Genomic DNA, 56,469 nt, shown 5'->3' on the forward strand with positions numbered 1-56,469 from the left:
CGCTCTCGGTCCACCCCGCGGGCCGGATCAGCCCCGCGCGGGCCGAGGCGGGGCTCGCCAACGTCACGCGGCTGGTGGTCGACAGCCCGGTCCGCCACCTGACGATCGAGAGCCGGTCGCGGATGACGGTCGACCGGCTCGTCCCCGTCCCCGCCGTTGGCGACCCGACGCTCGCCGAGATCGCGGCGCTGGCGCGCGCGAGCACCGACCTCTCCGCGGCGAGCCCCGCCACCTATCTCTATCCCTCGCCGCTGATCCCGCTCGACCATGCGATCGCCGATTATTGCGCGGCCGATCTCGACCCCGCGCGCGGCGCGCTGGAGGCAGGGATCGCGCTCGCCCGCCGGATTCAGCGCGAATTCGTGTTCGATGCGGATGCGACGCTCGTCGACACCCCGCCGCACGAGGCGTTCCTCCACCGCAAGGGCGTGTGCCAGGATTTCGCGCAGATCATGATCACCGGCCTGCGCGCCGCCGGCCTACCCGCCGCCTATGCGTCGGGCTATATCCGCACCATCCCGCCCGCAGGCCAGCCGCGGCTGGTCGGCGCGGATGCGACGCATGCCTGGGTCCTGCTGTGGTGCGGGCCGGTGCATGGCTGGGTCGGGATGGATCCGACCAACGGCATCTGGATGGCCAGCGACCATATCGTCATGGCGGTCGGCCGCGATTATGCCGAGATCGCGCCGGTCGATGGTGTGGTGCTGGGCTCGGGCGCGCAGAGCATGGACGTCAGCGTCGACGTTGCGCCGCTGGACGAGGCACCGGTCCGGGTCGCCGGGTAACCTGTTCCACGGTCGTCATCCCCGCGGAGGCGGGGACCCATATGCTCGTACGGTTGCGATAGTCTCGCAGGATTGCCGGTATGGGTTCCCGCCTGCGCGGGAATGACGAGACGCGCGTCAGTCCTTCCCCTCATGCGGGTTCGGATAGGACCCGCCGCCACTCTCGCCGCCCGTGTCCTTGGCCGGCGCATCGTTCACCCCGTCCTTCTGCTTGGCACCATCATCGCCCTCGGGCACGCCCTGCATCGGTTGCTTGTCAGCCATCATCGTCTCCTCTCGCCCGCCAAACGCACGGCACGGGAATTGCGTTGCGCCCGCGGCGGCCCCACATAGACGCGCAAGACAGAGTGGGGACCTAAGTGGCCGATCCGTACAAGACCCTGGGCGTTGCCCGCGACGCGAACGAAGCCGACATCAAGAAGGCGTATCGCAAGCTCGCCAAGGAGCTTCATCCCGATCGCAACAAGGACAATCCGAAGGCATCGGAGAAGTTCAGCCAGGTCACCAACGCGTACGATCTGCTGAACGACAAGGACAAGCGCGCGCGCTTCGATCGCGGCGAGATCGACGGCGACGGAAACCCCGCCGCGCCGTTCGGCTTCGGTGGCGGCGGCGGTGGACGCCCACAGCCCGGCGGCGGCTTTCGCAGCGAAGGCTATGAGAGCGGCGGCCCCGACATGAGCGACATCTTCGAGGGGCTGTTCGGTGGCGCCCAGCGCGGCGGTGGCGGCGGTTTCGCGAGCGGCTTCGGTCGGCGCCCGCAGCCCAAGGGCGAAAACGTCGCCTATCGCCTGCAGGTCCCGTTCGTCGACGCGGCGACGCTCGAGCCCCAGCGCGTGACGCTCTCCGATGGCAAGACGCTTGATCTCAAGCTTCCCGCAGGCGTCGAGAGTGGCACGCAGATGAAGCTCGCGGGCAAGGGCGAGCAGGGCCCGGGCGGCGCGGGCGATGCGATCCTGACCATCGACGTCCAGCCGCACCGTTTCTTCACGCGCGACGGCGACGACGTTCGCATCGACCTGCCGATCAGCCTCGCCGAGGCGGTGCTCGGCGGCTCGATCAAGGCGCCGACGGTCGAAAAGCCGGTCATGCTGACGATCCCCAAGGGCACAACCTCGGGCAAGACGCTGCGCCTCAAGGGCAAGGGCTTCCACAAGAAGACCGGTGGCCGCGGCGATCAGCTCGTCACGCTGATGATCGACATTCCGGCCGACAACAAGGCGCTCGTTGACTTCGTCGAGGGCTGGGCGAAGAGCAATACCGGGAACCCGCGGGGGGCCATGGGCGTCTGAACGCCTTGTGAACGACAGCAATCTTACGCCCGAGGCGCGCGCCCACGACCACGGCGGCACGCGCCGGCGCCTCAATCGCGGCATGGCGAAGGTCAAGCCGGGCAGCCAAGCCTTCGAGGTCGTCAAGCGTGCCGCGGTCGGCGTGTTCAACGACGGCTTCATCCATGCGGGCAACCTTGCCTATCTCGCGCTGATGACGGTGTTCCCGTTCTTCATCGTGGCCGCGGCGATCCTGTCGCTGTTCGGCCAGAGCACCGAGACGATCCGTGCGGTCGAGTCCTTCCTGAACGTGCTGCCGCCCAACGTCGCCGATCTGTTGCGCAAGCCGATCGCCGACGTGCTCGCCGCGCGCACCGGCTCGCTGCTGTGGCTCGGCGCGCTGGTCGGGCTGTGGACCGTCGGCAGCTTCGTCGAGACGATCCGCGACATCTTCCACCGCGCCTACGGGATCAAGGCGACCGCACCCTTCTGGAAATCACGGCTTGGCTCGTCCGCAGTGATCGTCGGCTCGGTGATCATGGCACTGCTCTCCTTCTTGGTGCAGGGCATCCTGACCGCGGCCGAACAGTTCATCTACCGCCTCGTCCCCTTTGCGCAGGACGCCGCCGGATGGGTCGGCCTGTCCCGCCTGATCCCCGGCATGCTGATGTTCGGCGCGCTGTACTTGCTGTTCTACTCGGTGACGCCGTCGCGCTATCGCTATTCGAAATGCCGCAAATGGCCCGGCGCGCTCTTCACCGCCGTCTGGTGGATCAGCGCTACCGCATTGCTGCCGATTGTCCTGTCGAGCCTGGGTGGCTATGACCTGACTTATGGCAGCCTGGCGGGCGTCGTCATCATGCTGCTGTTCTTCTACGTCATCGGATTGGGGCTGGTATTCGGGGCGCATTTGAACGCGGCACTGGCGGAACCCCTCGAAACAGCGCTAGAGCAACCGGCTGACGAGGTAGAGGCGAAGGCGAGAACGGCGTGAACGGTTTGATGGCGGGCAAGCGTGGGTTGATCATGGGGCTGGCGAACGACAAGTCGCTGGCTTGGGGCATCGCCAAGAAGCTGTCCGAGGCCGGCGCGGAGCTCGCGTTCAGCTATCAGGGCGAGACGATGGAGAAGCGCGTCCGCCCGCTCGCCGAGCAACTGGGCGTCGCACGGCTGTTCGACTGCGACGTCTCCGACATGGGTGCGCTCGACGCGACCTTCGCCAAGCTGGCAAAGGAATGGCCGACGATCGACTTCGTCGTCCATGCGATTGGCTTTTCGGACAAGAACGAGCTGCGCGGGCGGTTCGTCGACACCAGCCTCGACAATTTCCTGATGACGATGAACATCAGCGTCTATTCGTTCGTCGCGGTCGCGCAGCGCGCGGCGAAGATGATGAACCCGGGCGGGTCGATGCTGACGCTCAGCTATTACGGCGCCGAGAAGGTCATCCCGCACTACAACGTCATGGGCGTCGCCAAGGCCGCGCTCGAGACGAGCGTGCAGTATCTCGCGGTCGATCTCGGCCGCGACAATATCCGCGTCAACGCGATTTCGGCGGGCCCGATAAAGACGCTGGCCGCGAGCGGGATCGGCGACTTCCGCCTGATCCTGAAGTGGAACGAGCTGAACTCGCCGCTCAAGCGCAACGTGACGATCGACGATGTCGGCGGTGCGGGACTGTATCTGCTCAGCGACCTGGCATCGGGCGTCACGGGCGAAACCCACCATGTCGACGCCGGCTACAACGTGATCGGCATGAAAGCCGAAGACGCCCCCGACATCGCGCTGGTGTAAATACCCTCTCCCCTGCGGGGAGAGGGAGGGGCCCATGCGCAGCATGGGAGGGTGAGGGCACGGTGAGGCAGAAGGACGGCACCGAAGCACTCAACCGCGCGCGGAAGCTGCGTCGCGACGCCACCGAGGCGGAAACCCGGCTATGGCAGAACCTCCGCAGCCGCCGCCTCGCTGACTTCAAATTCCGCCGCCAGGTGTGGATTGGCCCGTTCATCGCCGACTTTCTGTGCATGGACGCCATGCTCGTCGTCGAGGTAGACGGCAGCCAGCATATTGGCGACGCGGCCTATGATGCCGACAGAACTGCCTACCTCGCGAACAAGGGATACCGTGTGATCCGTGTCTGGAACAACGACGTGATGCAGCGGATGGACGACGTGCTTGCCGCGATCCTGTCCGCGCTCACCAGCGTGCCCTTACCCTCCCATGCTCCGCATGGGCCCCTCTCTCTCCCCGTCGGGGAGGGGGCCAAGTGAGCGTCAACAGCTTCGGGCGGATGTTCCGCTTCACCACCTGGGGCGAGTCCCACGGACCCGCGCTCGGCGCGGTGGTCGACGGCTGCCCCCCCGGCATCCCCCTCACCGAAGCCGACATCCAGCCCTGGCTCGACAAGCGCCGCCCCGGCACCTCTCGCTTCACCACGCAGCGGCGCGAGCCCGATGCGGTGCGGATCCTCTCGGGCGTGTTCGACGGCCGCACGACGGGTACGCCGATCAGCCTGATGATCGAGAATGTCGACCAGCGCTCGAAAGATTATTCCGACGTCGCCAAGGCCTATCGCCCCGGCCACGCCGACTATGCCTATGACGCCAAATACGGTTTTCGCGATTATCGCGGCGGCGGCCGCTCGTCGGCGCGCGAGACCGCGGCGCGCGTCGCTGCCGGTGCGGTCGCGCGGCTCGTCGTGCCCCAGGTCCGCGTCCGCGCCTGGGTCGAGGCGATCGGCGGCGACGCGATCGACCCGGCGAACTTCGACGACGCACAGATCGATCAGAACCCGTTCTTCTGCCCCGATGCCGAAGCGGCGCTGCGCTGGGAAGCGCTCGTCGACGCCGCGCGCAAGGCGGGATCGTCGCTCGGCGCGGTGATCGCGTGCGAGGCGACCGGCGTCCCCGCGGGCTGGGGCGCGCCGCTCTATGCCAAGCTCGATGCCGAACTCGCCTCGGCCTGCATGAGCATCAACGCGGTCAAGGGGATCGAGATCGGCGACGGGTTCGCCGCCGCCGCACTCTCGGGCGAGGCCAATGCCGACCCCATGCGACCGGGCGCAGAAGGCCCCGAATTCCTGGCCAACCATGCCGGCGGGATTGCCGGCGGCATCGCCACCGGCCAGCCGATCCGCCTGCGCGTCGCGTTCAAACCGACCAGCTCGATCCTCACCCCCGTCGAGACGATCAGCCCGACCGGCGAGGCCGCGACGATCGCCACCAAGGGCCGCCACGACCCCTGCGTCGGCATCCGCGGAGTCCCCGTGGTCGAGGCGATGGTCGCACTCGTCCTTGCCGATCAGGCGCTGCTCCACCGCGGCCAATGCGGCTGACCGGGGAACATAAGTCGAACCGAAACGCTGTGTCTCCAACACGATAGGAGAGAACCATGCGTATTCTGACCTCGATCGCAGCGGCAGCCCTGATCCTTCCGGCCGCCGCCATGGCCCAGACCACCGGCGGTACCGCAGGTGGCACGATGGGCGGCACGATGGGCGGCAGCACGACTGGTGGTACCATGGGCGGTACTATGGGTAGCGGCACCACCGGCGGCGCGATGGGCGGCATGTCCACGGGACCGACGACGCAGTCGGGCACCACGGCGACTGATTCCGCGACCCAGACCCGCACCCAGCGCGGCACCCGCGCCCGTAGCCGCACGCGCGGCACGACGGGTACGACGACCGGCACGACCACGGGTCCCGATACGGTGACCGGCACCGGCACCACGACCGGCACGACCTCCGGTTCGATGTCGACCGGCAGCACCGGCCCGGGCACCATGGGTGGAACGATGGGCGGCACGGCTGCAGGTGGCACAATGGGCGGCACCATGGGCGGGACTGCAACGACCGGCGGTACCGTCGGCGGCACGCCGCCACGCTGAGCCACACGGCCTGATCCCCAAAAAAAAGGCCGGGCAATCGCCCGGCCTTTTTCGTGTCAGCGACCGTCGCTTCAGTCCGAGAACGGATCCCGCACCAAGATCGTGTCCGCCCGCTCCGGGCTGGTCGAGACCAGCGCCACCGGGCAGCGGATCAGCTCCTCGATACGCCGGATATACTTGATCGCCTGTGCCGGCAGGTCGGCCCAGCTGCGCGCACCGGCAGTCGTTTCCTGCCAGCCTTCCATCGTCTCGTAGATCGGCTCGACCAGCGCCTGGTCGGCGGCATGCGCCGGGAAATAATCGAGCGTCTCGCCGCGCAGACGATAGCCGGTGCAGATCGAAACCGTCTCGAACCCGTCGAGCACGTCGATCTTGGTCAGCGCGATCCCGGTGATGCCGCCGACCGCCGCCGACTGGCGCACCAGCACCGCGTCGAACCAGCCACAGCGACGCTTGCGCCCCGTCACCGTCCCGAACTCATGCCCGCGCACGCCCAGCCGCTCGCCGGTCTCGTTCTCGAGCTCGGTCGGGAACGGCCCCGACCCGACGCGCGTCGTATAGGCCTTGGCGATCCCGAGCACGAACCCGACCGCGCTCGGGCCGAGGCCCGAACCGCCCGCCGCAGCGCCTGCAATCGTGTTCGACGAGGTGACGAACGGATAGGTGCCGTGATCGACGTCGAGCAGCACGCCCTGCGCACCCTCGAACAGGATCCGCTTGCCGGCCGAGCGCGCCGCGTTCAGGTCGCGCCACACGGGCTTGGCGAACGGCAGGACGAAGCCGGCAATCTCGCGCAGCTCGGCGATCAGCGCCGCACGGTCGATCGGCGGCTCGCCGAACCCGGCGCGCAGCGCGTCGTGATGCGCGGTCAGACGATCGAGCTGCGGCCCCAGGTCGTCGAGATGCGCCAGATCGCACACGCGGATCGCACGGCGACCGACCTTGTCCTCATAGGCCGGGCCGATGCCGCGGCGCGTCGTGCCGATCTTACCCGCGCCGCTCGCATCCTCGCGCAGACCGTCGAGATCGCGGTGGAACGGCAGGATCAGCGCGCAGGTATCGGCAATCCGCAGCGTCTCGGGCGTCGCGACGACACCCTGTGCGCCGAGCCGGGCGATCTCGTCCTTCAGCGCCCAGGGATCGAGCACCACGCCATTGCCGATGAACGACGGCGTGCCGCGGACGATGCCCGACGGCAGCAGCGACAGCTTGTACACATTCTCGCCGACGACGAGCGTGTGGCCGGCATTGTGGCCGCCCTGGAACCGCACGACCATGTCGGCACGCTCGGCGAGCCAGTCGACGATCTTGCCCTTGCCTTCGTCGCCCCATTGCGCGCCGATGACTGCTACGTTGGCCAAACTCTATCTCCTGAGAATTACCCGCAGCGCCTACAGCGCGCGGGGCGCATCCGCCACCCAAAGATGCGTGCAGACCTGCGCTTCGGGGGTATCGCCCGCGTCGAGCGCGGCGACCGTGACCCAGCCCTGCGCCCGCATCGCCGCACCATCCGCCGCCGGCGTACCCAGCGGCAGGAACAGCCGTCGGCGATCGACGCTGACGACCCGGTCGACCAGCGGGTCGGCGAACAGCGAGAAGCCCGTTGCCGCTTCCTCGGCACCGCTTTCATGCACCACGGTATAGGTGCCGCCACGCCCGACCTCACGCGCGCTGCCATCCGCGAACAGCGAGAAGCCGAGCCAGGTCTGATATTCGAACCCGTGCCGCTCGGTGGGGTCGAGCGTCAGCGCGACGCGGCCGTCGAGCGCTGCGGCGATCCGCGTGAGCGCGTCGAGGCGCGACGCGAGCGCGCCTGTCGTATCGAACATCCGCAGCCGCTCCATCGCCGGCGCGAACGGCCCCGCCGCCTCGATCAGCGGCAGATAGGCGGGCGCGAGCGCGGCGACCGCGCCGGCATCCTTGGCATCGAGCCGGTCGCGCAGCGTCGCGACGTGGTCGGGCGCGACCGGCAGCGGACCCGCCGCAAGCGTCGACACCAGGTCGGGCAGCGTGAAGTCGATCGACGCGCCGCGGACCTCAGCCGCACCGAGCATGTCGACCGCGACCGCGACGACCTCCTGCGCGGCGGCGACCGAATCGAGCCCGATCAGCTCGCAACCGATCTGCCGCGTCTCGCGCGCAGGCGCGAGCTGCGACGCGCGCAGTTTGAGCACCGAGCCGGCATAGCTCAGCCGCACCGGCCGCGGGTGATGCCCCATCCGCGTGGCCGCGATCCGCGCGACCTGCGCGGTGATGTCGGGACGGATCGCGAGCGTACGCTGCGACACCGGATCGACGAACCGCACCGCATCGTGCAGCCCGCCCGCCTTCAACCGCATCTCTAGCCCATCAGCAAATTCGGCCAGCGGCGGATCGACGCGCTCATAGCCGTGCAGGCGTGCAGCCTCGAGCACACGCGCCTCGAGCGCGGCTGCCGAATCGGCGAAGGGGGGCAGGCGGTCTCGAAAACCTTCGGGGAGCAAAGCAGTCATGCGCGTGCCTCTAACCACTTCGCCCCCCGTTCGCGAGCCTTAGAAGTTGAGACCCATCGCGGTCTTCACCCCCGGCAACGCGCGCACCTTGGTCAGCAGCTCCGGCGTCACCGCCTCGTCGACCGACAGCAGCAGCACCGCCTCGCCGCCCGCCTGGCGGCGGCCGAGATGGAAGGTGCCGATATTGACCCCTGCCTCGCCCAGCGCCGTCCCGAGACGGCCAATGAACCCCGGCGCATCCTCGTTGACGACATAGAGCATCGGCCCCGCCAGATCGGCCTCGATCTTGATGCCGAGCAGTTCGATCAGACGCGGCGCCGAATCGCCGAACAGCGTGCCCGCGACCGAGCGCTCGCCATCCTCGGTCCTGACCGAGACACGCAGCAGCGTGTGGTAATCCGCCTCGCGCTCGGTCCGCACCTCACGCACCTCGAGCCCGCGTTCGCGCGCCAGCACGGGGGCGTTGACCATGTTGACGGTGGCGGTCTGCGTCTGGAGATAGCCCGCCAGCACCGCGCTGGTGATCGGCTTGGGGTTCAGTTCGGCCGCCGCGCCCTCGGTATGCACCGAGATCCGCGTCACCGCGCCATGCGTCAGCTGCCCGACCAGCGCACCGAGCTTTTCCGCCAGCGCCATGTACGGCTTCAACTTGGGCGCTTCCTCCGCCGACAGCGACGGCATGTTGAGCGCGTTGGTGACGCCGCCCGACATCAGGAAATCGGCCATCTGCTCGGCGACCTGGATCGCGACATTGACCTGCGCCTCGGTCGTCGACGCACCGAGATGCGGCGTACTGATGAAGTTGGGCGTGTTGAACAAGGGCGAAGCCTTGGCGGGCTCCTCGACGAACACGTCGAGTGCCGCGCCACCGACCTGGCCCGAATCGAGCGCCGCCTTCAGCGCAACCTCGTCGATCAAGCCGCCGCGCGCGCAGTTGATGATCCGCACGCCCTTCTTGGTCTTGGCGAGCGCCTCGGCCGAGAGGATGTTGCGCGTCTGGTCGGTCAGCGGCGTGTGCAGCGTGATGAAGTCGGCACGTGCGAGCAGCTCATCGAGCGTGACCTTCTCGACACCGATCTCGATCGCGCGCTCGGGCGTCAGGAACGGATCGAACGCGACGACCTTCATCTTGAGGCCACGCGCGCGGTCGGCGACGATCGAGCCGATATTGCCCGCGCCGATCAGGCCGAGCGTCTTCGACGTCAGCTCGACACCCATGAAGCGGTTCTTCTCCCACTTGCCGGCCTGCGTCGAGGCATCGGCCTCGGGCAGCTGGCGGGCGAGCGCGAACATCAGCGCGATCGCGTGCTCGGCGGTGGTGATCGAGTTGCCGAACGGCGTGTTCATCACGACGACGCCCTTCGCCGAGGCGGCGGGGATGTCGACGTTATCGACGCCGATACCCGCGCGGCCGACGACCTTCAGGTTGGTCGCGTGCTCGAGGATCTCCTTGGTCACCTTGGTCGAGCTGCGGATCGCGAGACCGTCATACTCGCCGATCATCGCCATCAGTTCGGCGGGCGTCTTGCCGGTGATCTCGTCGACCTCGACGCCGCGCTCGCGGAAGATCTGGGCGGCGCGGGGATCCATTTTGTCGGAAATGAGGACTTTTGGCATGGGATTGCTCCTGGGAATGTCGGGGGAACGGAGGTGCGCGCTCGGTTTTGAAAGTCCGTCCTCACCCTGTCCCGTCACCCCGGCGGACGCCGGGGCCCATGGTTGCGGTCCGCTTAGTGAGCGGATGCTCCGTGTCCATGGGTCCCGGCGTTCGCCGGGATGACGGAAAAGGGCGGTGGGAAAAAGGGCGGCAGTAGCGGGTTTTAGGCAGCCTTGGCGGTCGCGTAGGCCCAGTCGAGCCAGGGCCCGAGCGCGACGATGTCGGCGGTGTCGACGGTCGCGCCGCACCAGATGCGCAGGCCCGGCGGCGCGTCGCGGTAGCCCGCCACGTCATACGCAGCTCCCGCCTTTTCGAGCGCGGCGGCCATCGCCTTGATCATCGCCTCGTCCGCACCCTCGACCGTCAGGCAGACGCTCGTCTTCGACCGCGTCGCCGGATCGGCGGCGAGATGGCCGAGCCAGTCGCGCTCCGCCACGATCGTGTCCAGAGCCGCAGCATTCGCGTCGGACCGCGCGATCAGCCCGTCCTTACCCAGCGACTTCGCCCATTCGAGACTGAAGATCGCATCCTCGACCGCCAGCATCGACGGCGTGTTGATCGTCTCGCCCTTGAACACGCCCTCGGCGAGCTTGCCCTTCGACACGAGGCGGAACACCTTCGGCAACGGCCAGGCGGGCGTGTAGCTCTCGAGCCGCTCGACCGCGCGCGGGCCGAGGATCAGCACGCCGTGTGCGCCCTCGCCTCCGAGCACTTTCTGCCATGAGAAGGTCGCGACATCGATCTTCGTCCAGTCAATGTCATAGGCGAACACGCCCGACGTCGCGTCGGCGAACGACAGGCCTTCGCGGTCGTCGGGGATCCAGTCCGCGTTCGGCACGCGCACGCCGCTGGTGGTGCCGTTCCAGGTGAACAGCACGTCGTTCGACCAGTCGACCGACTCCAGATCGGGCAGCTGGCCGTAATCGGCGCGCACCACGGTCGGGTCGATCTTGAGCTGCTTGACCGCATCGGTCACCCAGCCCTCGCCGAAGCTTTCCCAGGCGAGCGCGGTGACGGGCTTGGCGCCCAGCATCGTCCACATCGCCATTTCGTACGCGCCGGTGTCGGAGCCGGGGACGATGCCGATGCGGTGCGTGCTCGGAAGCTTCAGCAGCTCACGCATCAGGTCGATGCTGTACTGGAGGCGGGTCTTGCCGATCTTCGAGCGATGCGAGCGACCGAGCGAATCGGTGGCGAGCTTGTCCGCGGACCAGCCCGGAGGCTTCGCGCAGGGACCGCTGGAGAAAAAGGGGCGTGCCGGCTTGGTCGCAGGCAGCACAGGCGCACCTGTGGCGGTGGCGTAGGTCGTATCAGTCATGTATCTCTCCTCACAGAGAGCACGCGCGGCGTTGGGACCGCGTGGCCCGTCGCCGGCCCTAACGACGTGGCGCGGCGAGTCAACCTTGTCCGCGCATGCGCTTCCGTCGCCACGCTCCCCCGTTCGCCCCGAGCGAAATCGAAGGGCAGCGCCGCACACGCCCATGCCTCGACTCGCCGCAACGCCGCCCCGCAACGCGTGACAAGCCGGTGCCACGCGGGGATGATGGCCCCATGTACCGCGTCCTTTACCCTGTCCTGCTCGCGCTCGCGCCCATTCTCGCGCTTGCCGCCTGCGGCCGCGCCGATCGCCCCGCCGCGCCGCAACAGACCCGCCCCAACCTCTCGGTCCCGAGCAATCGCGAGACCGCGCAGTGCCTCGCCGACCTGCGTCAGCTCCACGTCTCGTTCCAGCTCCTGCCCGACCGCGAAACCGGTCCCGGCTGCGGGCTCGCGGGCACCGTCAAGCTGGTCGATATCGGCGTCCCGGTCGCCAACCTCACTGCGGTCCGCTGCGGCGCGGCGCGCGCGCTGATCGGCTGGACGCGCAACGCGGTTGCCCCCGCCGCCTATCAGATGCTCGGCAGCGAACTCGCGCGGATCGACAGCATGGGTAGCTATGCATGCCGCAACGTCGTCGGCTCGGCCCGCAACGCGAGCCGCCGCTCGGGCCATGCGGTCGCCAACGCGGTCGATATCGGTGGGTTCGTGCTGAAGGACGGGCGACGGATCAGCATCCTGAACGACTGGACCTCGCCCGACCCGCAGGTGCGCCAATTCCTCCAGACGATCCGCGCCTCGGCCTGCAAGCGGTTCGGCACCGTGCTCAGCCCCGACTATAACGCCGCGCACCGCAACCACCTCCATCTCGAGGACGATCGCGCGAATTTCTGCCGCTAGTACACCGGTCTAGCCCTGCGCACGGCTTTCGACTAAATCCGCCGAAATGACAGATACCCGCATTCCCTCACGCGTTTTCGCGAACGCCAGCCAGGACGCTGAAACCGCCCGCGAGATCGTTTCCACGCCGCAGACCCAGCATCCGCATTACCGGCTCGCGTTCCAGGACATGGACTTCCTGCTCCGCGAAGATCTCCGCCCGGTGCGCTTCCAGCTCGAGCTGCTCAAGACCGAACTGGTGCTCGAGGAAGCGAAGATCGCCTCGACCTTCGTCTTCTATGGCTCGGCACGCATTCCCGAGCCCGCCAAGGCACAGGCGCTGCTCGAACTCGCCAGCGACGAAAAGTCTAAGAAGATCGCCGAGCGGCTGGTCGAGAAGTCGAAATATTACGACGTCGCGCGCGAGCTCGCCGCCAAGGTCAGCGTCCTGCCCCGCGACGAGCGTGGCTGGCGTCAGTTCGTGGTGTGCTCGGGCGGCGGTCCGTCGATCATGGAAGCCGCCAATCGCGGCGCCGACGATGTCGGGGCCGAGTCGATCGGGCTGAACATCGTCCTGCCGCATGAGCAGGCCCCCAACCCGTACGTCACCCCGTCGCTGTCGGTGCAGTTCCACTATTTCGCGCTCCGGAAAATGCACTTCTTGCTCCACGCCCGCGCGCTGGCGGCGTTCCCGGGCGGGTTCGGCACGTTCGACGAGCTGTTCGAGCTGCTGACGCTGATCCAGACGGGCAAGATCCAGCCGATCCCCGTGCTGCTGTTCGGTCGCCAGTTCTGGGAGCGCGTCGTGAATTTCGACGCGCTGGTCGAGGAAGGCGTTGTCAGCGAAAAGGACCTGTCGATCTTCCGCTATGTCGAGACCGCCGATGAAGCCTGGGCTGCGGTCCAGTCCTTCTACCGCGAGCGTGCCGCGGCCGAAGCCGCGGAAGCCTGATCTTCTGCCCCCTCTCCCCTCGGGGGAGAGGGCCGGGGTGAGGGGCTGCCAAACAGCGCATACCCCGAAACAGCCCCTCTCCTCTCCGAGGAGAGGGAGCCGCGATTACTGCTCCGTCCGCGCACCCTTGCGTGCGGCTTCCGGATCGACCGACGGTGCACCCGACGCGGCCGTGCCGGTGTTCGCGATATCGGCGGTATCGCCGCCATTCTCGACCGCAGCCTCGGCGGCGTTGGCGGGTGCAGGCTGATCTCCAGCGGCGGCGGGTTCTGCACCGGCGGCAGGCGCTGCCGGCAAGGGCAGGTTCGACCCCTGCTGGTTGAGATACAGGATCACGTTCGCGCGGTCCTCGGCACTGCCCAATCCCGCAAAGGTCATCTTGGTGCCCGGCGCGAACTTGCGCGGGCTGGTCAGCCACGCGTTCATCTTGTCGAAGTCCCACTTGCCGCCGACGCCCTTCAGCGCGTCGGTGAAGGCATAGCCGCCCTTGCCCTGCGCAATCCCCTCGCCCAGCGTCGCGTACAGGTTCGGACCGATCCCGTTCGCGCCGCCCTGGTTGATCGTGTGGCACGCGGCGCACTTCTTGAAGACCTCGGCGCCCTTGGCAGCATCGGCGGTCGGCAGCAGCGACGCGATCGCAACCTCGGCAGCGCCACCGCCGGCACCCTCCTCGACGACGCCCTCGATCGCATAGCCCATCTTCTCGGGGCGCTCGCCGTGGAACAACATGCCCCCCACGATCGACAGCCCAAGCGCCGCACCACAACCTGCGAGCACCCAGCCGGCGATCGTATTGGTCCTGTCGTCCATAAAGCGCACCCACCCCTATTTGATTTAGGACAGCCATAGAAAAGCCTGACCGACACCGCAAGCAAACGCTGCGCCCCGTGTTGCGCGGGCGCCGCGCGCCCTTGATTGCATCCGGCCCGCTGGCTACGCGCCGTGGCGATGGAAAACTTTGCCGCCCCCGCCCGTCCGATAGTCGCGCAGATGACCCAAGCCGCGATGGCGGAGCCCGCGCGCGCGGTCGCGTTTCAGGGTGCGCCCGGCGCCAACAGCCATGTCGCGGCGACCGAGGCGTTTCCGGACGGCCTGCCGCTGCCCTGTTTCGACTTCGCCGATGCGATCGACGCGGTGAAGGACGGCCGCGCCGACTGTGCGATCATCCCGATCGAGAACTCGCTCCACGGCCGCGTCGCCGATATCCATTTCCTGCTCCCGGAATCGGGGCTGGTGATCACCGGCGAGCATTTCCTGCCGATCCGCCACGCGTTGATGGGGATCGGACCACGCGACGCCATTCGCCAGGCGATGAGCCATCCGCAGGCGCTCGGCCAGTGCCGCCACTGGCTCAAGGCGCACGGGATCGAGCCGGTGAGCTATCCCGACACCGCGGGCGCCGCAGCCAAGGTCGCCGAACTTGCCGACCCGACGATCGCCGCGCTCGCGCCGCCCGCCGCCGCCGCGCTCTACGGCCTCGATCTGCTCGCGACCGACATTGCCGATGCCGATCACAACACGACCCGCTTCGTCACGCTCGCGCGTGGCGGCAAGCCACCGGCGGCGCAGGATCCGGCGGGCGGCGACTGGATGACGACGCTGATCTTCGAGGTCCGCAACGTCCCCGCCGCGCTCTACAAGGCGATGGGCGGCTTCGCGACCAACGGCGTCAACATGACCAAGCTGGAAAGCTACCAGCGCAACGGCAGCTTTGCCGCGACCGAATTCTACGCCGATGTCGTCGGCAAGCCGGGCGACGCGAATCTCGACCACGCGCTAGAGGAACTCGGCTTCCACTCGAAATGGCTCCGCGTGCTCGGCACCTACCGCCAGGCGCGCACGCGCGGCTGAGTCACCCCTTCGCCCAGACGCTCAGCAGCGTGTGCGCGATCGCATAGGGCGGCGGCGGCAGGAACGGCCCCTCCTCGCCGCGCAGCACCGCGCGCACCATCTCGCGCGGTACCCACATCGCATCCTCCAGCTCGTTCACGTCGAGCGTGATCGCGTAGTCCACGGCCTCCGCGACGCACGCGATCATGAGCGACGAGGGGAAGGGCCAGGGCTGGCTCGCGACATAGCGGACACGGCCGACGCGCACGCCCGATTCCTCGGCGATCTCGCGCGCGACCGCCTCCTCGATCGATTCGCCGGGCTCGAGAAACCCCGCCAGCGCCGAATAGCGCCCCGGCGGCCACCCCTTGCCGCGCCCGAGCAGCGCGCGCCCGTCATGCTCGGCGATCATGATGACGACGGGATCGACGCGCGGGAAATGCTCGGTCGCGCAATTGGGGCATTTGCGTGCCCAGCCCGCGCGGAACATCGCCGTCGCGGTCCCGCATTTCGCGCAGAAGCGATGCCGGACATGCCAGTCGAGCACGCTGCGCGCCGCGGCATAGGTCGCCGCCTCGCCCGGCGCGAGGCTGCCCAGCACCGCCATCAGCGCGGGCGAGCGCATCGCCGGGGCGTTGTCGACCCCCATGCCCGCCAGCAACGCGGTGAAATGCGGCCGCCCGCTCTCGTCGAGCCCGAGCAGGATCGGTTCGGCATCGTCGGGCAAGTCCGCCATCGACGTCCATTCGAGCCGCCCCTCGCCCGTCACGGCGGGCAACAGACCGTCGAGCGCGAGCAGCCGCGCCCGCCAGTCGCCCTGCGCCGCCGCCAGCGCGTCTGCATTGTGGCGCAGTGCGTCGGCACGATCGAGCGTCCCGCCGGTAAAACCCGGTGCGACATCGGGCATGAGATCCGCGGTCAAGCTCATCAGCGCACGCCCCCCGCGGATCCGCTTCTCGCGACATCGGCGACCAGCGCGCCGACCACCTCTTTCCGCAACGGCCATTTCTCACCGGGGAAATAATTGACCATCACCGTGCTCCGGACATGACGGACCGGGTCGACCCAGGCGAACGTCCCCGCCGCGCCTCCCCAGCCATAGGTGCCCTTCGATGCGCCGCCCGGCACGTCGGCCAGATAGACCGACCCGCCCGCGCCGAACCCCATCGCGTTGCCGGCAGCCGCCGCACCAGTCCCGGTGCCGATCCCGCCGAATGACACCCCCTTGGGCATCAGGTTCGACATGCCGAGCGCGACCGTTTCGGGCTTCATCACCCGCACGCCGTCCAGCGTCCCGCCATCCTGCAGCATGTGCAGGAACGTGTCATAATCGCGCGCCGACATCACCAGCCCCGCGCCGCCATAGGGAAAGCTCGGCCGCTCCGCGAAAACCGACGTCGCCGCAGGGTCGAGCGGGGTGCGGTTGTCGCCGACGAACGCATAGTTGGTCGCCAGCCGCTTCACCTGATCCTGCGGCACCATGAAGAAGGTCGAAGTCATCTTGAGCGGCGCGAACATCCGCGTCTGCAGGAACCGCTCAAACGACATTCCGCTCGCCACTTCGATCACCCGGCCCATCACGTCGAGCCCGATCGAATAGCTCCATTTGGTCCCCGGCTCCGCGACCAGCGGCAGCGTCGCTGCGCGGTTCGCGAAGTCCTCGAGCGAGGTCGGGCGGACCTTGGCCATCTGCGTTTCCATCTGCGCATTGACCGACATCGGCAGCACGCCGCGCTGCTCATATTCCTTGAGCAGCGGGCCCTTCACATTGATGCTGTAGCCGAGCCCCGCGGTGTGCGTCAGCAGCATGCGGATCGTGATCGGCGTCGTCGCGGGCCGCGTCGCCAGCGACGTATCGGGGCTGGTCGCGACCGTCATCGTCTTGAATGCGGGGATGTATTTGCTCAGCGGATCGTCGAGGTTCAGCCGACCGTCCTCGACCAGCATCATCGCCGCCATCCCGGTGATCGGCTTGGTCATCGAATAGACCCGCCACAGCGAATCGGCGTCGGCGAACGGCCGCCCCGGCTCGTCGCCGATTTTTCCGCTCGCCAGGAACAGGGTCGGCCGGTCGCCCAGACCGAACGCGCCGACGATACCGGGCATCTTGTTGTCGCGGACATAGCCGTCGAACAGTCGTTCGACGCTCGGCAAGGCGGCGCGTGCGGGATCGCCCGCGCGTTCGGTGACGGCGATGTTGCCCGGGGCGGCCTGTCGCTGCGCCTGCCCGATGGCTGCGGTCGCCGCCAGTGCGGCGATGACGCCAGTCGAAATCCAGTGTGCACGCGTCATGCAGGCCTCCCTATCGCGCCCGTATAGCCTGGGCGGCCTTGGCGAAAACGGTCGGCAGCCCGGCGGTATCCAGGGTCTCGACGGGCCACCATTCGCCGGGTTGATGCGCCTCCACCCGCGCCACCGCAAGACCGAGTTCGAGGTCGAAATGCGTGAAGCCATGCGTGACGCGGTCGTCGAGCATCTGCCAGTCGGCCTGTGCCGGTGCGGCCTCGAACCCCGGCGGCTGGTCGGTCCAGGGCCCGGTCGGCAGCGCGCGCATGCCGCCGAGCAGCCCGGTGTCGGGGCGGCGCACCAGCAGCACCTGTCCGTCGCGCTCGAGCCAGAAGATCGTCCCGTGACGCTGCGGCTTTGCGGCCTTCTTCGCCTTGACCGGCAGCCGTTCGGGCTCGCCTTGCGCAAAGCCGTCGCAGTCGGGGCGGAGCAGGCACAGCAGGCATTTGGGGTTGCGCGTTGTGCAGATCGAGGATCCCAGATCCATCATCGCCTGCGCGAAATCGCCGGCTCGCACGTCGGGCGTGATCGTGTCCGCGGCCGCCCGGATCGCCGGACGCGCGGCGGGGAGCGGCGTCGCAATCGCGAACAGCCGCGCGACGACGCGCTCGACATTGGCATCGACCACCACCGCACGCTCGCCGAACGCGATCGCCGCGACCGCCGCCGCGGTATAGGCGCCGAGCCCGGGGAGCGTCCGCAGCTCGGCCTCGGTCCGCGGAAACACGCCATCATGCTCCGCGACCACCGCCTTGGCCGCCTTCACCAGATTGCGCGCGCGGGCATAATAGCCGAGCCCCGCCCAGGCGGCCATCACATCGGCATCGTCGGCCGCGGCGAGGCTCGCGAAATCAGGCCAGCGCGCGGTCCAGGCGAGGAAGCGCGGGGTGACCGCGGCGACCGTGGTCTGCTGCAGCATCACCTCCGACAGCCAGACGCGATAGGGATCGACCGTCTCGCCCGGCCGGGCGCGCCACGGCAGCACGCGACGATGCGCGTCATACCAGTCGAGCAGGGCGACGGGGACCGAAGAGCGCTTGGCGTTCACGCGCCGCCTATGGCATGGGTGGCGCGATGAGCAACCCGCCCGGTATCACCACCGAACAAAAGTCCGCGACCGCGGCCAGCGCGACGGACGTTCCGCCCGCGCGCAAGACCGCCGTCCGCAAAACTGCTGCCCGCAAACCCAAAGTCGACGCGGATGCGCCGCGCGCCAACCGGTCGCGCGCGGTCGCCGAGCTGCTCCCCGCGATCGGCGGCGCGGCGTTCCGGCGCTTCGGCTTCATCCAGTCGTCGGTCGTCAGCCGCTGGCCCGAGATCGTCGGCGAGCGGTTTTCCGGCGTCAGCACGCCCGAATCGATCCGCTTCCCGATGGGGCAGAAACAGGATGGCGTCCTGACGCTGACCGTGCGCGGCGCGCATGCGCCGATGATGCAGCACGTCATTCCCGAGATCACCGAGCGCGTGAACCGCTTCTTCGGCTATGCCGCCGTCGCGCGCATCACCATCCGCCAGGGCGAGGTCGCCAAGCCACGCGTCAAGGCGGCGCCGCCCCCGCTCCGCACCGTTCCCGCCGATCTCGGTCTCAGCCTGAAGGGCATCGCCGATCCCGAACTGCGTGCGGTCCTCGAATCCCTCGCCGCCGGCGTCGCCTCGACGAGCGGCCTTCCCAGGATCAGCTGAATGCGTCTGTTCTTTGCGTTGTTCGGTTTCGCGCTGCTCACCGCGGCCGCGCCCGCCCCGAAGCCCGTGCCCGTCACCCGGACGGCGAGCGGCACCTACGTACTCGGCAGCCCCGCAGCCCGGGTCAAGCTCGTCGAATATGCCAGCTACACCTGCTCGCACTGTGCAGATTTCTCGACCCAGTCGCAGGCGGTGCTGAAGGGCAAGATGATCGCGTCTGGATCGACCAGCCTCGAATTCCGCCACATGATCCGTGACCGGCTCGATCTCGCTGCGGCGGTGCTCGCGCGCTGCACAGGACCGCGCGGCTTCTTCCCGACATCGGCGGCGATCTTCGCGGCGCAGCCCGCCTGGCTCGAAAAGGGGATCGAGTTCCAGCAGGTCAATGCCGCGCGCATCAACCTCTATCCGCGGCCGGCGCAGCTCAAGGCCTATGCCGATGGCGCGGGGCTGACCGATCTGGTCAAGGCGCGCGGGCTGTCCGCCGCCGCGATCGACGCGTGCTTCGCAGATACGGCGGAGATCGACCGGATCCTCGCCATCACCGCGGCGGCACCGCCCGAGGTCGATTCGACGCCGTCCTTCTTCATCAACGGCAAGGTCATGCCGCATGGCGGCTGGGCCCAGCTCGAACCCGCGCTGCGCATTGCCGGCGCCCGCTAATTTCGTTGGAGTATCCCGCATGAAGTTCGTCACTGCCATCGCCGTCCTGCCGCTCGCGCTCGCTGCCTGTTCGGGGGGCGACTCGTCGAACACCACCCAGGCCGCAGCCCCCGTCGCCGCGGCGACCGCACCCGCCGGTCAGAACTGGACCGAAACCGTCGTCAAGACCGACGAGGGCTATCTGATGGGCAACCCCAATGCCCCGATCAAGCTGGTCGAATATGGCGCGCGCTCCTGCCCGACCTGCGGCGCGTTCGGCCGCGAGGCGTTCAAGCCGCTGACCGACAACTACGTCTCGACCGGCAAGGTCAGCTTCGAATTCCGCGACTTCCTTGTCCACGGCGCGCCCGACGTCGCGCTGACGCTGCTCGGCCAGTGCGGCGGGACCGCGCCGTTCTTCCCGATCCTCGAACAGATGTACCAGAACCAGAACGCGTTCCTCGACAAGCTCCAGACGATGCCCCCGGCGATGCAGCAGAGCCTCGCCAATCTCGCCCCGACCGCGGTCGCGACCAAGCTCGCCGAGCACATGGGGGCGATCGATTTTGTCAAGCAGCGCGGCATTCCCGAGGCCAAGGCGCGCGCCTGCCTCGCTGACCAGAAGCAGCTCGAGATCATGGCCAAGCCGACCGAAAACGCGATGCAGTCGGGCACCGTCACCGGCACGCCGACCTTCCTGCTGAACGGCAAGAAGATGGAAAACGTGCTGTCGTGGAGCGAGATGGAAAAGGCGCTCAAGGCCGCCGGCGCGTAAGCCGCATCCCGTCCGGCGCGCATTTGTCAGCCCGGAGTGTGCCCCTGCGAAGGCGGGGACCCAGGCCGGGCTGCCGCCTTCGCGGGAGACCGGAAGCGCGCTACGCTCGCCAATCGTGAAGGGAGAGCGCGCGCCATGCAGATCAGACGCCTCCGCATCACCGGGTTCAAGAGCTTCGTCGAACCCGCCGACCTGGTGATCGAACCCGGGCTGACCGGCGTGGTCGGCCCCAATGGCTGCGGCAAGTCGAACCTGCTCGAGGCGCTGCGTTGGACGATGGGCGAGGCCAGCGCCAAGTCGCTGCGCGGTGCGGGCATGGACGACGTGATCTTCGCAGGGACCGCGACCCGCCCCGCGCGCGATTTTGCCGAAGTGTCGATCCTCGCCGAGATCGCCGGCCCCGACGGCGCCGACGAACGCGAGATCGTCCGCCGGATCGAACGCGGCGCAGGGTCCGCCTACCGGATCGACGGCCGCGACGTCCGTGCGAAGGACGTCGGGCTGCTCTTCGCCGACGCCGCGACCGGGGCACACAGCCCCGCGCTGGTCAGCCAGGGCCGGATCGGCGCGGTCATCGCCGCCAAGCCCGCCGACCGCCGCGCGATGCTCGAGGATGCCGCCGGGATCGCCGGGCTGCACGTCCGCCGCAAGGATGCCGAGGCGAGGCTGCGTGCGACCGAGGCCAATCTTGCACGGCTCGATGCGGTCATCGCCGACCAGGACGCACGCGCCGCCGCGCTCAGACGCCAGGCGCGCGCCGCCGAACGCTATCGCCTGCTGTCGAACCAGATCCGCGTCGCGGAGGCACGCACGATCTTCGCACGCTGGCGCGACGCCGCTGCCGCCGCCGAGTCGGCGACCGCCGACGCCGCGCGGGCCGAGGCGCGGGTGGCCGCCGCCGCCGCCGCCGAATCCGTTACCACAAATGCGCAGCACGCCGCCGCCGCCGCGGTCGCCGCCGCCCGCGCCGCCGCGCTCGCCGCGCGCGACCATGCCGCCGACACCGGCCATAGGCTGGCCGGCCTGCGGACCGAACGCACCGCGCTCGACCGCCGCCTCGCCGATCTCGCCGACTCGCGCCGCCGTATCGCCGAGGACCGGCTGCGCGAGGGTAGCCTCGCCAGCGACGCCGCCGACGCGCTGACCCGGTTGACGACGGAGATCGCCACGCTCGATGCCGTGATCGCCGCCGCCACCGCCGCGCTTCCCGCGCTCGATGCGGCGCAAGCCGAGGCCGAACGCGCCGCGCGCGACGTCGAGGTCGCGCTGGCGCAGGCGATGACCCGCCATGCGAGCGATGTCGCCGAGGCGCGGGTCGCCGCCGCCGCGCTCGCCGCTGCGCGTACCCGCGCCGATCGCGCCGCACGCGACGCGGCGCAGATCGAGGCGGCGCACCGCGCACTTGGCGACCCCGCCCCGCTCGAGGCTGTTCGCGCCACCGCCGCCGAGGCGCGTCTCGCCGGGCTGGAGGACGCCGCCGCCGCCCGCCACGCGCTCGCGCAGGCCGATAGCGACGAACGCGCCGCAAGTGGTTTGCGCGATGCCGCCGAGACCGCGCGCGCCACCGCCCGCGCCGAGCTCGCCGCGCTCGACAGCGAGGCCGCAGCGCTCACCCGCGCGACCCAACGCGGCGGCCGCGACCGGCTGCTCGACCATGTCACCGCCACGCCGGGGCTGGAGCGCGCGCTCGCCGCCGCGCTCGGCGACGATCTGGATACCGACCCCGCCGCCTGGGCCGGCGCGGCGCCCGCGCCCGGTGATCCCGCGCGCCCGTCCGGCACCACCGCGCTTGCCGCCGACGTCGACGCACCCGCCTCCCTCGCGCGCCGGCTCGCTCAGGTCTTCGTTACCGACCGTGACGACGGCCAGCCGCTCGCGGTCGGCCAGCGCCTCGTCACCCGCGACGGCGTGCTGCGCCGCTGGGACGGCTTCATCGCGCAGGGCAGCGGCGCGGCGGCCGCCGAGCGGCTCGAACGTCGCAATCGCCTGCACGCGCTGGAAACTGCACGCCCGGTCGCCGCCGCTACGCTCGCCACGCACGACGCGGCGCGCAACGCCATCGACCAACGGATCGCCGCGCACCGCCAAGCCGCCCACGACGCCCGCGCCCACCTGTCCGCCGCCGAGACCCGCATCCGTGACGCGCAACGCAACGAGGATCGCGCCGCCGCCGCGCTCGAACGCCGCGCCGGGCAGCGTGCCGATCTCGACCAGCGCGCCCACCGCGTCCATGCCGAACAGGCCGATGCCGCGGCGGACCTCGCCGCCGCCGACGCCGCGGTGGCGGCATTGCCCGACGGCCGCGCCAGCGCCGACGCGGTCGCGACGCTCCACCGCGACGCCGAGGCCCGCCGCGGCGCGGTCGCACAGGCGCGCAGCGACCGCGCCGCGCAGGACCGGCTGCGCGCCGAAACACGCGAACGTCTCGCCGCCGCACAGGCCGATATCCGCAGCTGGCGTGCGCGTGCGGGCGAAGCGGCAACCCGCATCACCGCGTTGGACCGCCGCGCCCGCGACGTCGCCGCCGATGCAGAGGCGCTCACGGACCGTCCCGCCACCCTCGATGCCGCGATCGCCACGCTCGATACCCAGCACGCCGCCGCGCGCGCGGACGCCGACACGCTCCAGACCGCCGAACGCGCCGCCGAAGCCGCGCTTCGCACCGCCGACGACGCGCATCACCGCGCGGCCGAAGCGCTCGCCGAGGCACGCGAGCACCGCGCCGGCGCGCTCGTCCGTGTCGATACGCAGGACCAGCACCGCCGCGAGCTCGGGCGGCTGTCGGGGGAGCGTTTCGCCTGCCCCGCCCCCGTCCTGCCCGAACGCCTCGACTTCTCCGCCGCCGATGTCCGCACGCCCGCGGACGAGGCCCGCGCGCAGGACCGCCTGACCGCCGAGCGCGAGCGGATCGGCGCGGTCAACCTCGTCGCCGACCAGCAGCTCGCCGCGCTCGAGACCGAGGCGATCGGCAATGCAGCCGAACGCGACGAGCTGGGTCAGGCGGTCCACCGGCTGCGCGGCTCGATCGGCACGCTCAACCGCGAGGGCCGCCAGCGGTTGCTCGCGGCGTTCGAGACGGTGAACGGCCACTTCCAACGGCTGTTCGCAACGCTGTTCAACGGCGGCAGCGCGCATCTCGAGCTCGTCGATTCGGACGATCCGCTCGAGGCGGGACTCGAGATCCTCGCCCAGCCCCCCGGCAAGCGGCTGCAGTCGCTGACGCTGTTGTCGGGCGGCGAGCAGGCGCTGACCGCGGTCGCGCTCATCTTCGCGCTGTTCCTGACCAATCCCGCGCCGATCTGCGTGCTCGACGAGGTCGACGCGCCGCTCGACGACGCCAATATCGACCGCTTCTGCGACCTGCTCGACCGGATGGCGCGCGACACCGCCACGCGCTACCTCGTCGTCACGCACAATGCGGTCACGATGAGCCGAATGCACCGGCTGTTCGGCGTGACGATGATCGAACCCGGGGTCAGTCGCCTCGTCTCGGTCGATCTTCAGGCCGCCACCATCCTTGTCGCTGCATAAAGGCGTCACCCGCTGCGAAACGCGAGCAATCGCGCTATAATGGTCGGATGTTCCTCGACGACTCGACGATCTGGCCGCGCAAGGACGATCTCCCGCCGCGCAAACCCGCCTTCCGCCATGAGAAGGCGCTCAGCCGCATGCTCCTCGTCTATGCGCTGGCGCTGATGCTCCTCCCGATCAGCCTTGGCAGCTTCGTCGATATCATCCGCTACGTCGCTGGCCTGTTTGGATAATCCCCCGGACAGTTGATCCGCATCAATCGACAGGTACCTGCGCGGAACGTAAGATGAACGCATGGCCCAGCTCGACACCCGTGAGAAACTCGAGATCCTGGCCGATGCCGCGAAGTACGACGCATCCTGTGCGTCATCGGGCACCGCCAAGCGTAATTCGAAGGACGGCAAGGGGCTCGGCTCAACCGAGGGCATGGGGATTTGCCACGCCTATGCGCCCGATGGCCGCTGCATCTCGCTGCTCAAGATCCTGCTGACCAACAGCTGCATCTTCGACTGCCATTACTGCATCAACCGCAAAAGCTCGAACGTCCGCCGCGCGCGCTTCACCGCCAAGGAAGTCGTCGACCTGACGATCGCCTTCTACAAGCGCAACTATATCGAGGGGCTGTTCCTCTCCTCGGGGATCATCGCCTCGTCCAACTACACGATGGAGCAGATGGTCGAGGTCGCGCGCAGCTTGCGCGAGGATCATCATTTCCGCGGCTATATTCACCTCAAGACGATCCCCGACGCCGATCCCGAGCTCGTCCATCAGGCGGGACTCTATGCCGATCGCCTGTCGATCAACGTCGAGCTGCCGACCGCAGGCGGGCTCAAGCGGCTCGCCCCCGAGAAGGACGGCGTCCGGATCGAGACCGCGATGCGCGAGGTCAAGGCCTCGATCGTCGACGGCAAGGACGCCAAGGCCAAGTACAAGTCCGCGCCGCGTTTCGCCCCCGCGGGCCAGTCGACGCAGATGATCGTCGGCGCCGATGCCGCGACCGATGGCGACATCGTCCGCAAGGCCTCGACGCTGTACGACCGGTTCGGTCTTCGCCGCGTCTATTATTCGGCGTTCAGCCCGATCCCCGATGCAAGCGCCGTTCTGCCGCTGCAGCGCCCGCCGCTGATGCGCGAACACCGGCTCTATCAGTCCGACTGGCTGATGCGCTTCTACGAATTTCAGCCACACGAGGTCGTTGCCGCGGCGGACGACGCGACCGGCATGCTCCCGCTCGACATCGATCCGAAACTGGCCTGGGCGCTCAAGTTCCGCGGCAGCTTCCCGGTCGACGTCAACCGTGCGCCGCGCGAGATGCTGCTCCGCGTCCCCGGGCTCGGCGTGAAGGCGGTCAATGGCATCCTGACCAGCCGCCGCTGGCGCCGCCTCCACCTCGCCGATATCGCGCGGCTGACCGTGTCGGTCGCCAAGATTCGCCCGTTCATCATCGCCGAGGACTGGCGCCCGGTTGCGCTGTCCGACCGCGCCGAGCTCCGCCCGATCGTCGCGCCGAAGCCGCGCCAGATGGAAATGTTCGCCTGATCTTCCAGCCGTGGCGTGCGCTGTCGCGGCTGGTGGATCGGGGGCGATGCGCTAAGGTCAGCCCATGGCCTTTGGCGTATTCATGCACCGCTCGGACTCGATCTACGACGACAGCCCGGCTGAACGATACCAGTTCCCCGCCCAGTATCTGAGCCGTGCGCAGCCCAGTATCGGCGACTGGATTCTCTATTACGAACCCCGCAAGGTCGCGGCCACGCGCGGCTATTTCGCGGTCGCCAAGGTCGAGCGGATCATCCCCGATCCGTCGGCACCGGCGATGTATCTCGCGCTGATCGAGCCCGGCTCCTATCTCGACTTCGCCACCCCCGTGCCCTTTGCTGGCACCGACGGCCCGATCGAACGCGGCGTCCTGAACGATCAGGGGCGGATATCCGGGCGTGCGCAATCCGCCGTGCGCCCGATCTCGCCAGCCGACTTCAACCGCATCGTCACGCTCGGCCTCGACGACGAGACCCCGCTGCTGCCGCGCACCGGCGATGCCGTGGCCGACATGGTGGACGACGGCCATTGGCACGAGGAGCGCAGCCCGTTCCTGATCGAAGGCGAGCGTCCGCGCATCGCCAGCCTCACGTCTCGGATCGTCCGCGACCGGATATTTCGCCGCACCGTCCTGCGCGCCTATGACGAACGCTGCGCGATCACAGGGCTGAAGCTGATCAACGGCGGCGGCCGCGCCGAGGTCGAGGCGGCGCATATCCGCCCGGTCGAGGCGAGCGGCCCCGATATCGTCAGCAACGGGCTCGCGCTGTCGGGCACCGCGCACTGGATGTTCGACCGCGGGCTGTTGTCGCTCGCCGATGATCTCGCCATCCTCGTATCGCGCCAGGCCAATGATCCCGACACGATCCGCGGGGTCGTCAACGCGAGCGGCTATGCCACCGCGCCGGCCCGCGCCGCCGATCGGCCGCACCCCCATTTCCTGCAATGGCACCGCGCGCACTGCTTCAAGCAGTAGCGTCGGCATCGCGGCGGCAAGCCCATTCTCGCCAGCGGGCAAAAATCATGCGGGATCGCGCGCGGCGGTGCGTATGTTTGGATGCAGAGGGAGCGGACGATGCAGGATCCTGTCGATGAAGGACTGACCCGGCTGGCGGCGATGCCGGTGCCGCGCGCGCTCGATGGCGTCGAGGCGTCGGTGTTCGAGAGCATCGCGGAGAATGCGCGCAGTCGGCACACCAGCCTCCTGGTCGGGCGGTGGTCGGTCGGTACCGCGCTGGTGCTGGGCTTGATCGGCGGGGCGGCACCGATCGGCCATGGTGCGCCGGCGCAGGCGTCGATCCCGATCGGAATCGACGGCGCGCTTGCCCCCTCGACCTTGCTGCTCGGGCAGTGACGTCCGTGGTCCGGCGTGCGGCACCGACGATCGTCCTTGCCTTCCTCGCGGCGATCGCCGGCGTGTTTATCGGCGGCTGGATCCGGACGCCGGGCGCAGCGCACGGCACCGAACTCCACACGCTGCTACACCGCGACGTGGTGCTCGACGCCCCGCAGGAGGCGGCGCTCGACCGGCTCGAGGCCGAGTTCGCGGTCCGCCGCGCGGCCCTGGAAGCGGAGCTGCGCGCCGACAATGTCCGTCTCGCCGCCGCGATCGAGCGCGAACATGCCAATGGCCCCGCAGTCGCCGCCGCGGTCGACCGGTCGCACCGGACGATGGGCGCGCTGCAAAAGGCGACGCTCGCGCATGTCTTTGCAATGCGCGGCGTGATGCGCGCCGACCAGACCGCGGCGTTCGACCGGGTCGTCGTGCAGGCGCTGACCCCCGCGCATTGATCCCGCCCCGCCCCGACAGGACCGCGCGCCGCACGAGCATCGATCTCGATGCCTATGACGACGCCGCGCTGGTCACCGCGCATCTCGCCGGACCCGCGGCGGACCGGCAGGCGGCGTTCGCGGCGCTGATGCGGCGGCACAAGCAGCCGCTCTACCGCCTGATCCTCGCGCAGATCGGCGATCCCGACGAGGCGCTCGACCTGTTGCAGGACAGCTTCGTCGCGGCGCACGCCGCGCTGTCCCGCTATGACCGCGACCGGTCGCTGCGCGCGTGGCTCGCGCGGATCGCGATCAACAAATGCCGCGACTGGCACCGCCGCCGCCGGGTCCGCCATATGCTCGCCCGCGTGTTGCCGATCGAGGCGGGCGAGCGGGTCGCGGATGGGGCGGCGGATACGGAGACGCACGCGATCGATCGCGACGACCTCGCCCGCACGCTGGCCGATATCGCGCGGCTGCCCGCCCCGCTGCGCGAGCCGCTGCTGCTGTGCACGATCCACGAACTCAGCCAGGCAGAGGCCGCGCAGGCGCTGGGGATCAGCGTAAAGGCGGTCGAGACCCGGATCCGCCGCGCGCGCGCCGCGCTCGCCGCCGCGGCCTGATTTGTCTAACGTCATGAGGGGCAAGCCGATCGGCGGCGTATGACCTGACAGACGTGGCCGCTCCCGGCCCGAGGATACGCATGACCCGACCGACCCGCCGCCAATTCCTCCGCGACGCCACGCTTGGCGGCGGCGCGCTTGCGCTGCCCTGGCTGCCCGCCTGGGCCCAGCCCGTGTCCACGGGGATCGCGACCCCGCTGCCGATGCTGTCCGGCACCGATATCGCGCTGACCGTGGCGCATCTGACGCGGACGATCGACGGCACGCGCAGCCACGCGATCGGCATCAACGGCACCAGCCCCGCGCCGCTGATCCGGCTGAAACAGGGGCAGCAAGTCCGGCTGTCGGTGACCAACAGCCTCGACGAGGAGACGTCGATCCACTGGCACGGGCTGCTCGTGCCGTTCCAGATGGACGGCGTGCCCGGGATCAGCTTTCCTGGCATCCCGGCGCGATCGACCTTCACCTACGACTTCCCCGTCGTGCAGCCGGGGACCTATTGGTATCACAGCCATTCGGGGCTGCAGGAGCAGATGGGGCATTACGGCCCGATCGTGATCGATCCCGAAGGTCCCGACCCGGTCGTGTCCGACCGCGAACATGTGATCGTCCTGTCGGATCACAGCCCGCTTCACCCGCACGCGATCTTCCGCCGGCTGAAGCTCCAGGGCGGCTATTTCAACTATCAGAAGCAGACGCTCGGCGGCCTGCTCGCGGGCCGGGATCAGCCGGCGGGCGAACGGCGGATGTGGGGCGGGATGCGGATGGACCCGACCGACGTCTCCGACGTGACGGGCGCGACCTACACCTATCTCGTCAACGGGCATGGCCCCGCGGACAACTGGACCGCGCTGTTCACGCCCGGCGAGCGCGTCCGCCTGCGCATCATCAACGCCTCGGCGATGACCAATTTCAACGTCCGTATTCCCGGGCTGAAGATGACCGTCGTGCAGGCCGATGGCCAGAACGTGCGTCCGGTCGCGGTCGACGAGTTCCAGATCGCGGTCGCCGAAACCTATGACGTGATCGTCGAACCCGCCGCGCCCGTCGCCCACACGCTCGTCGCCGAGGCCTGGGACCGGTCGGGCATGGCGCGCGCGACGCTCGCGCCGCGCGTCGGGATGGTCGCCGCGGTTCCTGCGCTGCGCAGACGCCCGCTCGCGACCATGAAGGACATGGGCATGGGCGACATGGCCGCGATGGATCATGGCGCGATGGGCGGCATGGCGGGGATGGACCACGGCGCGATGCCGGGCATGGACAAGCCCGTGAAGGCACCCGCCGGCGATGCACCGATGCCGGCCATGAGCCACAGCATGCGCGACTTTGCCAACGCACCGGGCCTGCCGAAGACGCCGACCGTGCAGACCGTCGCACCGATGCCGATGGATCGCACCGGCGAGCCGCCACAGGGCCTGAGCAACACCGGCCACACGGTGCTGGTGTACCGCGATCTGGTCGCGCTCGAGCGCAATCCCGACCTGCGCGCGCCGTCGCGGCAGCTGCAGATCCACCTGACCGGCAACATGGAACGCTATATGTGGGCGTTCGACGGCGTGAAGCTGAACGAGGTGAAGGCGCCGATCCCGTTCCGCCAGGGCGAACGCGTCCGCGTCACCCTGGTCAACGACACGATGATGGCGCACCCGATTCACCTGCACGGCCATTTCTTCGATCTGGTGACGGGCCACGGCGATCATGCGCCGCGCAAGCACACGATCAACGTCGCCCCCGGCGGCACCGCGACCTTCGACCTCACGGCCGATGCGGTCGGCGACTGGGCATTCCATTGCCACATGCTCTACCACATGCACGCGGGCATGATGCAGGTCGTCACCGTCCGCCCCGATGACGAAGCGGGAGCAGCATCATGAAGACGCTCGCTTTCTTCCTCGCGACCGTCACGGCCACGCCCGCCGCGGCGCAGATGCACGAGATGCACGGGATGAAGATGCCCGGCATGGCGATGCCCGCCAAACCCGCGCCCAAAAAGCCCGCACCCAGAAAGCCCGCCCCGGCAAAGCCCACTGCACGCAAGGTGGCGCCGACGCGCGCGCAAACAGCAAAGCCCGCCGCATCGGCGATGCCCGCGATGGACATGCCCCCGACCGCCGCCTGCTCGGTCGAGCATGCCGCAATGGGCCACTGCCAACCCGTCGCGACTGGCGCGGCCCCGCCACCCCCAGCCAAGCCGACCGCCGCCGACCCGTGCCCGCCCGAACACGCCGCGATGGGCCATTGCACCCCGGCCGCGTCTGACAGTCCCGCCGCCCCGGCGGGCACGGACCAGCCCGCCGGCAACGCACCGCCCCCCGCGCCGCCGACCACGCTGGCCGCGGCGCGCTTCTACGATTCCGCGACGATGACGAAGGCCAATCGGATGATGCGCGACGAGCATGGCGGCATGCGCTTCAGCCAGATCCTCTTCAACCTCGCCGAGCTGCAGGTGCGCAGCGGTCGCGACGGCTATCGCTGGGACGGCGCGGGCTGGTTCGGCGGCGATATCGATAGGCTGGTCGTCAAGACCGAAGGCGAAGGCGGTTTCGGCGACCGGGTCGAGGCCGCCGAAGTGCAGGCGCTCTATTCGCGCGCGCTCGATCCGTACTGGAACCTGCAGGCCGGCGTCCGCCAAGATCTCGGCGCAGGCGCCAAACGGACCTATGCCGCGCTCGGGGTCGAGGGCCTGGCGCCTTATTGGTTCGACGTCGAGGGCACGGTGTTCCTGTCCGACAAGGGCGACGTGCTGGCGCGTGCGGAGGCCTGGTACGACCAGCGCATCACCCAGCGCGCGATCCTCCAGCCGCGTGTCGAGCTGAACCTCGCCGCGCAGGACATGCCCGGCAGCCGGATCGGCGCGGGGCTATCGACCGCGGAGCTCGGCGTGCGGCTGCGCTACGAGATCCGCCGCGAATTCGCGCCCTATATCGGGCTGTCCTGGGAGCGGCGCTATGGTGCCACCGCGCGTTATGCGCGCAGCGATGGTGATAGGACGGGCGGGGTCTCGCTCGCGCTCGGCGTGCGCGCCTGGTTCTGACGCGCCGCCTGCCACTGCCGATAGCCCAGCAGCGCGAGCAGGATCATCGCCGCATAGAGCCCCGCGGTCAGCATCAGGCCCTTCACGACGAACATCCCGACATAGACGATGTCGACGACGACCCACAGCAGCCAGCTCGCACTGTGCCGCCGCGCGGTCCAATATTGCGCGACCAGGCTGAAGCTGCTCAGCGTCGCATCGATCCAGGGCAGCGCCGCGTCGGTATAGCGGCTCATGACAAAGCCGATCGCCATCGCGGCACCTGCACCGGCGCAAAGCCCCGCCAGCGCGGGGATCGGCCGTAGCGGCACGACGGCGACGTCGCCCGCATCCTGCCGCCCGCGCGCCCAGTTGCGCCACCCATAGACCAGCGCGCCCGCGAACACCGCCTGCAGCATCATGTCCGCATAGAGCCGCACGTCGAGGAACAGCTTGAAGTACAGCGCACAGGCCAGCAAATTGACCGGCCAGCACCACAGCCGCCGCACCGCGGTCAGCCAGATGCCGAGGAAACTGACGGCGACCGCGGCGATCTCGAGCATCGTCACGCGCCGTGCTCCGCAACGGCGATCCGGCGGAGGAACGCCTGCCCCGGTTCGGACAGGAACCACGCCGCATGGCCGATCAGATAGCCGTCCCAGGCCAATGCCGCCGCGCTCATATCGCCGAGCACCCCTGCGAAATACGCGACCTCCGACAAGGCGAATTCGAGATGCACAAGCGGCAGCAGCCGGACGAGCGTCGCCCGGTCCTCCGCACCGAACGCGGTCGCCGCCGCATAGCCCGCCAGCAGCGCACACGCCGCCTCGGGCTGGCCGATCGCGGCGTCCGCGCCCTGCCCGAGCGCCAGCCAGGCGACACCGCTGCGCTCGATCGCGATCGCCACGTCGTGCAGCGCGCAGGTCCGGTCCGCCAGCCCGAAATCGATGACGGTCCGCACCTCCTCCTCCTCCCAGAGCAGGTTGGAGGGATGCCAGTCATTATGCGTCCACAAGGCCGGCTGCGCGACGAGCCGTGGCTGCAACCCGTCGCCGAGCGCGCCGAACAGCGATGCGAGCTCGCGCTGCCACGGCCGCGCGGCGAGGAAGGCGGCGAGCGCCGGCCGCGCCGCGACATAGCGTTCCGCCGCCGCCATAGGATCGGGATCGGGCAGGATGGTGAAGCTGGCGACCAGCGGTTGTGGCGGTCGCGCCGGCGCATCGAACCCCTGCGACGCGCGGTGCAGGCGGGCCAGCGCAACGCCCGCCGCCCGCGCCTGCGCCAGCGACAGGAACGGCGTCCAGGAGGGCCGGTCGCGATACAGGTCGACGCCGGCGGCCTTGCGATGCAATTCATAGGTCCAGTCGCCGCGGGCCAGCGCGCCGTTGTCGCTGGGGGCGAGCGTCATGACCTCGGGCACCGTGATGCGCGTCCGCAGATGCGCGATGAACCGGTGTTCCGCGCCCAGCTGATCGGGCGTCCGCATCCGGCGATGATGCCGCTTGAGCAGGAACATCCCCTGCCCGGTCTCGATCAGCGCTGCCGCGGAGAAGGGCCGCGGCGAATGCCAGTGCACATGCTCGAGCAGACCGGCGGCCGGAAACTGCGCGACCACCGTCGCGGCTTCCTCGTCCGTGATCGCCGGCCAGCTCGGTGCGGCCATGTCGGTACCCATCCCGTGGACCAGATGCGCCGCCGGCGAGCCCGCGCCGCTCATCGCGCCGGCATCGGTCACAGGCCGCGGGAGATGGTCGCCATGACGGCCGCACCACTCCCGACATAATAGGTCGGCGCAGATCCCGCGATCAGCGTCCCGCCGCGCCCGATCACGTCGCGCGCATTGGTCGAGACCGACTGCACCCCCGCCAGCACGCGCGGATCGGTCACGTTGATCGCGTTCAGCCGCAGGTCGGTCCGCTTGCCGTCGAGCATCGACGCCAGATGCACGCCGACCGACAGGTCGAGCGTCGCATAGCCCTTGATGCTCTCGTCATTGACGAAGGTCGCATATTGCCGCCCGACATATTTCACCGCGACACTGCCGAACAGCCGTCCGTCGTCATAGGTCCCGCCGCCACCGACCTGGACGGTCGGGCTGGAGACCGCATGCCGGCCGCGGGTCGGCAGATAGTCGTCGCCGACCGGCAGGTCGTCGCTGATCCGTGCGCGCAGATATTCGCCCGAGACATAGACGCTGACACCGCGCGCCGGGCGATAGTCGATCTCGGCATCGATCCCGTAGGAGCTCTGCCCCCCGGCATTCAGCGTCGAATTGACCAGCGCGCCACCATTGTTGATGACCGTCGCCAGCTGGCGGTTCCGGAAATCATAATGGAACCCCGTCACCGATGCGGACAGCGCTGTACCGATATAGCGATAGCCCAGCTCCTGCGAGACCGCATATTCGTTCTTGAGCGCGGTCGTCCCCGCGCTGACCAGCGCACCGCCCGCATAGCTGTCGTAGAGCGTGAACTCGTTCGGCGTGCGGAAGTTCGTCGTGATGTTGGCGAACAGCTGCTGCCGGTCGTCGATCTCGTAATGCACCGCCGCCCGCGGCAGCGCGGCGAAGCTGTCGAGGCGGACGCGGTCCTGCGGCCCGGGCAGGTAGTTGCGCCCGCTGCGCAGCACGTTGACGCCCTTGAACCCGATATCGACCGCAAGACGCGGGGTCAGCGTGACATGGTCGGCCAGGAACGCCGCCTTGGTCACCGTCACGGTCCGCTGGTTCTCATAGGCGAGCAACCGGCCGTCCGCGGTCCGGATCGCCTTTGCGCGATACCCCCAGCGATCGGCCGGTTCGCCGTCGGCGCCGACCGCGGTGTAGGACTGGACGACGCGGTCGGTGCCGTGATCGAACCACAGCCCCGCGGTCAGCCGGTGGATGCCGCGCTCGATTGTCAGCGTGTTGACCGTCCCGGCGCGGCGCTGGTCGCCGGTATAATTGCCCAGCACCGTCGCGACCCCGTCGACCGCACCCGGCAGCGCGATCGGATCGGCGAGCGGCTCGATGCCGAGGAAATTGCCGGTCGTGCCGAGCTGCGTCCCATAGGGCGAATTGCCGTAGCCGAACTGCAGATAGCTGGTGCTGTCGAGCGTTACCCCTGCGCCCAGCGCCAGATGCACCGGCGCCGACGCATAGAGGTTGCGGAACGGCGCACGGTACAGCCGCCAGTAATTGGTGTTGCCCGCGCTGTACCGCGCATCGAAGTTGAAATCGCGTCCCTGCGCGCGCCATTCGGCGAGCGTCGGGCTGCGATAGGTCGACGAGTTCGCGTCGTTGAACGACAGCGCCAGGCTCGCGCGGTTGCCGTTGCCCCATTCGCCGAGCAGCTTGGCATCGACATGTTGGCGCGTGTCATGGCCGGCACCGCGCCAGTTGTTCGCGCGCGTGTTCGAATAAGAGACGAAGGCCCGCAGCCCCGTCTGGCCGATCCGTCCGCTATCGAGCCGGACGAAGCCGCGCCGCGCCGCATAGGATCCGATCGACAGGTCGACGAGCCCGCGCGGCGCCGCACTCGGATCGTCGAGCCAGAGCGACAGCGACCCGCCCGCACCGCCCAGGGTCGGCGACGCGATATCGACCGCGCCCTGCGCCAGCGCGATCCGCTGGAGATTCTCGGTATCAGCGAACTGCGAGGGATAGGCGTAATAATAGCCAATGTCGTTCTGCGGCGCGCCCTCCATCGTCACGCCGATCTCGTCCTGCCCCAGCCCGCGCAACGTCAGGCTCGAACTGGTCGACAGACCGTAAGGATCACTCGACGCGACGGTCGCGCCGGGCAGGAGATTGACCAGCTGGAACGCGTTGAGCGTCGGCGCCTGCTTGGTGATGAACGCCGCGGCGATCGCGCTCTCGGACTTGGGCACCGTCTGGTCGGGGAGCAGCCCCTCGGGATCGAGAAGGCCGACCACGCGGATATCGACCGGGTCGGCGCCGTCCCGCGAATCCGCCTGCGTCTGCGCGCTGGCGGGGGCGAAGGCCACCACAGCAGCAAGTGCCACTGCCAGCGCAGTACATGCAACACGGGGCGGCCGGCCCGTCATCAGGTCAAATCGAAGGATCATCACGGTCTTGCGTCCACTCCACACGGAGGGACGACGGACGCGCCGCCAGCCCTCCCTACGCCGGTATCAACCGGATCAGGTTCAGCGGGTCATGGGCTGCAGCCCACCTCTCAGCCGCGCGTCAGCGGCCCCCCGGGGAGCGCGCCGTCTAGGCGGTTCGGTCTTCCGGGGATAGCGTTATTGCCCGTTCGCCCTTCCGCAGCGCCTTCCCGGCACACGCGCGGCAGAATTATATGACAATCCACGCCACCCAGACGCTTGCAGTGGGTGACAGCCGGACCGGTTTGCGCCACACAGGCTTTATGGAGCGTGTGCTGACCGACGTCGTTGCCCTAGAGAATCGGGATCTGGGACGGAACCTTACGCATGGCATGCTCGACCTGCTCGGCAAGGCCATCGTGACCGGCCAATATACGGATCGGCCCTTCCCCACCGAGGCGGAGATCGCGGTGGCGCATGGCGTCAGCCGATCGGTCACCCGTGAGGCGGTCAAGATGCTGACCGCCAAGGGACTGGTCAGCGCGCGCCCGCGACAGGGCACGATCGTCCAGCCAGCGAGCAGCTGGAACCTGTTCGACACCGATGTGCTGCGCTGGCTGCTGGACCGCAAATTTTCGGTCGAGCTGCTGCAGCAGTTCAACCAGTTGCGGATCGGGATCGAGCCTGAAGCGGCAGCGCTGGCGGCGCTGTATCACACCGAGCAGGACATGGTCGCGATCGAGGCGGGGCTGGCGCGGATGGCCGCTGCTGAGCGCAGCTATGACGATCCGCTCGACGCGGACATCGCGTTCCACGTCGCCGTCCTGCGCGCGTCGCGCAACCCCTTCTACGCACAGTTCCAGTCAGTGGTTGAAACCGCGCTTCGCACCTCGATCCGCTTCACCAACCGGATCAAGGGGCGCAGCGCGAACATCGCCGACCATGCCGCGGTCGCCGTCGCGATCGCCGCGCGCGATGCCGATGGTGCGCGCGACGCGATGCGACGCCTGATCGGCGACGTTCTCAGCCTGATCGCCGAGGCCTGACACCCGAATCGTCGCGACCCGGTGTACGATCAAGGGACAGCACCGTGCGACGCCGTCACTCGACCTGATCGCGCTTTTCACTTATCGAGACGCGGTGCCCTTGGGCCCGGTGCCGCGAGTCGAGATTTGACAAGCGCCGGAATAGCTCGAAGGACAAATGCGACCGCGCATCATGCGGGTAGCAATTGAAAACATGACGGGAAACAATGCGAAGGGCTCGAGACGAGCGAACTGCACGGATCGGCAAGGTCGCGCTCGCGGCGGCGATGACTGGCGGTTTGGTGAGCGGTGCGCAGGCACAGACGGTCAACGTCAACACACCCGTCAGCGTGCCCGTCGCGGGCAATGTCGACCGGTTTCGTGTCGTGCCGGTGATCACCAGTGTCTATGACAGCAACGTGCTGCGTCTCAACGACGCGCGCGGGAGCGGGCCACGCGACAATATCCGCGTTTCGCCGGCGCTGGCGGTCGATCTGAATCGCATCTTCGGACGCACCCGCGTCACCGCCGGCGGCACGGTCGGCTATGATTTCAACACCCGGTTCAGCGGCCTCGATCGCGAGCGGATCAACCTGACCTCGAGCGTGACGACCCCGGTCGGCGCGCCCTGCAGCGTGACCGGCAGCGCGGCGCTCGAACGCGCGCAGTTCGATCTCGGTGACACCAACACCGTGGTGACCGAGAGCTTCCTGCGCCAGGTCTATGACGTCGGCGCGAGTTGCCGCGCCGCGGCGGGCTTCTTTCCCGCGGTGGGCGTCAACCGCGTGTCGCTCACCAACAGCAGCCGCAAGGTTCTGGACACGAACCAGTCCGCGCTGCGCGCGGGGATCGGCTATGGGCGGCCCAGCCTCGGTACGCTGCAGCTCATTGGCTCGGTTGCCAAGATCGCGCGCCCGGGTATCGAGGATCTGACCGGGATCGACGATTCGACGATGATCACCGACGTCCAGCTGGTCTTCGAACGTTCGGTCGCGCCGCGCGTCAGCTTCCGGCTTGGCGGCGGCATCACGCATGCCGACCCCAAGCGCGCGGCCGTGCCGTCCTTCAGCGGCCCGTCGTTCGACGCGCAGGTGACGATACGCCCGGTGCCCCGGTTCACGATCGTCGGCTCCGGCCGCCGTGCGGTGCAGAATCAGAGCTCGTTTGGCGCGACCTATATCATCGCCGACAGCTACAACCTCAACGTGTCCTATCTGCTCTCGGCGCGTAGCACCGCCACGCTGTTCGCCCAGCGCGCGCGACGCGACCCGCGCGGCGAGGATCTGGCGCTCACGCTTCAGCCACCACGCGGCAAGGACAGGCTGAACGTCGTCGGCGGAAGCTATGCATTCGATTTTCACCGGTCGCTACGGCTCAGCCTGAACGTCGCTCACCAGCGCCGCACGGCGGACAATGCGATTTACGACTATACGGCCACATCCGCATCGGCGGGTGTCACGGCCCGTTTCTAAGGGGATGATGATGAAGATCCGCATGGCGCATTCGCTTGTTCTGCCGTTGCTCATGGCCGCTGCGGCCGCCGGGGCGCAGGTACCAACCGCGCGCCCGACACCCGCGCCGGCGGGTGCCGTACCCAACGACGGCTATCGCCTGGCCCCCGATGACGAGGTCGAGGTGACGATTTTCGGCCAGGGCCCGGGCCAGGTGGTCAAGACGCGCGTCAAAAGCGACGGCACGATCACCCTGCCGTTCCTCGGCGCGGTCCAGGTGCGCAACCAGACCGCGCGTGAACTGGCCGCGGACATCGCCGCCCGGCTGCGGAGCGGCGGCTATTTCGTCAAGCCCGTCGTCAATGTCGAGGTCACGCAGTTCGTCAGCAGCTCGGTGACCGTGTTCGGCGAGGTCGGAACCCCCGGCATCTATCCGCTCGATCTGCAGCTGACCGTCGGCATGACGCTCGCCCGCGCGGGCGGCACGCGTGGGACCAGCGCGGACTTTGCAATCCTGAAGCGCGTCGGCGATCCGGTCGAACACCGCATCCTCCTGTCGGACCTCAGCGGCGAATGGAGCGCGGCGACGCTGCTCGAGGCGAAGGACACGCTCTTCGTTCCGGTCGCGCCCGTGATCTATGTCTATGGCCAGGTGAATTCGCCGGGATCCTTCCCGTTGAAGACCGGGATGACGGTTCGCCAGGCGCTTGCCCGCGCCGGTGGTCCGACGCTCGCCGGATCGACACGGAACGTCACGATCTTCCGCGACGGCGAGAAGCTGAAGAAGGTCGATCTCGACGGCGAACTGAAGGCTGAAGACTCGGTCTTCATCAATGAAAAATGGCTCTGAATCAGTGATCGGCTTCCGGGGGCCGGAATGTCTCGTTTCATGCGATGCCCTGCACGTTCGTCGTCGCAAGGTCCGTTTCGCAACAGCCTGACGTTTGCGGCCACGGCCTGAGAAGAGGGCGCTCCGGCAACGGGGCGCCCTTTTTCATGCCCTACTGCCCCGCCACGTCCGTCGCCGCCGGCGCCGGCGCACCCCGCTACCCGGGCCAGCCGTCGCGATTCCCCCGGCGTTGGTCGAGTGACGCTTGCGCGGGTCACCGGCTTGGGTGATGGGCGTGCCGATGCGACATAACGGCCTGTTCATTGCGCTGGGAGGCGCTGCGCTGGTCGCGACGGCTGGCGTTGCGGTCATGATTGCGCCCGCGCGCACCGGTCTGCCGATCACGCTCGATCCCGCCGCCGATGCCCCCTCCGCGACAGGGCCGCGCAAGCCTTCGCATCCGCGCTATACCGGCGTCAACATCGCGACGGGCGGCTTTGCCTCGAAGCGCATTCCCGGGCGCTACGGCTTCGACTATTTCTACCCCAAGCCGCAGGAGACCGCGCCCTTCGTCGCCGCGGGCATGAACGCGATCCGCGTGCCCGTTCTCTGGGAACGGCTGCAACCCCGGCCCAATGCCCCGATCGACGCCGCGGAACTCGCACGGCTCGACGAGTCGATCGCGGGGCTCGGCGGGTTCGGCCTGATCATCCTCGACGTGCACAATTACGCCAAATACCGGGGCCAACGGCTCGACCAGATCGACCCGCGCGGCGCGATGCTCGCCGACCTCTGGACCCGCCTCGCCCGCCATTATGCCGGGGACAAGCGTATCGCGTTCGGCGTGATGAACGAACCCAATGGCCTCTCCGCCACGGCGTGGCGACCGATTGCGGAGGCGTCGTTACAGGCGATCCGCGCGACAGGCGCGCGCAATCTCGTGCTCGTCCCGGGAACGAACTGGTCGGGTGCCCATTCCTGGACGAAAGGCAGCGACTCGAACGGCGAAGCGCTGAAAACGCTCGTCGACCCGGCGAACAACATGGCGTTCGAGATGCACCAATATCCGGATGCCGACTCGTCGGGAACGCATCCGGAATGCGTGTCGCCAAAGGCCGTCGCACAGGCATTCGACTCGGCCACCGCCTGGCTTCGCGCCAACAAGGCACGGGGATTTCTCGGCGAATTCGGCGCGAGCAGCGACCCGAACTGCCTCGCCGCGCTCGATGCGGTGCTCGGCACACTTGACGCGGGCTCGGACGTCTGGCTCGGTTGGACCTATTGGGCAGGCGGCGCTCTGTGGGGGCCGTATATGTACAGCGTGCAACCCGACAAGACCGGGGACAAACCGCAAATGTCTATCCTGATACGGCACAAATCTTAATGATCACAGGGTATAGTGGCCCCGTGGAGCCGTACGGCAATCCTATTGTGCGTTGCAGCAACGTCGCGTACCCGCTCCCCGGATCGGCAAGGCAGATACAAGAATTATGTTGAAGTCATGGATTGCATCGCTGACGCGCTGGCTGGACGGCCGCGGATGGGCCGAGCCCCCCGTGATCGAGCTGACGCATCGCTACACCCCGCCCGCCGCGCCGGTCGTCGACCTGCCCGCGGATCCCGCCCCGGCAAGCACCGCGACGCGGCTGATCGGCGACCGGCGCCGGATCGCGGACACGTTCGATGCCGCACGCCCGGTGCGAACCCGCGGCGAACTGTTCGGACGCGCGGTCGAGCTCGACCATCTGCTCGCCGCGACGCTCGACTTTCACCAGCATGCGGTGATCCACGGCGCACGCGGCTCGGGCAAGACGTCGCTGGTGCGCGTGCTCGGTGAGCATGCGGATGAATCGGGCGCCGTCGTGCTCTATTTCGCGTGCGAACCGCATGCGACCTTCGCCGACATCATCAGGCTCTATCTTGACGCGCTCCCGCCCGCAGCCTTCGCGCCCGGCGGACAGCGTGCCTTTGCGCAGAAGCTCGAACAGATGCCGGAGAATTTCGGCCCGCGGGCGTTCGTCGATCTGGTGGCAGACCGCGTCACCGCGCCGACGATCCTGATCTTCGACGAGTTCGACCGGATCGAGGATGCGAGCGTGAAGAGCGACGTCGCGGCGGCGATGAAGCTGTTGTCCGACGCGCTCGTGCCGGTGCTGTTCGTGCTGGTGGGAATCGCGCGGACCGTGTCCGACGTCGTCGCCGGCCACCCGTCGCTCCGCCGGCACATGAGGATCGTGTCGCTGGGCCGGATCGGCGCCGACAGCGTCGACGCGCTGATCGCACGCGGCGAGGCCAATACCGGCGTCCGCTTCGATACCGATGCGCGCGCGATGATCGCCGATGCCGCCTGTGGCTCGCCCTATCACCTGCGCATGCTGGCCGGGCATTCGTCGCTCGCCGCTGTCAGCAGCGACGCGGATATCGTCACCAAGGCGCATACCCGCACCGGCTTCGTCGATGCGTTCAGCCACTGGGCGCAGATGAACGAGCCCGATGCGCGGCTGTTCGCGAAGGTCGTGCTCGGCTGCACGCTCGAACAGCGCGATGCGCTCGAAGCTTTGGCCCGCGCCGCCGCGACAATGGACGTCGTTTTGCTTGATACCGATCGATATGATCGTGCCATTTCGATGCTAGACCCCGCATTGGTCCGCGAACGGGGCAATGACGGCGAACACGATGGCGTGTATTTCCGTGACAGTACCGCGCCGCAGATGCTGATCGCGCTGTTGATGACGACCCCTGTTTCCACCACGGCGGCCCGGCTTGGCGCACCGCAGGAGAGCAACCTTGCTAATACCCGCTGATCTGATCGCGTCGCTCAAGGCGCGCTGGCGTATCGAGCTGGCGATCATTCTGCTGATCGTCGTGCTGGTCGCACTCTGGACGGCCGTCACGCCCAAGACCTATGTCGCGCAGTCCTCGCTGCTGTTCGACGGCGGCCCGGCCCAGTCGGTTACCGACGAGGCGGCGCCGCAGCAGGATGGCGTGGCCGCGCTCGTCGCGACCCAGGCCGACGTCCTGCAGAGCGAGGCGATCGCCGCCGCGGTCGTCCGCGACCTGAAGCTTGCCGCCAACCCGCAGGTTGCTGACCAGTGGCGTGCGCGCACCGGTGGCGCCGGCGACGTCAACGCCTGGTATGGTCGCCAGCTGCTCGGCGGGCTCGAGGTCATACCGGGCCGGACCTCGCGCGTGCTCGCGATCCGCTTCAAATCGGCCGATCCGCAATTCTCGGCCCAGGTCGCCAATGGCTTTGCCACCAGCTACCTCGATGCGCGCCTGCAACTGCAGACCGATCCCGCCCGCACCTATTCGCGCTGGTTCGAGGATCGCACGCGCGAGGTCCGCACCGCGCTTGAGCAGGCGCAGGGCCGGCTGACCGCGTTCCAGCGTCGCACCGGGATCGTCGACACGACGACCAACAACACCGACGCCGCCCGCCTGACCGAATTGTCCGGCCAGCTGACCGCAGCCGAAGCGGCGGCGGCGGATGCCGGCGCGCGCGCTGGCGGCGGCAGCACCGGGCTCGACGTGCAGTCGGCCGGTGTCGTCCAAGGTCTGCGCACGCAGATCTCGGCCAAGACGGCCGAAGTCGCACAGCTCAGCGCGGATCTCGGTCCGAACCACCCGCAGCGCCAGGCCGCAGAGGCGGAACTGTCGGCGCTGCGTCGCCGGCTCGCGGTCGAGACCGGGACGAGCACCAATGCGGTGCGCGTCGCCAGCGGTGCGGCGAGCAGCAAGGAAAGCCAGATGCGCGCCCTGCTGAACCAGCAGCGCGGCAAGATGCTGTCGCTCGCGGGCGACCGCGCCGAGCTCGACGTGCTCCAGCGCGACGTCGATTCGGCCCGTGCGGCCTATGACACCGTCACCCAGCGTCTCGGCACGATGCGGCTGCAGAGCGAGGCGCCGTCGACCAACGTCGTCCAGCTCGACGTCGCGCAGCCGCCGATGTTCCCCTCCTCGCCCAACGTGCCGATGCGGTTGGCGCTCGGCCTCGTGCTGGGCGGAATGCTGGCGGCGGGGACGGCGCTGGCACTAGAACTGTGGCGGCCGCGAGTGCGGACGTCGAGTGGCGCAGCGACGGCCATGGGTGTGCCCGTGCTGGGCTCGGTATCGTTTTCGCAGTCGCGCGTCGCGTCGCTGCTGGGTGGAAGGCAGACGTCATGAGGCTTCGTTCGAGCGAAACGGCAAATGTCGTTCGGCCCGCGGTCGCGCCGGGCGCCGAAGCGCCCAGCCAGCGGCAGCTTCTGGGCAAATTGCTGTCGCTGTCGCCCGAGGCGCATCGCCAGATCGAGCATCGCCAGGCTGAAACCGGTCTGTTGTTCGGCGAGGCGGCGGTCCAGCTCGGCTTTGCGACCGAGGAGCAGGTGCGCCGCGCGATCGAGCTGCAGCAGGGCTTCACGGTTCTTCCCGAGGGCGATGAGCGCGTCGATCCGCTCGTCGTCGCGGCGTTCGCGCCCGACGATCCCATCGCGGTCACCGCGCGCGACATTCGCGCGATCGTGACGCGCGACGTCCGTCCCGACGGCTCCCCGCTTCAGGGGATCGCGATGATCGGGATCGACGACGAAACGCTGCATACCACCGTGCTCACCGCCAATCTGGCGGTCGCGTGCGCCCAGGCCGGCTATTCGACGCTGCTGGTCGATGGCGGCATCGGCGCACCGCGTCAGCACGGGCTGTTCCGCCTGCCCAACCGCACCGGTCTGTCGACGCTGCTGTCATCGGGCGGCCGCGTCGAGGCGATCGCTCAGACCACCGCGATCCCCGGCCTGTCGCTGCTGTCGGCGGGTCCGAGCGTCCCCAACGCGTCCGAGCTCTTCGACCGGCAGCGTCTCGCCAACACGCTTGATCCGCTGCGCGATCATTATGGGCTGGTCATCTTCGACGCCGGCCCCGCCAGCGCGACACAGCTCGAGGCGTGTTTCGGACTCGACGCGGCGATCATCGTCGCGCGCCGCAACCGGTCGGACGCGCGCGCGCTGCGCAACGCCGCGGCCGTGCTGCAGGAGCATGCCACCCCCGTTCTCGGCTCGATCCTGATCGATTGAGCATGGTGGGCATGATGGAGATTCGGCGAATCGGCCACATCGACGTGGTCGCCACCGATGTACCGGGTGCCGTTGCACAGGTCGTTGCCGCGGTAGAAGGCGACGGTCCGGCCATCTTCGGCTTCTGCAATGCGCACAGCGTCAACCTTGCGCGGGCGGATCCCGCCTTCGTGACCGCGACGCGGGCGGGCGTGTTCTTCAACGACGGCAGCGGCGTCGATATCGCCAGCCGGCTGCTCTACGGCACGCGCTTCCCGGCCAATCTCAATGGCACCGACCTGACGCCCGCGGTGCTCGCCGCGCTGCCGGCGGGAACGGGCGTCTTCCTGCTCGGCAGCCCGCCAGGCGTCGCGCAAAAGGCCGCTGCGATCCTGGCGGAGCGCTTCCCGAACATCCGCATCGCGGGCAGCCATCACGGCTTTTTCAGCGCCGATGAGGCACCCGCGCTGTCGGAGCGGATCCGCGCATCGGGGGCACGGCTCGTGCTCGCCGGCATGGGACAGCCGCGGCAGGAAAAATGGGCGGCCGCCAATGCGGGCACCGTCGGTGCGGTGATCCTGTGCATCGGCGCCTTTCTCGATTTCACTGCGGGCCAGTTCGTCCGCGCACCGCTCTGGATGCAACGCGCGGGCATCGAATGGACCTTCCGCCTTCTGCAAGAGCCCCGACGGATGGCGTCCCGCTATCTTGTCGGGAACGCGACCTTCCTGGCCGCGACGCTCGGACAACGGATGAAGCGATGAAACAGATGATGCCTCCTCGCCTGCACCGCGCACTTTCGCGTCTGCGGCATGCCCCGCCGCCGTCCTATGACGACCGCTATCCGCGCGTCGACGTGTTCGAATGGCGTCCCGCGGGCAGCGCGATCAACTTCGGCGACCGGCTGGCGACGGTCGTCGCCGAGCGTGTTCTCGCGCTGCACGGCCGCAGCCTCGACGAGGAGACGGCGCGCGACGCGACGCTGTTCACGGTCGGATCGGTGATGCATTTCGCCAAGACCGGCGACACCGTCTGGGGCTCGGGCGTCAACGGCAAGATTCCCGCCGACCGCCACGCCTTCGACGCACTCGACATCCGCGCGGTCCGCGGTCCGCTGACGGCGGCGTTTCTTTCGGAGCGCGGGCTGGACGTCCCGGCGGTCTATGGCGACCCCGCGCTGCTGCTGCCGACGCTGTTCCCTGACCGGTTCAAGCGGCATAGCGCCCAGCCGGTCCTGTTCGTCCCCAACCTCCACGACCTCACGCTCGCGCCGACGCTCGGCCTGCCGTTCGTGTCGCCGCTGCGCGGCTGGAACGCGGTCGTCGAGCAGATCGTCGGCGCCGATCTGGTGCTCGCAAGTTCGCTCCACGGCGTCGTGATCGCCGAGGCCTTCGGCATTCCCGCGCGGCATGTGCGCCTGACCGAGACCGAACCGCCGTTCAAATATGACGATTATGCGCGCGGGACCGGACGATCCGGCATCGACTCCGCGAACAGTGTCGCCGAAGCGCTCGAAATGGGGGGCGCACCGCCGATATCCTTCGATCCCCAGGCGCTGCTCGCGACATTCCCGCACGATCTGTGGGAGTGAGTTATGGCTGCCCCCTCATTAGGTAAACAGGTCGGACGCGGCGCAATCTGGTCGGTCGTCAACAGCGCGCTCGTCCAGGTCATCAACCTCCTGGTCTTCCTGGTGACCGCGCGGTTCGTCCCGGTCGCCGATTTCGGCATCCTCGCCACCTGCCTGCTCTTCGTCGAGCTGTTCAAGCAGATCTCGGTCGAAAGCTTCGCCACCGCGATCGTCTCGCGCGGTGCGCCCGACGCCGGCGACTACAACGCCTGCTTCCTGCTGATCCAGATCGGCGCGGTGATCGGCGCGGCGCTGATGCTGCTGTCGGCGCAGTTCATCTCGGAGATCATGCACAATGAGCGGATCGAGTTTGCGCTCCGGCTGACCTCCGTCCTGCTGCTCAGTTCGGGGCTGTCGCGCACGCATGAGGCGTGGATGACGCGCCAGTTGCTGTTCAAGCCGCTCGCGATCCGCTCGATCCTCGCGCTGCTCGTCGGCGGCGGTGCGGGCCTGTTCCTCGCGATGAACGGCTGGGGGCTGACCGCGCTCGTCGTCCAGCAGCTCACTACCTCGCTGCTGTCGACGATCCTGCTCTGGGTCGTCAGCGACTGGCGGCCGAGCCTGCGCGTCGAGCGCGCCAAGCTGCTCGCGACCTGGCGCTATGGCCGCCATGTCGCGATCACCGGCTTCACCAACTTCGCCAACACGCAGAGCGACACCTTCTTCTCGTCCTATTATCTCGGCGCGTCGGCGACGGGCATCTACAACGCCGCCAAGCGCATCCTGCTCGGCCTCAACCAGCTGATGGCATCCGCGCTGTCGCGCGTCGCGCTGCCGACCTTTGCCGGGCTTCGCGACGATGAGGAACGGCTCCGCGGCGCGTTTCTGAACGCGGTATCCTTCACCACCGCCATCACCGCGCCGATGTTCCTGTCGCTCATCGCGGTCAGCGACCTGGTCGTGCGCGTCGCGCTCGGCGCGAAATGGATGGAGGCGGCACCGATCATCTCGATCATCGCCGGCACCGCCTATCTGACGACGATCGGCCAGTATAACCAGGCGATCATCTTGGTGAAGGACAAGCCGCACTGGCAGACGGTCCTCACCTCGATCTACGCGGTCAGCAACATATCGCTGTTCCTCGTCGTCGTGCGCTATGGTCTCCAGGCGCTCGCGATCGGCTTCACCGTCCGCGCCGTCCTGCTCTACCCGCTCTCGGTCGGCGCGGCCCTCCACCTGCTGAGGATAAAACCGATGGCCTATGCTGCCCGCATAGCACCCTCGCTTGCCGCATCCGCGGTGATGGTCGGGGCGCTGCTTATGCTGCACCGGACGATCGACGTCCCCTCCCCGCTGCTCGCGCTGGTCATCCACGTCGCGGTCGGCGCGGTCGTCTATGCTGCGGCGCTGTTCGTGATCGGCCGCCGCGACATGCTCGCGCTCATCCGCTTCGCGCGGACGGCGGTGGCCCGTGGCTGATCCGCTCCGCATCCTCGCCTGGCCCGCCGGTGATCCGAGCGACCTCAACCCCTATGTCCGTCGCATGTACGGCGCGTTCCGCGCGCCCGCGGCCTCGATCACCGCGTTCCGTCCGCTGATGCGGCGCATCCCCGCCGCGGACATCTTCCATATTCACTGGCCCGAGGGGATCTTCGAAGGCTCGGGCAGCAACAACCCGGCGATCGTCGCAGCCAAGGCCGCGCGCGTGCTGAACGCCGCGCGGGGGATCCGTCGATCGGGCGGCAAGCTGGTCGTGACCGCGCACAATGTCACGCCGCACCGCGACCTGACCGGCTGGCGGCACCGGGTCTGGCACGCCTATCATGCGCGGCTTCTCGGTCAGATCGATCACCTGATCGGCCTGTCCGCGGCCTCGCTCGAGCGCTATCGCACCGCGCATCCGGCGATCGCCGCGGTCGCGGGGACGATCATTCCGCACCCGCACTACCGTGAGGACTATCCGGCGATCCCTCGCGCCGAAGCGCGCGCGGCCTGGGCGCTCCCCGACGGTATCTGGGTGCTCGGCATGATCGGGTCGCTCCGCCCCAGCAAGAACCTCGTCGAGGCCGCCGAGGCGTTCCTCGCGATCCGCCGGCTCGATGAGATGCTGCTCATCGCGGGCGATGCGGGCGATGACGACATCGCCGCGCGGCTGACCGCGGTCGCGGACCGGTCCGACGGGACGATCCGTATCGTAACCGGCCCGCTCGACGACATGCGCTTCGCCTCGGCGATTGCCGCCTGCGACGCCTGTCTGATGAACCAGACGTCGACGCTCAATTCGGGCACAGCGCTCGTTACCCTGTCGCTCGACCGCCCGCTGCTCGCCCCGGCGGTCGGCACGCTGCCCAGCCTCGCGGCGGAGATCGCCGGCGGCTGGGTCACGCTGTTCGATCCGCCGCTCGCGCCGCCGGCGTTGCGCGCGAGCATCGACACGCTTCGCACCAGCCCACCGGGCGGCCGCCCCGACCTGGAGCCGCTCGACCCGATGCGACTGTCCGAGGCGATGCTCGCGCGATTCAAGAAGGTGGCGTCGGGCTGACCTTGGGCGCGAAGCCCTTCGCATAGTCGATCTTCGCCGCCTTGCGCAGCGCCGCCTGACGCTGGCTGGTTCCCGATCGCAGCTGCGTGGTCGCCAGCCAGCTAGGCCTCGACGTTGCGCCCGCTCAGCCTCTCCCGCAGCGCCGTGGTCGTCGTCAGGACAGTCCCAGCGCGAGAGCGGGGGCAAGATACTGCATTTGCCCGAGACGATGAGAAAATCTAGAAGGACCGGGCATAGGGATCGCCTCTGACGGAATGTGGCGCCGGCCGGGTTCCGGGCGGCTTGGGAAGTATATCATGGAAACAATTTACGATTGGCTGAGCGTCGCGGTATTTGCGGGCCTGGCGCTGCTCTATCTGCAACGCTCGATGGAGGATGAGCCGGTCGATACGGTGTGGCATTATCTGCCGCCAGCGATCGCCTGTGCGCTGAGCAACTGGCTCGGCAACGAAGGCTATGCGATCCCCGCCGTGCTCGTGCTTGCGGCCAGTGTCGGCTATATCATCTACGTGCTGCGCCCATCCCTGCCCGGGCGCTGATCCGGCCGGCCGGACGCGCCGGCCCCGGCAGCAGTGGTCGATCATGGTAGAACAGGATCTCCATTACCCTAAACCCGCCGCTAACCAGGTTTGAAGAGACCTCCTTTGCATCGGCCGAGTGAAGGATCGGGTGCCAACGGAGAATTTCCAATGCCCCTGATCCACGACGCGCATCGCGCCGTCGCGTCCGCCGCGACGGCCCCGGCCGCTCGCCCGCATGCCCTGAACCGTGTCCTGCCGCGCTCACTTTGTGATGGTGGTCGACCTGCCCGCATCGGCGCTGCCCTGCGCGGCATGGTCGGCATCGCAGCGCTGGCGATGCTCGCCGCCTGCGGATCCGCGGTCGAAGCGCCCGAACAGGCGGGGATCGTCGTCGTCAGCTCGGGGGCCGGACCGAGCGAATCCGGTATTGCGGTTGCGGCAGCGGCAGCGCCTGCAGCGGCGACCGATGCCGACGCGGGCACACCAGCCACCAGTGATACGGACGATGCGGTTATCCCTCCCGACACCATGCGGGACCCGGATCATATGCAATATGCCAGCCTGGTCGAATAACCGGACTGGCCCTTGGCTTAGTTAGACAGGCGGCGCACCGCTCGGCGCGCCGCCCGTCCCGGTCGATCAGCGGCCGACCGCGTGATAGGTCAGCCCAGCCTTCTCGACCATATCGCGCGGATAGATGTTGCGCAGGTCGACGAGCACCGGCGACGCCAGCAGCGACTTGACGCGCTTGAAGTCGAGCGCGCGGAAGATGTCCCATTCGGTCACGATGACAAGCGCCTCGGCGCCCTCCATCGTCTCATAGGGACCGGTGCAATAGGTCACGTCCTTGATGACCGCCTTCGCCTGCTCATGACCCTCGGGATCATAGACGTTGATCGTCGCGCCCGCATCCTGCAGCGTCTGGATCAGCGCGATCGCCGGGCTGTCGCGCATGTCGTCGGTGTTCGGCTTGAACGTCAGGCCGAGTACCGCGATCGTCTTGCCGCGAACGTCGCCACCGACGGCGGCGATGACCTTGCGGCCCATTGCGCGCTTGCGATTGTCGTTCACCGCGACGACCGCCTCGACGATGCGCTGCGGCGCGTCGTGATCCTGCGCGGTCTTGAGCAGCGCGAGCGTGTCCTTCGGGAAGCACGAGCCGCCATAGCCGGGGCCGGCATGCAGGAACTTGGAGCCGATGCGGTTGTCGAGGCCGATGCCGCGCGCAACGTCCTGCACGTCCGCGCCGACCTTCTCGCACAGATCGGCGATCTCGTTGATGAAGGTGATCTTGGTCGCGAGGAACGCGTTACCGGCATATTTGGTCAGCTCGGCAGCACGCCGGCTCATCTCGACGAGCGGCGAACGACCGAGGGCGAGCGGACGATAGATCTCGCGCATGACCGCAAGACCCTTTTCGTCGTCGCTGCCGATCACGACGCGGTCGGGACGCTTGAAATCGTCGATCGCGGCGCCTTCGCGCAGAAATTCGGGGTTCGACACGACTGCGAAGTCGGCATTCGGATTGACCCGGCGGATGATCCGCTCAACCTCGTCGCCAGTGCCCACCGGGACCGTGGACTTGTCGACGATCGCGGTGAAGCCGTCGATCGCGCCGGCAATTTCCTCGGCGGCGGCATAGACATAGGACAGGTCGGCATGACCGTCACCGCGCCGCGACGGCGTACCGACGGCGATGAAGACCGCGTCGACGCCCTTCACGCTCGCGGCAAGATCGGTCCCGAAGCGCAACCGCCCGGCCTCGACGCCACGCGCCACCAGTGCATCCAGACCCGGCTCGTAGATCGGCATGATGCCGTTTTCGAGCGCCGCGATCTTGCCGGCATCCTTGTCGATGCAGATCACGTCATGTCCGAAATCGGCGAAACATGCGCCCGACACCAAACCAACGTAACCCGATCCCACCATCGCTATGCGCATTATAATCCCTCAGACGATGTTGGTCCCTACGATCGTCGTACGGACATTGATATTCGGCGGAACTCCTAGAAGATGAACCGCCGGCCATCAATAAGGTGGTTCACCTGATGCGGCGGGCCGGTACGCTGCTCCAGCGATCCGTGCCGATACCGATCAAACGCCGATATCCGAGAGGGTTGGCGGGCCGGCCCGCGCCCGCGGGCGACGCGCCGGCCCCGCCCATTCAGCCCGCGACGATGCGGGCGTCAGGGTAGTTTTCGGGACGAAGCACGCGGTCGGCGACCTCTGTCCAGGTCGAGAAATGCCGCGCGGGCACCTGCCCCGCCAGCGCCAGCGCCTTTTCGGTCGCCGCGATCATCGACGCCGGATCGTTCGACACATAGCCCGCGCGGAACGGGTTCGTCCCGACCGCGAAATCGGGGCAGACCGCGGGGATCTGCAGATATTCATATTGTCCCAATTTCAGACTCGACTCGGCAAGATACTCGACCCCCGGCGCCAGCCGGTAGGGGGCGATGCCGATGCTCGCATGCTTGATATAGGGCAGCGTGGCGCGGAACGGCATTTCCTTGTGGACGAACACGTTGTCGGGCCCCTTGAAGCTCTTCCCGCAGCCGATCACGTGGAAATGCACATCGGGAAACTGCGGCGCGACCGCATGGAAGAAGCTTTCGTCGAACAGCATCGACCCGACCGCTACGGCATTGCGCTGCGCAGTATAGGGCGACGGCCCGACGGTCTCAAAGTCGGCGGGGTCGATCCCGAATTCGGCGCGGTACAGGCGATCCTTCGCCCACAGGAAATCCGACACCATCTTGGTCGACCGCAGGCAGACATGGTCGATATGCCGCGCGTTCTTCACCAGATGACGGCGGACATAGGGATGCGCGCCGACGGTATCGAGCCGGTCAGTGGCGTAATAGATGATCTTGGCGGTCGGGTTGAGCCGCTTGATCCGGTCGATGAAGATCGCCGCGACGCTCGATTCGATGACGATATAGTCCGCCGCCTGGAACGCGCCGTCGATATCGGCATTGGGCAGCCTGGCGAACAGCGGAAACAGCTTCGCCATCACCGCATCGGCGACCGCATTGTTGGTCGCAAAGGGATGCAGCGGCGTCCGCCAGAGATAGCAATTGACGCCGTCCACCTTGTGCCAGGCATTGGCCTGGTCCCACAGGAACAGGCGCGAATCGCCCTTCTTCTTCGAGATCAGGCTGAACCGGGTCGAGATGAACGACACGTCGCAGCCATCCTGCGCCAGCGCATGCGCGACCTGGTGGATGCTGGCGCGCTTGGGCGTCCGGTAATCCTGAAATGCCGACAGGATGACGACACGGGAACGCTTTGACTGCGCCGGCGCTGGCTTATCGGACATGCATGACACTCCATCGACTTTGGGCTGGACGGTTGGCCGTAATCAGACAAAGGGGCTGGCAATCTGGATCACGTTGGGAAGCCGATGCACGTTCTTCACGTCGTTCGTCAATTTTATCCGGCCATTGGCGGGCTGGAAGACGCCGTCAGCAATCTCGCGGTCGCGCTCAAGCGCGACTGCGGAATCACCACGTCGGTGGTCACGCTCGACCGGCAGTTTTCGCGTCTCGACGCGACGCTGCCGCCGCGCGACATCTATCAGGGCGTGCCTGTGCAGCGGATCCCGTTCCGCGGCTCGACGCGCTATCCGCTCGCGCCCACCGTGCTGCAGCATCTCGGCCAGGCGGACATCGTCCATGTCCATGCGATCGATTCGTTCTTCGACGGCATGGCGCTCACCCGTCCGCTCCACCGCCGGCCGATGGTCGCCTCGACGCATGGCGGCTTCTTCCACACCGATTTCGCCAGCCGGCTGAAGCTCGCCTATTTCGCCAGCGTCACGCGCGCGTCGTCGCTCGCCTATGACCGGATCATCGCCTCGAGCGAAAGCGACGCCGCCCGGTTCAACGAGATTGCCGCGAGCAAGACGGTGACGATCGAGAATGGCGTCAACATCGGCAAATGGCAGGGCGCAGGGTCTCCGCAGCCGACGCGGACGATGATCTATATCGGCCGCTTTTCCTCGAACAAGAACATCACCGGCCTGATCGACCTCGTCGCTGCACTCGGCCGGCTTCACGGCGACTGGCGGCTGATCATCGCGGGCGGCCCGGCCGACGTCACGCCTGCACAGATCGAGGAGCATATGCGCCGGACCGGTACCGAACGGGCGGTCACGCTCGTGCCCTCGCCCAGCGACGAGGGTATCAAAGCGTTGATCGGCCAGGCCAGCTATATCGCCTCGGCGTCACGCTATGAAGGCTTCGGGCTGAGCGTGGTCGAAGGCCTGTCCGCTGGCCTGACCCCGATCGTCAGCGACATCCCGCCCTTCCGTCGGCTGGTCCGCTCGTCCGGCAGCGGCATCCTGTTCGACATTGACGATGTCGAGGCGGGCGCGGCCCGGATCGAAGCCGCGCACCGCGATGCGAGCGCCGCCTATGAGTCGAACCGCGCGAACAACATCGCCGCGAGTCTGGCCTATGACTGGCGCAGCGTCGCGCGGCAGTTCGCCGATGTGTATGAAGATGTCCTGCGGAAACGCGGCGCGCGGAGCTGACAACGCCGGGGTGCCGCACGGCTTGTTCGCAGGTGATCGGTGAGGAGGAGCGTATCGTCGCTCGGCATCGATTACGATGCCCACATCGCCAAAGCCGAGTTTACCGCGAGCGTACAGGCCCTGTTGCTGCAAGCGGGTCGGGCGAACGCTCAGGGCTGAGAATCACCGCGGCACTACGGCGAAGGCGAACCGTCATATCTCAAGCTCCGAAGCACTTTGGCAATCCGACGGCCGGGATTGTCAGACACAGGCGGACGCGCGATAGCGACCGCCCATGTGCTTGAGATCAGGCCAGGAAAAACGCCATAAGGACGATCAGTGCCCAGAGCGCAACGCTGACAGCGAGGCCAGTGATAAGACCGAGCACGGCCGAGGGGATTTCTGGATAGGATGGGGCCTGGATAGCCGGGCCGGGAAGCGCAGTCATGAACACTCTCCTCAGCGGTCGTTTCAACCGTCTTGTCTCAACATGGGACAGGGGTCATAAATAATCAATACTAATATCTAGACTAGCGCAAAATTAGCTAAGATCCTGAAAATCTTGTGCGTTCAGCGGGTCGGCAAGGCTGGCAAATGCCCCCGAAGCAGGGCTGCACCTCGCAGACCACCACACCGGCGTCAGCGTCGGTTCAGAACGATGAAAGTCCGCGCAGCAGCAGCGTCGCGAGAGCCCAGCATGCGCAGCTGGCCACGACCAGCAGGATAAGCCGCACCGGCGCTGCAAAGCGCTGCGGCGGCGCAAGCGCCGCGCCCGCGGCGGGCATGGGCACCACCGCGCTGTCGGGGATCAACGACAGGACCGCAGTCTCGCAGATCGTGTGCGTGAAGGCCGACTGGATCTGGTCGTTCGTCAGCAGGGGCTGAAACGCGCAGCCATGCGCCTCGCCGTCGCGCCATGCGATCCGCGCCGTCGCCTGCCCCGCACCGGCCAAGCCGACGCGGATATGGGCACCGACCGGCAGGACGCTGGCGCTGGAAAAACGGAAACCGCCTTCGGACAGGTCCTCGACACGGACGTCGATCGCCCGCGCATCGGCCGCTCGGACCGTGCTCGCGCGCGCTATTGCCGCACGACTCGGCTTTCGCCGGCGCTCGGCCACCGGCTCGATCGCCGTCATCTCCGCCCGCACGCTAGATGATCCAGGCAAGGACACCAGCGAGCGCCGCGGCGAAGACCGCCACGCCGGCGATGGTCGAACCGGCCCGGATCGCGCGTTCACCCAACGAGGCGGGCTCGACCGGAAGGAGCCAGTTCTCATAATCGATCCGGTCGCCGGCCAACGGGTTGGCGGCACGCGGGTCGACGACCTGAAGCTCGGCCGCGAGCGGGTCTGCGATGGAACGCGCCCCGTCGAACGAATCCGTCGTAGCGCCGGAAAGCGGATCGCCGCCACGAAACGCCGCATGTGGCGATACGGGGTCAGCCAGGTTAGCAAGAGGTGCGTGAAGGGGCATGACGACACCATGCCATACTGCTGGTTAAGAAAGCGTATGTTAAATTGCTGTCGCGGCATTTTTTGTACGTGTTTTACGGTGCGCTAGAATGCGTTGCGGTGCACAACGACCCGTACCGTAGACACGAGAATGCCAAAGTCGCGCCACACGGACCAGCCCAGGATATATTCCAGATCGGCCTGAAGGCGCTGCGTCAGATCGTCGCGGCGATGCGTCGCACCTCGGAATCCGCGCACCTGCGCAAGACCGGTGATCCCCGGCTTGAGCGCGTGACGGTGCCAATAGCGTTCATCGACCTCCCAGAACAGCTGCTGCCCCGCCAGCGACCCCAGTGCATGCGGTCGCGGCCCGACGATGCTCATCGATCCGAGCAGCACGTTCAGCAGCTGGGGCAGCTCGTCGACGCTGGTCGCGCGGATCACGCGACCGACGCGCGTGATCCGGTCGTCGGTGCGGGACGCCGAAACGCTGCCGCTCGCATCGGACTGGTCGACCCGCATCGACCGGAACTTGAACACCTTGAACAGCGCGTTGCCGCGGCCGACGCGATCCTGCCGGAAGAAGACCGGTCCACGGCTGTCGATCTTGATCGCCGCGGCGGTGATCAGCAGCAGCGGCAGCACGACGATCAGCGCGGGCACCGCAAAGGCCAGGTCGAACGTCCGCTTGATCATCCGGTTACGCGTGCTCAGCGGTCCGACCGCGACGACCAGCGTCGACCGCCCGACGAAAGTGTCGAGCCCGATCGCGCCGACCTGGTCGATTTCGTTCGAAATAATCTCGCCGCGAATGCCCGCGCCCTTCAGCAGCATCGCCCATTCGCGCTCCTTGTCGGGCCGGCAGGCGATCACGACGCGGTCGACGCCACGCAATTGGCGCGCGAGTCGATCGAGCATCATCGGATCCTGCATGTTCGGGCGAAGGTTCGCGGCCCGTGTCTCGACGACTTTGCAATGTGCAGGCACGGCGAATTCGACGTCGTCCAAGATCACCAGATCGGTGGTCACGTTGCCGCCAATCGTCAGGCGGACAAACCGGTCGATGACCAATCGAAAGACTGCCAGAAGCACGAAGCTGCCGAGCATTCCGATGCTGATGACACCACGGGATTCCGCCTGCACCGCCCGAAAATAGTAGGAGATGAACAAAAAGCTTGAAAAGGCTAGTAAAAGCGCCGTCGCCGAGCGCATGATGCCGGCCCGGGCCTTGCGCAGCACGTCAATCGAGTAGGCGCCATTGTTGAACGCCGTCAACACGTATATCGGCGCCGTGACGATGACGACGTTCATGTGCGACGTTACAGCAAAACGGCCATATTTTGCAAATATACCGAGCTCGAATGCAGCAACGACCGCGAGCAGATCAGCAAACACCAACAGGATATAAAGAGCGATGCGCAGTTGGTGGCGATGCGAGGTCGAGCCAAAACGATCGAACACTGCACCGCGCATGCCGGTAACTTTAGTATTTTCCACAGTGCCAGCTCCCTGCCCGCCACAATCTCGACTTATGCTCAGCAGGGCCAAGGCTCTGCCATAGGCGGTTTGAAGAAACCAGAGCCGAGATGCGCGGCTCATCCCATCGGAGCGCCACCCGGTCGGCACGCACCGCGCCGCGTGCGCAATGCCGCCCGCCGCAGCTATGCCACCGCCACCACCTTGCCGTCGCCGCAGCACCCCCAGCATGCGCGCAGCAGCGTCCAGCAGCCCGGTGCAGCTATTCCGGCAATGGACTGAAACCGGTACGACCGGACTCTCCCCTTGGCGCAACATACCCCTCTATAGCGGACAACCGGCGCCGGCGGGCCGTCCCATCCCGGAACATGCCCCCCCATCATAAGAAAAACCGCGCCGCCGCCGCCCGCGATCAGCCGCCACCCGTCGCATCGACACGGCCCCGAACGCGGAACCGATCGCCGCGCAAGGATTGATCGCGCGCTCTTTCGCGCTAGGGGGCGGCGGGATGAAACGGACGCGCGCGATCCCGCGTTGTACAATCCAGTACATAAAAAGGTTCGAGACAAGCATGCCAGAGGCTTTTCGTGCGGCGCGCGACGCGCTCGCCTTTCTCGAGGCACATCGTCTCGCACCGGTGGCTGAAAACTATACGTTCGCGCTTGCCGTGGTCGCCGATCCCGGATCGGACCTGGCGCGCGCCGTGGCGGCCGAGACGGATGGCGGTCTGAGGCTGACCGCACGCGCACTCGAAACGCTCAGCGAACGCCATCTTGCGATCAAGCGCGACACGACCGCCGAACGCGACAGCGCGGTCACTGCACGCGCGAACCAGCTTGGCGCGCTGACCACCGATGCGCAGACGCTGACGCGGTCGCTCAGCCACGACGTCAGCGCGATGGCGAGCGAGGCGGAGAACTGGCCCGATGCGACGCTGCTCGTGACCCGGCTGGCCGATGCCGAACGCGAGCTGGCCGAGCTGCGCCGCGACGTCGCCCGGCTCCAGTCCGACCTTGGCTCGCTCGGTACGGCGCGGCACGATCCGATGCGCGACGCAGCCACTGGCGCGCTGACGTCCGAGGGC

55 protein-coding genes and 1 riboswitch (2 of these 56 only partly in view) are annotated in these 56,469 nt (G+C 68.0%); of the genes, 37 read left to right on the forward strand and 18 right to left on the reverse strand.

Annotated features, from left to right (window positions below; translation table 11 throughout):
• Positions 1 to 785: the 3' portion of a transglutaminase family protein gene (locus IFS44_RS11480; protein ID WP_192098534.1), read on the forward strand. 118 nt of this gene lie to the left of the window's left edge; 785 of the gene's 903 nt are visible here — the last part of the coding sequence; its start codon lies off the left edge, out of view; it ends in the stop codon at positions 783 to 785.
• A gap of 117 nt (positions 786 to 902) precedes the next feature.
• Here IFS44_RS11480 and IFS44_RS11485 read toward each other — a convergent pair whose 3' ends face one another.
• Positions 903 to 1,049, reverse strand: a complete 147-nt coding sequence (locus IFS44_RS11485) for a hypothetical protein (protein ID WP_160172635.1) — start codon at positions 1,047 to 1,049, stop codon at positions 903 to 905.
• 95 nt (positions 1,050 to 1,144) lie between these two features.
• Here IFS44_RS11485 and IFS44_RS11490 point away from each other — a divergent pair, with 95 nt between their 5' ends.
• From IFS44_RS11490 to IFS44_RS11515, 6 genes are all read left to right on the forward strand, one after another.
• Positions 1,145 to 2,077, forward strand: coding sequence for a DnaJ C-terminal domain-containing protein (locus IFS44_RS11490; RefSeq protein WP_192098535.1), 933 nt, complete (start codon positions 1,145 to 1,147; stop codon positions 2,075 to 2,077).
• A 7-nt stretch (positions 2,078 to 2,084) separates the two neighbouring features.
• On the forward strand, positions 2,085 to 3,050 hold the full coding sequence (locus IFS44_RS11495; protein WP_192098536.1) for a YhjD/YihY/BrkB family envelope integrity protein: 966 nt from the start codon (positions 2,085 to 2,087) through the stop codon (positions 3,048 to 3,050).
• Positions 3,047 to 3,850 (forward strand): enoyl-ACP reductase FabI, encoded by an 804-nt coding sequence (fabI, locus tag IFS44_RS11500; protein ID WP_342366413.1) that lies wholly within the window; start codon positions 3,047 to 3,049, stop codon positions 3,848 to 3,850. The genes IFS44_RS11495 and fabI overlap by 4 nt, the downstream gene beginning before the upstream one ends.
• A 62-nt stretch (positions 3,851 to 3,912) precedes the next feature.
• Positions 3,913 to 4,326: a DUF559 domain-containing protein gene (locus IFS44_RS11505; RefSeq protein WP_192098537.1), complete on the forward strand. Its 414-nt coding sequence runs from the start codon at positions 3,913 to 3,915 to the stop codon at positions 4,324 to 4,326.
• Positions 4,323 to 5,390 carry a chorismate synthase gene (gene aroC / locus IFS44_RS11510; RefSeq protein ID WP_192098538.1) on the forward strand — a complete coding sequence of 356 codons (1,068 nt, stop codon included), beginning with the start codon at positions 4,323 to 4,325 and terminating at the stop codon, positions 5,388 to 5,390. Before IFS44_RS11505 ends, aroC begins: the two co-directional genes overlap by 4 nt.
• Positions 5,391 to 5,446: 56 nt before the next feature.
• Positions 5,447 to 5,944 carry a hypothetical protein gene (locus tag IFS44_RS11515; RefSeq protein ID WP_056674013.1) on the forward strand — a complete coding sequence of 166 codons (498 nt, stop codon included), beginning with the start codon at positions 5,447 to 5,449 and terminating at the stop codon, positions 5,942 to 5,944.
• Positions 5,945 to 6,015: 71 nt separating this feature from the next.
• Here IFS44_RS11515 and IFS44_RS11520 read toward each other — a convergent pair whose 3' ends face one another.
• From IFS44_RS11520 to IFS44_RS11535, 4 genes are all read right to left on the reverse strand, one after another.
• On the reverse strand, positions 6,016 to 7,305 hold the full coding sequence (locus IFS44_RS11520; protein ID WP_031440105.1) for an adenylosuccinate synthase: 1,290 nt from the start codon (positions 7,303 to 7,305) through the stop codon (positions 6,016 to 6,018).
• A gap of 30 nt (positions 7,306 to 7,335) precedes the next feature.
• A complete protein-coding gene (locus IFS44_RS11525; RefSeq protein WP_192098539.1) occupies positions 7,336 to 8,436 on the reverse strand; it encodes an ATP phosphoribosyltransferase regulatory subunit in 1,101 nt (366 codons plus the stop codon).
• A 39-nt stretch (positions 8,437 to 8,475) separates the two neighbouring features.
• Entirely contained in the window at positions 8,476 to 10,053 is a 1,578-nt protein-coding gene (gene serA, locus IFS44_RS11530) for a phosphoglycerate dehydrogenase (RefSeq protein WP_192098540.1), read from the reverse strand.
• A gap of 203 nt (positions 10,054 to 10,256) precedes the next feature.
• Positions 10,257 to 11,411 carry a phosphoserine transaminase gene (locus tag IFS44_RS11535; protein WP_192098541.1) on the reverse strand — a complete coding sequence of 385 codons (1,155 nt, stop codon included), beginning with the start codon at positions 11,409 to 11,411 and terminating at the stop codon, positions 10,257 to 10,259.
• A 233-nt stretch (positions 11,412 to 11,644) separates the two neighbouring features.
• On the opposite strand from IFS44_RS11535, the gene IFS44_RS11540 reads away from it, so the two are divergent.
• Positions 11,645 to 12,310 (forward strand): extensin family protein, encoded by a 666-nt coding sequence (locus tag IFS44_RS11540; RefSeq protein WP_192098542.1) that lies wholly within the window; start codon positions 11,645 to 11,647, stop codon positions 12,308 to 12,310.
• Between the two features lie 46 nt (positions 12,311 to 12,356).
• Entirely contained in the window at positions 12,357 to 13,241 is an 885-nt protein-coding gene (locus IFS44_RS11545) for an LOG family protein (protein ID WP_192098543.1), read from the forward strand.
• A gap of 105 nt (positions 13,242 to 13,346) precedes the next feature.
• Here IFS44_RS11545 and IFS44_RS11550 read toward each other — a convergent pair whose 3' ends face one another.
• Complete coding sequence (locus IFS44_RS11550) at positions 13,347 to 14,051, reverse strand: c-type cytochrome (RefSeq protein ID WP_192098544.1); 705 nt, start codon at positions 14,049 to 14,051, stop codon at positions 13,347 to 13,349.
• A gap of 138 nt (positions 14,052 to 14,189) precedes the next feature.
• On the opposite strand from IFS44_RS11550, the gene IFS44_RS11555 reads away from it, so the two are divergent.
• Positions 14,190 to 15,092, forward strand: a complete 903-nt coding sequence (locus IFS44_RS11555) for a prephenate dehydratase (protein WP_192098660.1) — start codon at positions 14,190 to 14,192, stop codon at positions 15,090 to 15,092.
• Position 15,093: 1 nt separating this feature from the next.
• Here IFS44_RS11555 and nudC read toward each other — a convergent pair whose 3' ends face one another.
• From nudC to IFS44_RS11570, 3 genes are read right to left on the reverse strand one after another with little or no spacing between them, the layout of a single operon-like run.
• Positions 15,094 to 15,999: an NAD(+) diphosphatase gene (nudC, locus tag IFS44_RS11560; RefSeq protein ID WP_244650207.1), complete on the reverse strand. Its 906-nt coding sequence runs from the start codon at positions 15,997 to 15,999 to the stop codon at positions 15,094 to 15,096.
• Positions 15,999 to 17,363, reverse strand: a complete 1,365-nt coding sequence (locus IFS44_RS11565; protein ID WP_192098545.1) for a serine hydrolase domain-containing protein — start codon at positions 17,361 to 17,363, stop codon at positions 15,999 to 16,001. Before IFS44_RS11565 ends, nudC begins: the two co-directional genes overlap by 1 nt.
• Positions 17,364 to 17,373: 10 nt before the next feature.
• The gene (locus IFS44_RS11570) at positions 17,374 to 18,405 is read right to left on the reverse strand and encodes an A/G-specific adenine glycosylase (RefSeq protein ID WP_446740850.1); all 1,032 of its coding nucleotides are present in this window, start codon (positions 18,403 to 18,405) and stop codon (positions 17,374 to 17,376) included.
• 26 nt (positions 18,406 to 18,431) lie between these two features.
• Between IFS44_RS11570 and IFS44_RS11575 the strand changes: the two genes are divergently transcribed.
• The 12 genes from IFS44_RS11575 to IFS44_RS11630 all read left to right on the forward strand — a co-directional run bounded on the left by IFS44_RS11575 (position 18,432) and on the right by IFS44_RS11630 (position 30,954).
• Entirely contained in the window at positions 18,432 to 19,040 is a 609-nt protein-coding gene (locus IFS44_RS11575) for a DUF721 domain-containing protein (protein ID WP_081877807.1), read from the forward strand.
• Positions 19,041 to 19,703 (forward strand): DsbA family protein, encoded by a 663-nt coding sequence (locus IFS44_RS11580; RefSeq protein ID WP_192098546.1) that lies wholly within the window; start codon positions 19,041 to 19,043, stop codon positions 19,701 to 19,703.
• A 19-nt stretch (positions 19,704 to 19,722) separates the two neighbouring features.
• Complete coding sequence (locus IFS44_RS11585) at positions 19,723 to 20,457, forward strand: thioredoxin domain-containing protein (RefSeq protein ID WP_031439788.1); 735 nt, start codon at positions 19,723 to 19,725, stop codon at positions 20,455 to 20,457.
• 135 nt (positions 20,458 to 20,592) lie between these two features.
• Positions 20,593 to 23,988, forward strand: a complete 3,396-nt coding sequence (locus IFS44_RS11590) for a chromosome segregation SMC family protein (RefSeq protein WP_192098547.1) — start codon at positions 20,593 to 20,595, stop codon at positions 23,986 to 23,988.
• A 47-nt stretch (positions 23,989 to 24,035) separates the two neighbouring features.
• Positions 24,036 to 24,221, forward strand: coding sequence for a hypothetical protein (locus IFS44_RS11595; RefSeq protein ID WP_031394247.1), 186 nt, complete (start codon positions 24,036 to 24,038; stop codon positions 24,219 to 24,221).
• A 61-nt stretch (positions 24,222 to 24,282) separates the two neighbouring features.
• Positions 24,283 to 25,527 carry a putative DNA modification/repair radical SAM protein gene (locus IFS44_RS11600; RefSeq protein ID WP_056673981.1) on the forward strand — a complete coding sequence of 415 codons (1,245 nt, stop codon included), beginning with the start codon at positions 24,283 to 24,285 and terminating at the stop codon, positions 25,525 to 25,527.
• A gap of 64 nt (positions 25,528 to 25,591) precedes the next feature.
• The gene (locus IFS44_RS11605; RefSeq protein WP_192098548.1) at positions 25,592 to 26,503 is read left to right on the forward strand and encodes an HNH endonuclease; all 912 of its coding nucleotides are present in this window, start codon (positions 25,592 to 25,594) and stop codon (positions 26,501 to 26,503) included.
• A gap of 99 nt (positions 26,504 to 26,602) precedes the next feature.
• Complete coding sequence (locus tag IFS44_RS11610; RefSeq protein ID WP_056673976.1) at positions 26,603 to 26,881, forward strand: hypothetical protein; 279 nt, start codon at positions 26,603 to 26,605, stop codon at positions 26,879 to 26,881.
• Positions 26,878 to 27,318: a periplasmic heavy metal sensor gene (locus IFS44_RS11615; protein WP_342366414.1), complete on the forward strand. Its 441-nt coding sequence runs from the start codon at positions 26,878 to 26,880 to the stop codon at positions 27,316 to 27,318. The genes IFS44_RS11610 and IFS44_RS11615 overlap by 4 nt, the downstream gene beginning before the upstream one ends.
• Positions 27,315 to 27,920, forward strand: coding sequence for an RNA polymerase sigma factor (locus IFS44_RS11620; protein WP_446740851.1), 606 nt, complete (start codon positions 27,315 to 27,317; stop codon positions 27,918 to 27,920). The genes IFS44_RS11615 and IFS44_RS11620 overlap by 4 nt, the downstream gene beginning before the upstream one ends.
• A gap of 80 nt (positions 27,921 to 28,000) precedes the next feature.
• Positions 28,001 to 29,794, forward strand: a complete 1,794-nt coding sequence (locus IFS44_RS11625; protein ID WP_192098549.1) for a copper resistance system multicopper oxidase — start codon at positions 28,001 to 28,003, stop codon at positions 29,792 to 29,794.
• Positions 29,791 to 30,954: a copper resistance protein B gene (locus IFS44_RS11630; RefSeq protein WP_244650209.1), complete on the forward strand. Its 1,164-nt coding sequence runs from the start codon at positions 29,791 to 29,793 to the stop codon at positions 30,952 to 30,954. The genes IFS44_RS11625 and IFS44_RS11630 overlap by 4 nt, the downstream gene beginning before the upstream one ends.
• Here the strand turns inward: IFS44_RS11630 and pnuC are convergent.
• The 3 genes from pnuC to IFS44_RS11645 are packed head-to-tail and all read right to left on the reverse strand — an operon-like array spanning position 30,885 to position 34,977.
• On the reverse strand, positions 30,885 to 31,502 hold the full coding sequence (pnuC, locus tag IFS44_RS11635; RefSeq protein WP_192098550.1) for a nicotinamide riboside transporter PnuC: 618 nt from the start codon (positions 31,500 to 31,502) through the stop codon (positions 30,885 to 30,887). The genes IFS44_RS11630 and pnuC overlap by 70 nt on opposite strands.
• The gene (locus tag IFS44_RS11640) at positions 31,499 to 32,650 is read right to left on the reverse strand and encodes a phosphotransferase enzyme family protein (RefSeq protein ID WP_192098665.1); all 1,152 of its coding nucleotides are present in this window, start codon (positions 32,648 to 32,650) and stop codon (positions 31,499 to 31,501) included. Before IFS44_RS11640 ends, pnuC begins: the two co-directional genes overlap by 4 nt.
• A gap of 14 nt (positions 32,651 to 32,664) precedes the next feature.
• The gene (locus IFS44_RS11645) at positions 32,665 to 34,977 is read right to left on the reverse strand and encodes a TonB-dependent receptor (protein WP_192098666.1); all 2,313 of its coding nucleotides are present in this window, start codon (positions 34,975 to 34,977) and stop codon (positions 32,665 to 32,667) included.
• A gap of 70 nt (positions 34,978 to 35,047) precedes the next feature.
• A riboswitch (TPP riboswitch) is annotated at positions 35,048 to 35,136 on the reverse strand.
• A 164-nt stretch (positions 35,137 to 35,300) separates the two neighbouring features.
• On the opposite strand from IFS44_RS11645, the gene IFS44_RS11650 reads away from it, so the two are divergent.
• The 13 genes from IFS44_RS11650 (at position 35,301) to IFS44_RS11710 (ending at position 48,515) form a co-directional block, all read left to right on the forward strand.
• Positions 35,301 to 36,023: a FadR/GntR family transcriptional regulator gene (locus IFS44_RS11650; protein WP_051916620.1), complete on the forward strand. Its 723-nt coding sequence runs from the start codon at positions 35,301 to 35,303 to the stop codon at positions 36,021 to 36,023.
• Positions 36,024 to 36,229: 206 nt separating this feature from the next.
• Positions 36,230 to 37,474, forward strand: a complete 1,245-nt coding sequence (locus tag IFS44_RS11655; protein ID WP_081874419.1) for an outer membrane beta-barrel protein — start codon at positions 36,230 to 36,232, stop codon at positions 37,472 to 37,474.
• Between the two features lie 10 nt (positions 37,475 to 37,484).
• Entirely contained in the window at positions 37,485 to 38,303 is an 819-nt protein-coding gene (locus IFS44_RS11660; protein ID WP_160172665.1) for an SLBB domain-containing protein, read from the forward strand.
• Between the two features lie 280 nt (positions 38,304 to 38,583).
• Positions 38,584 to 39,666 carry a glycoside hydrolase family 5 protein gene (locus IFS44_RS11665; RefSeq protein WP_244650240.1) on the forward strand — a complete coding sequence of 361 codons (1,083 nt, stop codon included), beginning with the start codon at positions 38,584 to 38,586 and terminating at the stop codon, positions 39,664 to 39,666.
• A 106-nt stretch (positions 39,667 to 39,772) separates the two neighbouring features.
• Positions 39,773 to 41,086 carry an ATP-binding protein gene (locus tag IFS44_RS11670; protein ID WP_107930472.1) on the forward strand — a complete coding sequence of 438 codons (1,314 nt, stop codon included), beginning with the start codon at positions 39,773 to 39,775 and terminating at the stop codon, positions 41,084 to 41,086.
• Positions 41,070 to 42,446 (forward strand): GNVR domain-containing protein, encoded by a 1,377-nt coding sequence (locus tag IFS44_RS11675; RefSeq protein WP_052149186.1) that lies wholly within the window; start codon positions 41,070 to 41,072, stop codon positions 42,444 to 42,446. Before IFS44_RS11670 ends, IFS44_RS11675 begins: the two co-directional genes overlap by 17 nt.
• Entirely contained in the window at positions 42,443 to 43,330 is an 888-nt protein-coding gene (locus IFS44_RS11680; protein ID WP_037530233.1) for a CpsD/CapB family tyrosine-protein kinase, read from the forward strand. Before IFS44_RS11675 ends, IFS44_RS11680 begins: the two co-directional genes overlap by 4 nt.
• 14 nt (positions 43,331 to 43,344) lie before the next feature.
• Positions 43,345 to 44,073, forward strand: a complete 729-nt coding sequence (locus IFS44_RS11685; RefSeq protein ID WP_157840529.1) for a WecB/TagA/CpsF family glycosyltransferase — start codon at positions 43,345 to 43,347, stop codon at positions 44,071 to 44,073.
• Positions 44,070 to 44,900, forward strand: coding sequence for a polysaccharide pyruvyl transferase family protein (locus IFS44_RS11690; RefSeq protein WP_197977850.1), 831 nt, complete (start codon positions 44,070 to 44,072; stop codon positions 44,898 to 44,900). The genes IFS44_RS11685 and IFS44_RS11690 overlap by 4 nt, the downstream gene beginning before the upstream one ends.
• A 3-nt stretch (positions 44,901 to 44,903) precedes the next feature.
• Positions 44,904 to 46,358 carry a lipopolysaccharide biosynthesis protein gene (locus IFS44_RS11695; RefSeq protein ID WP_192098551.1) on the forward strand — a complete coding sequence of 485 codons (1,455 nt, stop codon included), beginning with the start codon at positions 44,904 to 44,906 and terminating at the stop codon, positions 46,356 to 46,358.
• On the forward strand, positions 46,351 to 47,421 hold the full coding sequence (locus tag IFS44_RS11700) for a hypothetical protein (RefSeq protein ID WP_192098552.1): 1,071 nt from the start codon (positions 46,351 to 46,353) through the stop codon (positions 47,419 to 47,421). Before IFS44_RS11695 ends, IFS44_RS11700 begins: the two co-directional genes overlap by 8 nt.
• Before the next feature lie 296 nt (positions 47,422 to 47,717).
• Positions 47,718 to 47,960: an XrtV sorting system accessory protein gene (locus tag IFS44_RS11705; protein ID WP_031396237.1), complete on the forward strand. Its 243-nt coding sequence runs from the start codon at positions 47,718 to 47,720 to the stop codon at positions 47,958 to 47,960.
• 150 nt (positions 47,961 to 48,110) lie between these two features.
• Positions 48,111 to 48,515: a hypothetical protein gene (locus tag IFS44_RS11710; RefSeq protein ID WP_192098553.1), complete on the forward strand. Its 405-nt coding sequence runs from the start codon at positions 48,111 to 48,113 to the stop codon at positions 48,513 to 48,515.
• 66 nt (positions 48,516 to 48,581) lie between these two features.
• Here the strand turns inward: IFS44_RS11710 and IFS44_RS11715 are convergent, their stop codons facing one another.
• Positions 48,582 to 49,883, reverse strand: a complete 1,302-nt coding sequence (locus IFS44_RS11715) for a UDP-glucose dehydrogenase family protein (protein ID WP_031441801.1) — start codon at positions 49,881 to 49,883, stop codon at positions 48,582 to 48,584.
• A gap of 223 nt (positions 49,884 to 50,106) precedes the next feature.
• Positions 50,107 to 51,261 (reverse strand): GumK N-terminal domain-containing glycosyltransferase, encoded by a 1,155-nt coding sequence (locus IFS44_RS11720; protein WP_192098554.1) that lies wholly within the window; start codon positions 51,259 to 51,261, stop codon positions 50,107 to 50,109.
• Between the two features lie 84 nt (positions 51,262 to 51,345).
• Between IFS44_RS11720 and IFS44_RS11725 the strand changes: the two genes are divergently transcribed.
• A complete protein-coding gene (locus tag IFS44_RS11725) occupies positions 51,346 to 52,476 on the forward strand; it encodes a glycosyltransferase family 4 protein (RefSeq protein WP_192098555.1) in 1,131 nt (376 codons plus the stop codon).
• A 286-nt stretch (positions 52,477 to 52,762) separates the two neighbouring features.
• Here IFS44_RS11725 and IFS44_RS11730 read toward each other — a convergent pair whose 3' ends face one another.
• From IFS44_RS11730 to IFS44_RS11745, 4 genes are all read right to left on the reverse strand, one after another.
• Complete coding sequence (locus IFS44_RS11730) at positions 52,763 to 52,903, reverse strand: hypothetical protein (RefSeq protein WP_156360375.1); 141 nt, start codon at positions 52,901 to 52,903, stop codon at positions 52,763 to 52,765.
• Positions 52,904 to 53,105: 202 nt separating this feature from the next.
• Positions 53,106 to 53,606, reverse strand: a complete 501-nt coding sequence (locus IFS44_RS11735; RefSeq protein WP_192098556.1) for a PilZ domain-containing protein — start codon at positions 53,604 to 53,606, stop codon at positions 53,106 to 53,108.
• A gap of 1 nt (position 53,607) precedes the next feature.
• Complete coding sequence (locus IFS44_RS11740) at positions 53,608 to 53,931, reverse strand: hypothetical protein (protein ID WP_192098557.1); 324 nt, start codon at positions 53,929 to 53,931, stop codon at positions 53,608 to 53,610.
• Positions 53,932 to 54,014: 83 nt separating this feature from the next.
• Entirely contained in the window at positions 54,015 to 55,616 is a 1,602-nt protein-coding gene (locus IFS44_RS11745) for an exopolysaccharide biosynthesis polyprenyl glycosylphosphotransferase (RefSeq protein ID WP_244650211.1), read from the reverse strand.
• A gap of 340 nt (positions 55,617 to 55,956) precedes the next feature.
• Between IFS44_RS11745 and IFS44_RS11750 the strand changes: the two genes are divergently transcribed.
• Positions 55,957 to 56,469, forward strand: partial view of a GGDEF domain-containing protein gene (locus tag IFS44_RS11750; protein WP_166746304.1) — the 5' portion only. 432 nt of this gene lie beyond the right edge of the window; only the first 513 of its 945 coding nucleotides appear in the window; the start codon lies at positions 55,957 to 55,959; its stop codon lies off the right edge, out of view.

This window comes from Sphingomonas sp. CFBP 13706, from assembly GCF_014842355.1.
In the GTDB taxonomy this organism is placed as follows: Bacteria; Pseudomonadota; Alphaproteobacteria; order Sphingomonadales; family Sphingomonadaceae; genus Sphingomonas; species Sphingomonas aerolata.

Excerpts from the sequence above, each read along its gene's own strand:
- IFS44_RS11485 (WP_160172635.1), bottom strand. The coding sequence starts at position 1,049 with ATGGCTGACAAGCAACCGATGCAGGGCGTGCCCGAGGGCGATGATGGT.
- IFS44_RS11515 (WP_056674013.1), top strand. The coding sequence starts at position 5,447 with ATGCGTATTCTGACCTCGATCGCAGCGGCAGCCCTGATCCTTCCGGCC.
- IFS44_RS11525 (WP_192098539.1), bottom strand. The coding sequence starts at position 8,436 with ATGACTGCTTTGCTCCCCGAAGGTTTTCGAGACCGCCTGCCCCCCTTC.
- serA (WP_192098540.1), bottom strand. The coding sequence starts at position 10,053 with ATGCCAAAAGTCCTCATTTCCGACAAAATGGATCCCCGCGCCGCCCAG.
- IFS44_RS11535 (WP_192098541.1), bottom strand. The coding sequence starts at position 11,411 with ATGACTGATACGACCTACGCCACCGCCACAGGTGCGCCTGTGCTGCCT.
- IFS44_RS11540 (WP_192098542.1), top strand. The coding sequence starts at position 11,645 with ATGTACCGCGTCCTTTACCCTGTCCTGCTCGCGCTCGCGCCCATTCTC.
- IFS44_RS11545 (WP_192098543.1), top strand. The coding sequence starts at position 12,357 with ATGACAGATACCCGCATTCCCTCACGCGTTTTCGCGAACGCCAGCCAG.
- IFS44_RS11550 (WP_192098544.1), bottom strand. The coding sequence starts at position 14,051 with ATGGACGACAGGACCAATACGATCGCCGGCTGGGTGCTCGCAGGTTGT.
- IFS44_RS11555 (WP_192098660.1), top strand. The coding sequence starts at position 14,190 with ATGGAAAACTTTGCCGCCCCCGCCCGTCCGATAGTCGCGCAGATGACC.
- nudC (WP_244650207.1), bottom strand. The coding sequence starts at position 15,999 with ATGAGCTTGACCGCGGATCTCATGCCCGATGTCGCACCGGGTTTTACC.
- IFS44_RS11565 (WP_192098545.1), bottom strand. The coding sequence starts at position 17,363 with ATGACGCGTGCACACTGGATTTCGACTGGCGTCATCGCCGCACTGGCG.
- IFS44_RS11575 (WP_081877807.1), top strand. The coding sequence starts at position 18,432 with ATGAGCAACCCGCCCGGTATCACCACCGAACAAAAGTCCGCGACCGCG.
- IFS44_RS11580 (WP_192098546.1), top strand. The coding sequence starts at position 19,041 with ATGCGTCTGTTCTTTGCGTTGTTCGGTTTCGCGCTGCTCACCGCGGCC.
- IFS44_RS11585 (WP_031439788.1), top strand. The coding sequence starts at position 19,723 with ATGAAGTTCGTCACTGCCATCGCCGTCCTGCCGCTCGCGCTCGCTGCC.
- IFS44_RS11590 (WP_192098547.1), top strand. The coding sequence starts at position 20,593 with ATGCAGATCAGACGCCTCCGCATCACCGGGTTCAAGAGCTTCGTCGAA.
- IFS44_RS11595 (WP_031394247.1), top strand. The coding sequence starts at position 24,036 with ATGTTCCTCGACGACTCGACGATCTGGCCGCGCAAGGACGATCTCCCG.
- IFS44_RS11600 (WP_056673981.1), top strand. The coding sequence starts at position 24,283 with ATGGCCCAGCTCGACACCCGTGAGAAACTCGAGATCCTGGCCGATGCC.
- IFS44_RS11605 (WP_192098548.1), top strand. The coding sequence starts at position 25,592 with ATGGCCTTTGGCGTATTCATGCACCGCTCGGACTCGATCTACGACGAC.
- IFS44_RS11610 (WP_056673976.1), top strand. The coding sequence starts at position 26,603 with ATGCAGGATCCTGTCGATGAAGGACTGACCCGGCTGGCGGCGATGCCG.
- IFS44_RS11625 (WP_192098549.1), top strand. The coding sequence starts at position 28,001 with ATGACCCGACCGACCCGCCGCCAATTCCTCCGCGACGCCACGCTTGGC.
- IFS44_RS11630 (WP_244650209.1), top strand. The coding sequence starts at position 29,791 with ATGAAGACGCTCGCTTTCTTCCTCGCGACCGTCACGGCCACGCCCGCC.
- IFS44_RS11640 (WP_192098665.1), bottom strand. The coding sequence starts at position 32,650 with ATGAGCGGCGCGGGCTCGCCGGCGGCGCATCTGGTCCACGGGATGGGT.
- IFS44_RS11645 (WP_192098666.1), bottom strand. The coding sequence starts at position 34,977 with ATGACGGGCCGGCCGCCCCGTGTTGCATGTACTGCGCTGGCAGTGGCA.
- IFS44_RS11650 (WP_051916620.1), top strand. The coding sequence starts at position 35,301 with ATGGAGCGTGTGCTGACCGACGTCGTTGCCCTAGAGAATCGGGATCTG.
- IFS44_RS11655 (WP_081874419.1), top strand. The coding sequence starts at position 36,230 with ATGCGAAGGGCTCGAGACGAGCGAACTGCACGGATCGGCAAGGTCGCG.
- IFS44_RS11660 (WP_160172665.1), top strand. The coding sequence starts at position 37,485 with ATGAAGATCCGCATGGCGCATTCGCTTGTTCTGCCGTTGCTCATGGCC.
- IFS44_RS11665 (WP_244650240.1), top strand. The coding sequence starts at position 38,584 with ATGCGACATAACGGCCTGTTCATTGCGCTGGGAGGCGCTGCGCTGGTC.
- IFS44_RS11670 (WP_107930472.1), top strand. The coding sequence starts at position 39,773 with ATGTTGAAGTCATGGATTGCATCGCTGACGCGCTGGCTGGACGGCCGC.
- IFS44_RS11680 (WP_037530233.1), top strand. The coding sequence starts at position 42,443 with ATGAGGCTTCGTTCGAGCGAAACGGCAAATGTCGTTCGGCCCGCGGTC.
- IFS44_RS11685 (WP_157840529.1), top strand. The coding sequence starts at position 43,345 with ATGGAGATTCGGCGAATCGGCCACATCGACGTGGTCGCCACCGATGTA.
- IFS44_RS11690 (WP_197977850.1), top strand. The coding sequence starts at position 44,070 with ATGAAACAGATGATGCCTCCTCGCCTGCACCGCGCACTTTCGCGTCTG.
- IFS44_RS11695 (WP_192098551.1), top strand. The coding sequence starts at position 44,904 with ATGGCTGCCCCCTCATTAGGTAAACAGGTCGGACGCGGCGCAATCTGG.
- IFS44_RS11705 (WP_031396237.1), top strand. The coding sequence starts at position 47,718 with ATGGAAACAATTTACGATTGGCTGAGCGTCGCGGTATTTGCGGGCCTG.
- IFS44_RS11710 (WP_192098553.1), top strand. The coding sequence starts at position 48,111 with ATGCCCCTGATCCACGACGCGCATCGCGCCGTCGCGTCCGCCGCGACG.
- IFS44_RS11715 (WP_031441801.1), bottom strand. The coding sequence starts at position 49,883 with ATGCGCATAGCGATGGTGGGATCGGGTTACGTTGGTTTGGTGTCGGGC.
- IFS44_RS11720 (WP_192098554.1), bottom strand. The coding sequence starts at position 51,261 with ATGTCCGATAAGCCAGCGCCGGCGCAGTCAAAGCGTTCCCGTGTCGTC.
- IFS44_RS11725 (WP_192098555.1), top strand. The coding sequence starts at position 51,346 with ATGCACGTTCTTCACGTCGTTCGTCAATTTTATCCGGCCATTGGCGGG.
- IFS44_RS11730 (WP_156360375.1), bottom strand. The coding sequence starts at position 52,903 with ATGACTGCGCTTCCCGGCCCGGCTATCCAGGCCCCATCCTATCCAGAA.
- IFS44_RS11740 (WP_192098557.1), bottom strand. The coding sequence starts at position 53,931 with ATGCCCCTTCACGCACCTCTTGCTAACCTGGCTGACCCCGTATCGCCA.
- IFS44_RS11745 (WP_244650211.1), bottom strand. The coding sequence starts at position 55,616 with ATGCTGGGGGTGCTGCGGCGACGGCAAGGTGGTGGCGGTGGCATAGCT.